General features: G+C 71.5%; 49 protein-coding genes (2 of these 49 cut by a window edge). 23 read left to right on the top strand and 26 right to left on the bottom strand.

The window, feature by feature from the left end; translation table 11 throughout:
• Together IPZ69_RS04105 and IPZ69_RS04100 are read left to right on the top strand one after the other, a co-directional pair.
• On the top strand, positions 1-1,038 hold the 3' portion of the coding sequence (locus IPZ69_RS04105; RefSeq protein WP_235452275.1) for a DUF6183 family protein. It extends 57 nt beyond the left edge of the window; the window shows 1,038 of its 1,095 coding nt (coding positions 58-1,095); its start codon lies beyond the left edge, outside the window; its stop codon occupies positions 1,036-1,038.
• Between the two features lie 55 nt (positions 1,039-1,093).
• Positions 1,094-1,549 carry a hypothetical protein gene (locus tag IPZ69_RS04100; RefSeq protein ID WP_235452274.1) on the top strand — a complete coding sequence of 152 codons (456 nt, stop codon included), beginning with the start codon at positions 1,094-1,096 and terminating at the stop codon, positions 1,547-1,549.
• Between the two features lie 7 nt (positions 1,550-1,556).
• On the opposite strand, the gene IPZ69_RS04095 is transcribed toward IPZ69_RS04100, so the two are convergent.
• From IPZ69_RS04095 to IPZ69_RS04080, 4 genes are all read right to left on the bottom strand, one after another.
• Positions 1,557-2,810 (bottom strand): MFS transporter, encoded by a 1,254-nt coding sequence (locus IPZ69_RS04095; protein WP_235452273.1) that lies wholly within the window; start codon positions 2,808-2,810, stop codon positions 1,557-1,559.
• The gene (locus IPZ69_RS04090) at positions 2,807-4,123 is read right to left on the bottom strand and encodes a GH1 family beta-glucosidase (protein ID WP_235452271.1); all 1,317 of its coding nucleotides are present in this window, start codon (positions 4,121-4,123) and stop codon (positions 2,807-2,809) included. The genes IPZ69_RS04095 and IPZ69_RS04090 overlap by 4 nt, the downstream gene beginning before the upstream one ends.
• A gap of 78 nt (positions 4,124-4,201) precedes the next feature.
• Complete coding sequence (locus IPZ69_RS04085) at positions 4,202-4,468, bottom strand: protealysin inhibitor emfourin (RefSeq protein WP_235452269.1); 267 nt, start codon at positions 4,466-4,468, stop codon at positions 4,202-4,204.
• A gap of 21 nt (positions 4,469-4,489) precedes the next feature.
• Positions 4,490-5,560 carry a M4 family metallopeptidase gene (locus IPZ69_RS04080; protein WP_235452267.1) on the bottom strand — a complete coding sequence of 357 codons (1,071 nt, stop codon included), beginning with the start codon at positions 5,558-5,560 and terminating at the stop codon, positions 4,490-4,492.
• A 336-nt stretch (positions 5,561-5,896) separates the two neighbouring features.
• Between IPZ69_RS04080 and leuA the strand changes: the two genes are divergently transcribed.
• The 6 genes from leuA to IPZ69_RS04050 all read left to right on the top strand — a co-directional run bounded on the left by leuA (position 5,897) and on the right by IPZ69_RS04050 (position 13,959).
• Positions 5,897-7,618, top strand: coding sequence for a 2-isopropylmalate synthase (leuA, locus tag IPZ69_RS04075; RefSeq protein WP_235452266.1), 1,722 nt, complete (start codon positions 5,897-5,899; stop codon positions 7,616-7,618).
• Between the two features lie 183 nt (positions 7,619-7,801).
• Positions 7,802-8,497, top strand: coding sequence for a tellurite resistance TerB family protein (locus tag IPZ69_RS04070; protein WP_235452264.1), 696 nt, complete (start codon positions 7,802-7,804; stop codon positions 8,495-8,497).
• Between the two features lie 143 nt (positions 8,498-8,640).
• A complete protein-coding gene (locus tag IPZ69_RS04065) occupies positions 8,641-10,755 on the top strand; it encodes an MMPL family transporter (RefSeq protein ID WP_235452262.1) in 2,115 nt (704 codons plus the stop codon).
• 47 nt (positions 10,756-10,802) lie between these two features.
• Positions 10,803-12,029 carry a sensor histidine kinase gene (locus tag IPZ69_RS04060; RefSeq protein ID WP_268834209.1) on the top strand — a complete coding sequence of 409 codons (1,227 nt, stop codon included), beginning with the start codon at positions 10,803-10,805 and terminating at the stop codon, positions 12,027-12,029.
• Positions 12,026-12,691 carry a response regulator gene (locus IPZ69_RS04055; RefSeq protein ID WP_235452259.1) on the top strand — a complete coding sequence of 222 codons (666 nt, stop codon included), beginning with the start codon at positions 12,026-12,028 and terminating at the stop codon, positions 12,689-12,691. The genes IPZ69_RS04060 and IPZ69_RS04055 overlap by 4 nt, the downstream gene beginning before the upstream one ends.
• 2 nt (positions 12,692-12,693) lie before the next feature.
• Positions 12,694-13,959: a sialidase family protein gene (locus tag IPZ69_RS04050; RefSeq protein WP_235452257.1), complete on the top strand. Its 1,266-nt coding sequence runs from the start codon at positions 12,694-12,696 to the stop codon at positions 13,957-13,959.
• Here the strand turns inward: IPZ69_RS04050 and IPZ69_RS04045 are convergent.
• Genes IPZ69_RS04045 through IPZ69_RS04025 form a run of 5 tightly spaced genes read right to left on the bottom strand, consistent with a single transcriptional unit; the run spans position 13,890 to position 20,432 of the window.
• Positions 13,890-14,825, bottom strand: a complete 936-nt coding sequence (locus IPZ69_RS04045; protein ID WP_235452255.1) for a dihydrodipicolinate synthase family protein — start codon at positions 14,823-14,825, stop codon at positions 13,890-13,892. The genes IPZ69_RS04050 and IPZ69_RS04045 overlap by 70 nt on opposite strands.
• Complete coding sequence (locus IPZ69_RS04040; protein ID WP_235452254.1) at positions 14,825-15,841, bottom strand: oligopeptide/dipeptide ABC transporter ATP-binding protein; 1,017 nt, start codon at positions 15,839-15,841, stop codon at positions 14,825-14,827. Before IPZ69_RS04040 ends, IPZ69_RS04045 begins: the two co-directional genes overlap by 1 nt.
• Complete coding sequence (locus IPZ69_RS04035; RefSeq protein WP_235452252.1) at positions 15,838-17,817, bottom strand: dipeptide/oligopeptide/nickel ABC transporter permease/ATP-binding protein; 1,980 nt, start codon at positions 17,815-17,817, stop codon at positions 15,838-15,840. The genes IPZ69_RS04040 and IPZ69_RS04035 overlap by 4 nt, the downstream gene beginning before the upstream one ends.
• Entirely contained in the window at positions 17,817-18,776 is a 960-nt protein-coding gene (locus IPZ69_RS04030; RefSeq protein WP_235452251.1) for an ABC transporter permease, read from the bottom strand. The genes IPZ69_RS04035 and IPZ69_RS04030 overlap by 1 nt, the downstream gene beginning before the upstream one ends.
• A gap of 21 nt (positions 18,777-18,797) precedes the next feature.
• The gene (locus IPZ69_RS04025) at positions 18,798-20,432 is read right to left on the bottom strand and encodes an ABC transporter substrate-binding protein (RefSeq protein ID WP_235452250.1); all 1,635 of its coding nucleotides are present in this window, start codon (positions 20,430-20,432) and stop codon (positions 18,798-18,800) included.
• Between the two features lie 263 nt (positions 20,433-20,695).
• Here IPZ69_RS04025 and IPZ69_RS04020 point away from each other — a divergent pair, with 263 nt between their 5' ends.
• Complete coding sequence (locus IPZ69_RS04020) at positions 20,696-21,412, top strand: FadR/GntR family transcriptional regulator (RefSeq protein ID WP_235452249.1); 717 nt, start codon at positions 20,696-20,698, stop codon at positions 21,410-21,412.
• Positions 21,413-21,464: 52 nt separating this feature from the next.
• Here the strand turns inward: IPZ69_RS04020 and IPZ69_RS04015 are convergent, their stop codons facing one another.
• Both IPZ69_RS04015 and IPZ69_RS04010 read right to left on the bottom strand, forming a co-directional pair.
• Complete coding sequence (locus IPZ69_RS04015) at positions 21,465-22,427, bottom strand: hypothetical protein (RefSeq protein ID WP_235452248.1); 963 nt, start codon at positions 22,425-22,427, stop codon at positions 21,465-21,467.
• Positions 22,424-22,975 carry a SigE family RNA polymerase sigma factor gene (locus IPZ69_RS04010; protein WP_235452247.1) on the bottom strand — a complete coding sequence of 184 codons (552 nt, stop codon included), beginning with the start codon at positions 22,973-22,975 and terminating at the stop codon, positions 22,424-22,426. The genes IPZ69_RS04015 and IPZ69_RS04010 overlap by 4 nt, the downstream gene beginning before the upstream one ends.
• A 173-nt stretch (positions 22,976-23,148) precedes the next feature.
• Here IPZ69_RS04010 and IPZ69_RS04005 point away from each other — a divergent pair, with 173 nt between their 5' ends.
• Genes IPZ69_RS04005 through IPZ69_RS03980 form a run of 6 tightly spaced genes read left to right on the top strand, consistent with a single transcriptional unit; the run spans position 23,149 to position 27,567 of the window.
• Positions 23,149-23,364 carry a hypothetical protein gene (locus IPZ69_RS04005; protein ID WP_235452328.1) on the top strand — a complete coding sequence of 72 codons (216 nt, stop codon included), beginning with the start codon at positions 23,149-23,151 and terminating at the stop codon, positions 23,362-23,364.
• A 16-nt stretch (positions 23,365-23,380) separates the two neighbouring features.
• A complete protein-coding gene (locus IPZ69_RS04000; RefSeq protein WP_235452246.1) occupies positions 23,381-24,004 on the top strand; it encodes a DUF1266 domain-containing protein in 624 nt (207 codons plus the stop codon).
• Between the two features lie 22 nt (positions 24,005-24,026).
• Positions 24,027-24,776: a DNA repair protein RecO gene (recO, locus tag IPZ69_RS03995; protein WP_235452245.1), complete on the top strand. Its 750-nt coding sequence runs from the start codon at positions 24,027-24,029 to the stop codon at positions 24,774-24,776.
• 18 nt (positions 24,777-24,794) lie between these two features.
• Positions 24,795-25,643: an isoprenyl transferase gene (locus IPZ69_RS03990; protein WP_235452244.1), complete on the top strand. Its 849-nt coding sequence runs from the start codon at positions 24,795-24,797 to the stop codon at positions 25,641-25,643.
• 40 nt (positions 25,644-25,683) lie between these two features.
• Positions 25,684-27,009 (top strand): histidine-type phosphatase, encoded by a 1,326-nt coding sequence (locus IPZ69_RS03985; protein WP_235452243.1) that lies wholly within the window; start codon positions 25,684-25,686, stop codon positions 27,007-27,009.
• Between the two features lie 24 nt (positions 27,010-27,033).
• On the top strand, positions 27,034-27,567 hold the full coding sequence (locus tag IPZ69_RS03980) for a YcxB family protein (RefSeq protein ID WP_235452241.1): 534 nt from the start codon (positions 27,034-27,036) through the stop codon (positions 27,565-27,567).
• 18 nt (positions 27,568-27,585) lie between these two features.
• Here IPZ69_RS03980 and IPZ69_RS03975 read toward each other — a convergent pair whose 3' ends face one another.
• The 4 genes from IPZ69_RS03975 to IPZ69_RS03960 all read right to left on the bottom strand — a co-directional run bounded on the left by IPZ69_RS03975 (position 27,586) and on the right by IPZ69_RS03960 (position 30,735).
• A complete protein-coding gene (locus IPZ69_RS03975; protein WP_235452240.1) occupies positions 27,586-28,002 on the bottom strand; it encodes a Fur family transcriptional regulator in 417 nt (138 codons plus the stop codon).
• A 74-nt stretch (positions 28,003-28,076) separates the two neighbouring features.
• On the bottom strand, positions 28,077-28,976 hold the full coding sequence (locus IPZ69_RS03970; protein WP_235452239.1) for a metal ABC transporter permease: 900 nt from the start codon (positions 28,974-28,976) through the stop codon (positions 28,077-28,079).
• Positions 28,976-29,743 carry a metal ABC transporter ATP-binding protein gene (locus IPZ69_RS03965; RefSeq protein ID WP_235452238.1) on the bottom strand — a complete coding sequence of 256 codons (768 nt, stop codon included), beginning with the start codon at positions 29,741-29,743 and terminating at the stop codon, positions 28,976-28,978. The genes IPZ69_RS03970 and IPZ69_RS03965 overlap by 1 nt, the downstream gene beginning before the upstream one ends.
• A gap of 20 nt (positions 29,744-29,763) precedes the next feature.
• Complete coding sequence (locus tag IPZ69_RS03960) at positions 29,764-30,735, bottom strand: metal ABC transporter solute-binding protein, Zn/Mn family (protein ID WP_235452237.1); 972 nt, start codon at positions 30,733-30,735, stop codon at positions 29,764-29,766.
• A gap of 159 nt (positions 30,736-30,894) precedes the next feature.
• Here IPZ69_RS03960 and IPZ69_RS03955 point away from each other — a divergent pair, with 159 nt between their 5' ends.
• Complete coding sequence (locus tag IPZ69_RS03955; RefSeq protein ID WP_235452236.1) at positions 30,895-32,277, top strand: glycine--tRNA ligase; 1,383 nt, start codon at positions 30,895-30,897, stop codon at positions 32,275-32,277.
• A 51-nt stretch (positions 32,278-32,328) separates the two neighbouring features.
• On the opposite strand, the gene IPZ69_RS03950 is transcribed toward IPZ69_RS03955, so the two are convergent.
• Positions 32,329-33,435, bottom strand: coding sequence for an endonuclease/exonuclease/phosphatase family protein (locus tag IPZ69_RS03950; RefSeq protein WP_235452235.1), 1,107 nt, complete (start codon positions 33,433-33,435; stop codon positions 32,329-32,331).
• A 197-nt stretch (positions 33,436-33,632) separates the two neighbouring features.
• Here IPZ69_RS03950 and IPZ69_RS03945 point away from each other — a divergent pair, with 197 nt between their 5' ends.
• Positions 33,633-34,241 carry a LysE family translocator gene (locus IPZ69_RS03945; protein WP_235452234.1) on the top strand — a complete coding sequence of 203 codons (609 nt, stop codon included), beginning with the start codon at positions 33,633-33,635 and terminating at the stop codon, positions 34,239-34,241.
• Positions 34,242-34,266: 25 nt separating this feature from the next.
• Here IPZ69_RS03945 and IPZ69_RS03940 read toward each other — a convergent pair whose 3' ends face one another.
• Positions 34,267-35,040 (bottom strand): hypothetical protein, encoded by a 774-nt coding sequence (locus IPZ69_RS03940; RefSeq protein ID WP_235452233.1) that lies wholly within the window; start codon positions 35,038-35,040, stop codon positions 34,267-34,269.
• 134 nt (positions 35,041-35,174) lie between these two features.
• Complete coding sequence (locus IPZ69_RS03935; protein WP_235452232.1) at positions 35,175-36,227, bottom strand: chitinase; 1,053 nt, start codon at positions 36,225-36,227, stop codon at positions 35,175-35,177.
• A 151-nt stretch (positions 36,228-36,378) separates the two neighbouring features.
• Here IPZ69_RS03935 and IPZ69_RS03930 point away from each other — a divergent pair, with 151 nt between their 5' ends.
• Positions 36,379-37,386 carry an aldo/keto reductase gene (locus IPZ69_RS03930; protein WP_235452231.1) on the top strand — a complete coding sequence of 336 codons (1,008 nt, stop codon included), beginning with the start codon at positions 36,379-36,381 and terminating at the stop codon, positions 37,384-37,386.
• Between the two features lie 29 nt (positions 37,387-37,415).
• On the top strand, positions 37,416-38,003 hold the full coding sequence (locus IPZ69_RS03925; protein WP_235452230.1) for a TetR family transcriptional regulator: 588 nt from the start codon (positions 37,416-37,418) through the stop codon (positions 38,001-38,003).
• Here the strand turns inward: IPZ69_RS03925 and IPZ69_RS03920 are convergent.
• The 3 genes from IPZ69_RS03920 to IPZ69_RS03910 all read right to left on the bottom strand — a co-directional run bounded on the left by IPZ69_RS03920 (position 38,000) and on the right by IPZ69_RS03910 (position 41,010).
• Positions 38,000-39,178 (bottom strand): serine hydrolase domain-containing protein, encoded by a 1,179-nt coding sequence (locus IPZ69_RS03920; protein WP_235452229.1) that lies wholly within the window; start codon positions 39,176-39,178, stop codon positions 38,000-38,002. The two genes, IPZ69_RS03925 and IPZ69_RS03920, sit on opposite strands and share 4 nt — an antisense overlap.
• A gap of 74 nt (positions 39,179-39,252) precedes the next feature.
• The gene (locus IPZ69_RS03915) at positions 39,253-39,465 is read right to left on the bottom strand and encodes a hypothetical protein (RefSeq protein ID WP_235452228.1); all 213 of its coding nucleotides are present in this window, start codon (positions 39,463-39,465) and stop codon (positions 39,253-39,255) included.
• 117 nt (positions 39,466-39,582) lie between these two features.
• The gene (locus IPZ69_RS03910; RefSeq protein WP_235452227.1) at positions 39,583-41,010 is read right to left on the bottom strand and encodes an MFS transporter; all 1,428 of its coding nucleotides are present in this window, start codon (positions 41,008-41,010) and stop codon (positions 39,583-39,585) included.
• A gap of 102 nt (positions 41,011-41,112) precedes the next feature.
• On the opposite strand from IPZ69_RS03910, the gene IPZ69_RS03905 reads away from it, so the two are divergent.
• Positions 41,113-41,997: a helix-turn-helix transcriptional regulator gene (locus IPZ69_RS03905; RefSeq protein WP_235452226.1), complete on the top strand. Its 885-nt coding sequence runs from the start codon at positions 41,113-41,115 to the stop codon at positions 41,995-41,997.
• Positions 41,998-42,040: 43 nt separating this feature from the next.
• Here the strand turns inward: IPZ69_RS03905 and IPZ69_RS03900 are convergent, their stop codons facing one another.
• Together IPZ69_RS03900 and IPZ69_RS03895 are read right to left on the bottom strand one after the other, a co-directional pair.
• Complete coding sequence (locus IPZ69_RS03900; RefSeq protein WP_235452225.1) at positions 42,041-43,450, bottom strand: arylsulfotransferase family protein; 1,410 nt, start codon at positions 43,448-43,450, stop codon at positions 42,041-42,043.
• A 439-nt stretch (positions 43,451-43,889) separates the two neighbouring features.
• Positions 43,890-45,356 (bottom strand): MFS transporter, encoded by a 1,467-nt coding sequence (locus tag IPZ69_RS03895; protein WP_235452224.1) that lies wholly within the window; start codon positions 45,354-45,356, stop codon positions 43,890-43,892.
• 82 nt (positions 45,357-45,438) lie between these two features.
• Here IPZ69_RS03895 and dusB point away from each other — a divergent pair, with 82 nt between their 5' ends.
• Positions 45,439-46,581, top strand: coding sequence for a tRNA dihydrouridine synthase DusB (gene dusB, locus IPZ69_RS03890; RefSeq protein WP_235452223.1), 1,143 nt, complete (start codon positions 45,439-45,441; stop codon positions 46,579-46,581).
• Positions 46,582-46,603: 22 nt separating this feature from the next.
• Here the strand turns inward: dusB and IPZ69_RS03885 are convergent, their stop codons facing one another.
• The 3 genes from IPZ69_RS03885 to IPZ69_RS03875 form a co-directional block, all read right to left on the bottom strand.
• Entirely contained in the window at positions 46,604-48,265 is a 1,662-nt protein-coding gene (locus IPZ69_RS03885; protein ID WP_374292752.1) for a CDP-alcohol phosphatidyltransferase, read from the bottom strand.
• Positions 48,266-49,034: 769 nt separating this feature from the next.
• On the bottom strand, positions 49,035-50,972 hold the full coding sequence (locus IPZ69_RS03880; protein ID WP_235452222.1) for an amylo-alpha-1,6-glucosidase: 1,938 nt from the start codon (positions 50,970-50,972) through the stop codon (positions 49,035-49,037).
• The gene (locus IPZ69_RS03875; RefSeq protein ID WP_235452221.1) at positions 50,969-52,399 is read right to left on the bottom strand and encodes an MGH1-like glycoside hydrolase domain-containing protein; all 1,431 of its coding nucleotides are present in this window, start codon (positions 52,397-52,399) and stop codon (positions 50,969-50,971) included. The genes IPZ69_RS03880 and IPZ69_RS03875 overlap by 4 nt, the downstream gene beginning before the upstream one ends.
• 120 nt (positions 52,400-52,519) lie before the next feature.
• Between IPZ69_RS03875 and IPZ69_RS03870 the strand changes: the two genes are divergently transcribed.
• Both IPZ69_RS03870 and ppdK read left to right on the top strand, forming a co-directional pair.
• Positions 52,520-53,740 (top strand): ROK family transcriptional regulator, encoded by a 1,221-nt coding sequence (locus IPZ69_RS03870; protein WP_235452220.1) that lies wholly within the window; start codon positions 52,520-52,522, stop codon positions 53,738-53,740.
• A 406-nt stretch (positions 53,741-54,146) separates the two neighbouring features.
• Positions 54,147-56,462 carry the 5' portion of a pyruvate, phosphate dikinase gene (gene ppdK / locus IPZ69_RS03865; RefSeq protein ID WP_235452219.1) on the top strand. The gene runs 432 nt beyond the window's last position, so the window shows 2,316 of its 2,748 coding nt (coding positions 1-2,316); it begins with the start codon at positions 54,147-54,149; the stop codon falls past the right edge of the window.

Raw genomic sequence — 56,462 nt, 5'->3', positions numbered from 1 at the left:
CGCGGGACGGCCGGTGCCGCGCTCCGGGGCGCCTGGGTGGTGCGCGCCGTCGGGCGGATCGCCGAGGTGCTCGCCGCGACGCGGTCGCGGGAGTGCGCCCGGTTCGCCGCGGACATCGTGGGCCGGTTGCTGCCCCTCACGGGCGAGCGGGACGGGGCGAGCGTCCGCCTGCTGCGCGCGGTGGCCGAGAAGCTGGCCACGTCGCAGCAACCGCGGGATCTGGAGCCCCTGTTCGGTGTGCTGCCCGACGGTCCGGTCGACCCGGAGGTCGAGGTACGGGCCTGTCTGCTCGGTGAGTTGTCGCTGCTGGGCGCGGGGCGTGTCCGGCCCGCGCCGGACGCGTACGCGGAGCGGCTGCGGGAGCTGGGACACCCGTTGGCCCGGCTGCCCAGGACCAGGTTGGACATCGAGCACCGGTTCGGCGTCCGCGTTCGCGGGCTGGGGCCGGTCAGGACGTCGGCCCAGCTCCGCACGCGCTTCCCGGAGGTGCCGTCCTCGGCGTCCGGCGCGGCGGCCGGGCGGACAGCGGCTCAGGCACCCGACGACGACCGTGCCCGGGCCGCCGCGCGACCCTTCACCGCCGGTGGCTGGTCCCGGACCCCCGAGGCACGCTTCTTCCTCCTGCCGCACCCGCTCGACCCGGACGACTTCGGCTTCTCCTTCCTCCGGGAACTGCCCCTGGCCAGTCTGGCGGACGAGGGCACGCGCACCGGGAGGTCCGTGGCCTGCCGGACGACCCCCGACGATGTACTGGGCGAGCTGTTCTCGGCCGCCCGGGGCGGCGGGGTGAACGGCGGCGCACAGGGCGGCGCCTACGCGCGGCTGTACGCGTGGGAGAGCCTCTACGCCCTGCTGGGGCTGCCCGCCGACGTTCCGTTCCTGGATGCCGTGCGGTACGGCATCGACCACCGGTGGCTGCGCTTCATGGCGTTCACGCCCTGGTTCCACCACGACACCGCCGACCTGGCCTTCGCGGTCCTCGACCCCTCCGGCACCAGGGTCGCGGTCCTGACGGCGACCGACACCGACGCGGCCTGAGACGACGTCAGGGGCCCGGCATCCGGCGCTCCGGGCCCGCCCCTAGGCTGGCCGCATGGGCCTCTTCGACAGACTGACCGGCACCAAGTACCCGCAAAGCGGGGTGCCTTCGCTGCCGTCCACGGAGCTCCGGGCCGCGCTGCTCGCGCTCAATGGCCCGGATGTGCCGTGGGTCGTGCGGCACGCCACCGCCAAGGAGGGCGGTGACCTGGTGGCGGAGTGGCGGGTGCCGGAACTGCGCCTGAGGCTCCGGACCCGGATGCTCCTCGTCCCGGCCGACCGCGAGGTGCGCACCCTCCAGGAGCAGTGGGAGGCGCGGTCGGGCGAGCGCAGCCATGGGCGCGGCCCGGCCACCACGGTCTCCCGCCAGTGGAGGTACGAGCGGGGTGAAGACGGCCGCCGGCACAAGGTCGAGACGTTTCGCTTCGACTCTCGGGAGATGCGGGATCCCCTGCGGGACACGGTCCTCGGAGCGGGGTGGACCTGGCGGGGAAGGCTGTTCCGGATGTGAGGGCCTCTCAGTCGACCCCCCGTATCCGGCTCACCAGCCCCGCCCCCACCAGCCCGATCACCGCCGCCACCAGATAGAGCACCCGGTATCCGCCGAGATACGTCACGATCGGCGCGGCGAGCGCGGGCGCCGCCACCTGCGGCAGGGCGTTGGCCACGTTGATGACGCCCAGGTCCTTGCCCCGGTCCGTCGCCTTGGGCAGCACGTCCGTCATCAACGCGAAGTCGACCGAGGTGAACACGCCGAAGCCGATCCCCAGCACCGCCGCCGCGACGATCGCCCCCGGCCAGGTCTGCCAGGCCGACAGGAGCGCCGTGGCGACCGCCATCAGCGCCCCGGACCAGAGCACGAACGGCTTGCGCCGCCCCGTACGGTCCGACCAGACCCCGCCCACCACGACCGTCCCCAGCAGGGTCAGACCGTTGACCGCCGTCAGGATCAGCACGCCCTCGTCGGGGTCGTGGTGGTGAAGCCGGTCCCGCAGGTAGTACAGGAGGTACAGCAGCACCAGGGAGTTGCTCAGGTTGATCAGGAACCGGGTCAGCCAGGCCCAGCCGAGGTCGGGGTACCGGCGCGGGCTCAGCCAGAAGCCCGCGAGGAAGGTACGCCAGGACCACGGCGGCCTCTCCCGCGGCGCGAGGCGCGGGTCCTCGTACCGCAGTACGTACGGCAGCACGCCCACCACCGTGAACACGGCGCACGCCGCATACCCGGCCGCGATGCCGCCCGCCGCCGTCGCCAGCCCGGTCCCGCCGACCACTCCGAGGATCTGGGCCGCGCCCAACCAGCCGCCCACCGCACCGCGTTGGAGCCGCGGCACCTGGTCGGGCACCGCCGCCGTCACCGCCGCGAAGGCCGCGTTGAGCGTCAGCTGGACCAGGCACCAGCCCAGCGTCATCGTGCCCATGCCGCCCGCGCCGGCGAGCAGCAGCAGCGACAGCGCGCCGCCCGCCGACCCGGCCACGATCCACGGCGTGCGGCGGCCCCACCAGGCCGTCGTCCGGTCGGACAGCGCGCCGAAGAGCGGGTTGGCGACCAGCGAGACGACCGCGCCGACGCCGGTCACCCACGCCAGCATCGTCTCCTTGGACATGCCGGAGCCGGGAGCGAAGTCCTTCGCCTGGGAGGCGAGCAGGATCTGCAGCGGGCCGAACCAGCCCACCCAGATCGCCCCGTTGGCGAGCGAGAGCGCCGCCGTCCAGCCCCGGCCGACCCGCTCGACCGGCTCGGCCAGCGCGCTCGACGGACCCACCGTCGTCATCTCTGGGCCCGCAGCAGCTCCTGGAACCAGCCGTACGACGCCTTCGGGGTCCGCTCCAGCGTCCCGTAGTCCACGTGCACGAGACCGAACCGGCGTGCGTACCCCTCCGCCCACTCGAAGTTGTCGAGCAGCGACCAGACGAAGTAGCCGCGGACGTCCACCCCGGACTCCAACGCCTCGTGCAGCGCCCGCACATGGCCGTCCAGGTAGGCGATCCGGTCCTGGTCGTCGATGCCCTCGTACGAGCAGCCGTTCTCGGTGATGACGACCGGCGGCAGCCGTTCGCCGTAGCGGTCCTTGAAGCCGGTCAGCAGCTCCGTGAGTCCCTCGGGGACGACCGGCCAGCCGAAGTCGGTGACGGGGCGGCCCTCGATCTCCTGGACGGAGAAGGGGAGTTCGGCCGGGATGGTCAGTCCGCCGAACTCGCTGTCCGCGCCCTGCGGCGCGCCGACCCTGGTCGGGGCGTAGTAGTTGATGCCGTACCAGTCGACGGGCTCGGCGATGACCTTCAGGTCGGACTCGACGTCGCCGGGCATCAACTCGCCCAGCCCGTCCGGATATTCACCCAGGATGACCGGCTCGGCGAACAGGCGGTTCAGCAGCAGGTCGTAGAAGCCGGCCGCCTCCAGGTCGGCCTGCTCCCGCGAGGCGGGCCAGGTCGGGCCGTGGGAGTTGGCGATGCCGATGTCCCTCGCCCCGGCCGCGCGCAGGGCGCGGACCGCCAGACCGTGGGCCAGCAGCTGGTGGTGGGCCACCGGCAGGGCGTCGAAGAGGAGCCGCTTGCCCGGGGCGTGCGCGCCGAGGGCATGGCCCAGCAGGGTGTGCTCGGCGGGCTCGTTGAGGGTGATCCACTTGGTGACGCGGTCGCCGAGGCGCTCCGCGACCAGCGACACGTAGTCGGCGAACCGTGCCGCCGTGTCCCGCTCCAGCCAGTCCAGCTCCACCGGCAGGTCCCAGTGGAAGAGGGTCGGGACGGGGCGGACGCCGGCCGCGCACAGCTCGTCCACCAGCCGGTCGTAGAAGTCGAGGCCGCCGGGGGAGTTCACGCGCGGCCAGGAGACGGAGAAGCGGTACGCGTCCACGCCCAGGCCGGCCAGGAGCGCCACGTCCTCGCGGTAGCGGTGGTAGTGGTCGCAGGCCACCGCCGCCGTCGAGCCGTCCTTCACTCGCCCCGGCTCGGCCGTGAACGCGTCCCACACGGACGGCTCGCGCTCGTCCACCGCCCCCTCGATCTGATGGGCCGAGGTCGAGACGCCCCACAGGAAGCCGGCCGGGAACTGAGGTATCGGGTTCGTCGCCATGGCCCGGATCATCCGTACCGGCGGTAACAGAAGTCAACGCCCCGGCGCGAACTGCTGGTTGCTTGCCCCTTGCCCCTTGCCCCGCTGCGGCTAGGCCCCCTCCTTCAGGACCCGCGAGATCAGCTGCCGCTGCTCCTCGGTCAGCCGGGGGTCCGCCGCGTACACGGTCTTCCCGTCCACCGTGATCTCGTAGCCGAAGCCGTCCGGCACTCCGACGGGCCGTGTGCTGCGGCCGGCGGCGACCGCCTTCTCGGCCAGGGCCTGCCACTCGTGGGCATCGGGCCGCCCCGAGGTGTCCACCTCGGCGTACCGCTCGATGCCCGCGAATCCACCCGTGCGCCTCACCTGAATACGCATGGGTCCCTGTCTAGTACGGAACTAGAGCGTGCGCACCCCGACCTGCTCCCATGCCTTGAGGACGGCCTGGAGCTCCTCGCCCTCGCCGTAGCGGGCCCGCGCCGCCGTGACGGTCAGCGTGGCGAAGTCCGCGAAGACGGCCCGCTGCTGCAGCTCGCCGCCGGTCAGCACGTCGTACCAGACCTGCCCGGCCCGCTCCCAGGCGTTGCCGCCGAGGGCGGTGGCGGCCAGGTAGAAGGCGTGGTTGGGGATGCCGGAGTTGATGTGCACGCCGCCGTTGTCCCGGCCGGTGTGGACGAAGTCGTCCATCGTCGCGGGCTGCGGGTCCTTGCCGAGGACGTCGTCGTCGTACGCCGTGCCCGGGGCCTTCATGGAGCGCAGCGCGGTGCCGGTGACGCGCGGGGCGAGCAGGCCCGCGCCGATCAGCCAGTCGGCCTCGGCGGCGGTCTGGCCCAGCGAGTACTGCTTGATCAGCGAGCCGAAGACGTCGGAGAGCGACTCGTTGAGCGCGCCCGACTGCCCGAAGTAGGTGAGGTTCGCCGTGTACTGGGTGACGCCGTGGGTCAGCTCGTGGCCGATGACGTCGATCGGGATGGTGAAGTCGAGGAAGATCTCGTTGTCCCCGTCGCCGAACACCATCTGCTCGCCGTTCCAGAAGGCGTTGTTGTACTCCTTGTCGTAGTGGACGCTGGCGTCCAGGGGCAGGCCGCTGCCGTCGATCGAGTCCCGCTGGTAGGCGTTCAGATAGAGCTCGAAGGTGGCGCCGAGACCGTCGTGGGCGCGGTTGACGGTGACGTCCTTGACCGGGTCCTCGCCCTCGGCGCGGACCTTCTTGCCGGGCAGCTCCGTGTGGTGCCGGCAGTCGTAGATGGTGCGGTGCGGCTGGTTGGGCGCCGCGGCGGCGGGCGGGGCGACGCTGGGCGCGCCGATGACGGTGGTCAGCCGGCGGTGGGTGCGCTCGTAGGCGTCGCGCTCCAGGGTGCGGCGGGCGGGTCCGGCGAGCGCGGGGTCCTCGTGCTGGGCCAGCTTGTCGAGGACGTGCGGCGGAACGATGGTGCAGAAGACGGGCTCAAAGCCCCCGTTGGTCGTCATGCCCGGCACCCTTGCACTGCGTTACGTCGCTGTCACTACTCGCAACCATGATTGGTGAAATACGCGGACATGTGGCCCCTGACTTCACTCCCGAGTGGTATAGCGCACCTTTTGTCCTATTTGCCCGCCGGGTCCCGCATACTGATACGGACCCGCGTATCCGGCGCGGCTCGGCTAGGCTGCGGAGCATCATGCGTTTCGGGCTGCTTCTCCTTAGCTGCCGCGGCGAGGGCCTGTAGTCAAGGCCGACTCCCTCCCCGCGGAGCTTGGTGTTGCGTCGTCGGCCGTCCTTCCGGACACCGGACACACCGGACTTCTAGAGGAGCCCACGCAATCATGGCGAACCGCCAGCAGCCCAGTTCCATGCCGATCCACAAGTACGGCCGGTACGAGCAGGTCGACATCTCGGACCGCTCCTGGCCCCAGAACCGGATCACCGCCGCCCCGCGCTGGCTCTCCACCGATCTGCGCGACGGCAACCAGGCCCTGATCGACCCCATGTCGCCCGAGCGCAAGCGCCGGATGTTCGACCAACTGGTCAAGATGGGCTACAAGGAGATCGAGGTCGGCTTCCCGGCCTCCGGCCAGACCGACTTCGACTTCGTGCGCTCGATCATCGAGGAAGAGGGCGCGATCCCGGACGACGTCACGATCTCCGTACTGACCCAGGCCCGCGAGGACCTGATCGAGCGGACGGTGGAGTCCCTGAAGGGCGCCAAGCGCGCCACGGTCCACCTGTACAACGCCACCGCCCCGGTCTTCCGCCGGGTCGTCTTCCGTGGCTCCAAGGACGACATCAAGCAGATCGCCGTCGACGGCACCCGCCTGGTGATGGAGTACGCCGAGAAGCTGCTGGGCCCCGAGACCGAGTTCGGCTACCAGTACAGCCCCGAGATCTTCACCGACACCGAGCTGGACTTCGCGCTGGAGGTCTGCGAGGCGGTCATGGACGTCTGGCAGCCCGGCCCGGGCCGCGAGATCATCCTGAACCTGCCCGCCACGGTCGAGCGCTCCACCCCCTCCACCCACGCCGACCGCTTCGAGTGGATGGGCCGCAACCTGTCCCGCCGCGAGCACGTCTGTCTGTCCATCCACCCGCACAACGACCGCGGCACGGCCGTCGCCGCCGCCGAACTGGCCCTGATGGCCGGCGCCGACCGCGTCGAGGGCTGCCTGTTCGGCCAGGGCGAGCGCACCGGCAACGTCGACCTGGTCACCCTGGGCATGAACCTGTTCTCCCAGGGCGTCGACCCGCAGATCGACTTCTCCGACATCGACGAGATCCGTCGTACGTGGGAGTACTGCAACCAGATGGAGGTCCACCCGCGCCACCCGTACGTGGGCGACCTGGTCTACACGTCCTTCTCCGGCTCCCACCAGGACGCCATCAAGAAGGGCTTCGACGCCATGGAGGCCGACGCCGCGACCAAGGGCGTCACCGTCGACGACATCGAGTGGGCCGTCCCGTACCTGCCGATCGACCCGAAGGACGTCGGCCGCTCCTACGAGGCCGTCATCCGGGTCAACTCGCAGTCCGGCAAGGGCGGTATCGCCTATGTCCTGAAGAACGACCACAAGCTGGACCTGCCGCGCCGGATGCAGATCGAGTTCTCGAAGCTCATCCAGGCGAAGACGGACGCCGAGGGCGGCGAGGTCACGGCGGGCGACATCTGGTCGGTCTTCCAGGACGAGTACCTGCCGAACCCGGACAACGCGTGGGGCCGCATCCAGGTCCGCACCGGCCAGTCGACCACCGACACGGACGGCGTCGACACGCTGACCGTCGAGGCCACCGTCGACGGCGAGGACACCGTCCTGTCCGGCACCGGCAACGGCCCGATCTCCGCCTTCTTCGACGCCCTGCAGTCCATCGGCGTCGACGTACGCCTGTTGGACTACCAGGAGCACACGATGAGCGAGGGCGCCTCCGCGCAGGCCGCCTCGTACATCGAGTGCGCGATCGACGGCAAGGTTCTGTGGGGAATCGGCATCGACGCGAACACGACGCGTGCGTCGCTCAAGGCGGTCGTGTCCGCCGTCAACCGCGCGACCCGCTGATACCTCTGACCGGCACTTTCGGAGCTCCGGCCGCCCTCTACGGCGGCCGGAGTTCCGTCGGTTATCGGCCATCCGGACGGGCAGGTCACGGAAAGGTCTCCTCCGGGGTACTGACTCCACCTCGACAATGTGGCTAACATCACGCCAGCGCGGCGATGTTGCCGCGGCCTTAGGAGGTGCGACGTGCTGCCAGTACGGGGACGAGACGGCCGTGCCACCAGGCCTGTGCGCATCATGGGCACCCGCACCGCGTGGACGCCCGTCGGCGACGGCGAGTTCTTCTGCCCGGGTTGCGGGGGCGACCGCAACTACCAGCGGCTCACCGGGCGCCGCCGCTTCACCCTCCTGGGCGTGCCCGTGCTGCCGCGCGGCGCGACCGGACCCGTCGTGGAGTGCGCGGCCTGCCGCCACCACTTCGGCACCGACGTCCTCGACCATCCGACCACCTCCCGCTTCTCCGCGATGCTCCGCGACGCCGTGCACACCGTCGCCCTGGCCGTGCTGGCGGCCGGCGGCACCTGCTCGCGTACGTCGCTGGAGGCCGCCGCGGGCGCGGTCCGCGGGGCCGGCTTCCCGGACTGCACCGAGGACCAGCTCGCCGCGCTGGTGGACGCGCTGGCCGCGGACACCGGCCGGGTTTTCGACCAGCCCTGCGGCGCGAGCCTGGCCATAGAGCTGCACGAGTCCCTCGACCCGCTGGCCCCGCACCTGGCCGGACCCGGCCGTGAGTCGATCCTCCTCCAGGCCGCCCGCATCGCCCTCGCCGACGGCCCCTACACCCCCGCCGAACGCGAGGTCCTCATCACCATCGGCGCCGCCCTCACCATCTGCTCGGACGACGTGACCCGGCTGCTGGCGGCCGCGCGTACGCCGTCCTGATACTCCCCGGGGAGTAGTCGGGCCGCCCGGCCACCCGGCGGAGTACCCCCGAACTCGCCCTCCCGCGCGACGATTCGCGCCCGCCGCGGCGGAAGTCTGGAGACCGTACCCAGACATCCGCTCCGGAGGGAGGGCCCGTTTCCATGGGGGCCGCAGAAACGAGACGTACCCGACGGCGGGCCATTCCGTGGCTGCTGCTCGCGCTGTGGATCGGCGTGCTCGCACTCGCCTCGCCGTACGCCTCGAAACTCGCCGACGTGCAGCGCAACCAGGTCACCGACTACCTGCCCGCGAGCGCCGACTCCACTCGGGTCGCGAAGATCCAGCACCGGCTGCCGGGCGGTGAGAGCACCGAACTGGTCGTCGTCTACCACCGCGACGGCGGACTCACCGCCGCCGACCGGGCCGCGGCGGGGGAGCGGCTCGCGACGATCGCCCGGCAGCACCGGCTGACGGGCACACCGCGCGGCGTCCCGTCCCGCGACGGCACCACCCTCATGTACCCGGTCGCCAGCAACGAGCCCGGCACCGACGAGAAGAAGCGCGACGCCCTCGTCGACGACGTCCGCCGGATCGCCGGGGACGCCGGGGACTCCGCGGACACCAAGGGCACAGCCGGGCTGACGGTCGAGGTCGGCGGCCCCGCCGCGCTGTCCACCGACGCCTCCGAGGTCTACGCCGGACTCGACGGACCGCTGCTCTACACCACCGTGGCCGTCGTCGCCGTACTGCTCATCCTCATCTACCGCAGCCCGCTGCTGTGGCTGGTCCCGCTGGTCGTCGCCGGCAGCGCCGACTTCCTGTCCATGGGCGTGGCCTACGGCCTCAACCAGGCCTTCGGCACGACCATCTCGGGCCAGAGCCAGGGCGTGATGACCATCCTCGTCTTCGGCGCCGGCACCGACTACGCCCTGCTGCTCGTCTCCCGGTACCGGGAGGAGCTGCGGCGCCACGAGCGGCCGTACGACGCGATGCGCGCCGCGCTGCGCGGCTGCGGGCCCGCCGTGCTCGCCTCCTCCGGCACGGTGGCCGCCGGACTGCTGTGCCTGCTCGCCGCCGACCTCAACTCCAGCCGCGGGATGGGCCCGCTGGGCACCGTCGGCGTGCTGTGCGCCCTCGCCACCATGCTGACCCTCCTGCCGGCCGTCCTCGTCCTGCTCGGCCGGCGGGTGTTCTGGCCGTTGGTGCCCGCGTACGGCAGCACGCCCAAGGCCCGCCGGTCGCTGTTCGCCGCGATGGGCACCTCCGCCGGGCGCCGCCCGCGCACCGTGCTCGCCGCCGGTGCCGTCCTGCTCGGCGCGCTCGCCCTCGGCGCCCTGAACCTGCCCGGCGCGCTCAAGCAGCAGGACACCTTCGTCGACCGGCCCGAGTCCGTGGCCGCCATCGAGACCCTCGCGCGGGCCTACCCCGAGCGGTCCGCCCAGCCCGTCGACGTCATCACCCCGGCGGACCGGGCCGACGCCACCCTGGCCACGGTCCGCGGCACCCACGGCGTCGTGAGCGCGCAGCGGGGCCGTACCGGCGGGGGCTGGACCGAGGTCTCCGTGATCACCGCCGCGCCGCCCCAGTCCGCCGCCGAGACCGCCACCATCAAGGAGCTCCGGCACGCGCTCAAGGGCTCCTACGTCGGCGGCCCCAGCGCCCAGCAGCTCGACCTGTTGGACACCAACGCCCGCGACCGGCTGGTCGTCGTGCCGATCGTCCTCCTCTCCGTCCTGCTGATCCTGGTCGCCCTGCTGCGCTCCCTGGTCGCGCCGCTGATCCTGGTGGCCGCCGTGGTCGCGGTGTGGGGTGCGGCGCTCGGCATCGGCGGGCTGGTGTTCGGACCGCTGCTCGGCCTGCACGGCACGGATCCCGGGCTCGGGCTGCTGTCCTTCGTGTTCCTGGTCGCCCTCGGCGTCGACTACGGCATCTTCCTCATGCACCGCATGCGGGAGGAGTCCCGGAGCATCAAAGAGCACGGCGCCGAACCGGCCGCCGCCGCGCTCACCGCGCTGCGCACCACCGGCGGGGTGATCGCCTCCGCGGGACTCGTCCTCGCGGCCACCTTCGCGGTCCTCGTCAATATGGGTCTGGTCCCGCTCGTCGAGCTCGGCTTCGTCATCGCGGTCGGTGTGCTGCTGGACACCTTCCTCGTCCGGACCTATCTGGTGACCAGCGCGAGCGTGGCGCTGGGCCGGGCGGTGTGGTGGCCGGGCCGGCTGTCGCGGGCACCGGAGCCGGTGGCGCCGCGACCCGCGCCGGAGCCGGTGAGCTGACGTACCGGGCGCCCCTGCCCGACGCGGGGGCGCCCGCCTACCGGAAGATGAACCTCGTGCAGGCAATCCTCATCGACAGCCGGCCCGGTCCCGGCACCCGGATCCGCGCGGCCCTCGGGTTCACGCCCCGCGACACCCTGCGGCAGGACGCGGCCCTCGCGGCCGGCCTCGCCGTCGTCGCGTCCGTCCTCGCGGCCGCCGGCCTCGGCAGCGGGCGGGATCCGGACGCGGTCGGCTGGACCCTGCTGCTCACGGCCCATGTGCCGCTGGTGTGGCGGCGGCGGGCGCCGATGGCGGTGCTGTGCGTCGCGCTCGCGCTGATCGTCACGTACCACGAACTCGACTTCAACCACTCCGCGCCCACCGCCGCCTCGATGGCCGCGCTCTACACGGTCGCCGAGTCCCGGAACCTGCGGCGCACCCTGCTGATCGGGGCCGGCGTCATCGGGCTCATGGTGGTCCTGAAGATCGATGACGGCATGGCCGGGGTCGCGGAGAGCATGCGCATCACCGGCTGGGTCATCGCCATGCTCGTCATCGGCGGCTACATCCGCGTCCACCGGGAGAACGTGGCCGCCGCCGTGGAGCGGGCCGAGCGCGCCGAGCGCACCCGCGAGGAGGAGGCCCGCCGCCGGGTCGCCGAGGAGCGCCTGCGCATCGCCCGCGACCTGCACGACCTCCTCGCCCACAGCATCACCCTGATCGGCGTCCGGACCTCGGTCGCCGCGCACGTCCTCGCCGCCGACCCCGCACGACTGGACCGCGAGGCCGTCGCCCAGGCCCTCGACGACATCGCCGAGACCTGCCGCACGGCCCGCGGTGAGATCCGTACGACCCTGGAGGTCCTGCGCGACGGGGAGCACGGCTCGCCGGACAACCGCGGCCCCCTGCCCGGCCTGCACGGTCTGCCCGACCTCGCGGCGGCAGCGCGGGCGGCGGGGCCGGCCGTCGAGCTGACGGTGCGGGCCGAGGAGGCGCCGCCCGCCGTCGGCGCGGCCGCCTACCGCATCGTGCAGGAGGCGCTCACCAACGCGGTCCGGCACGGCGGGCGGGCCGACCTGTCCGTACGGGTCAGCGTGGCCGAGCGGGACGGCGCGCTGCGCGTCGAGGTCACCGACGACGGCGCGGGCGCCGCGGACGGCACCCCCGGCTTCGGACTGGTCGGCATGCGGGAGCGGGCCCGCAGCGTGGGCGGCACCCTTCAGGCCGGGCCCTCGGCGCGGGGCGTGGGCTTCGAGGTGACGGCGGAACTGCCGCTGGAGGGAGCGCGATGAGCCCCGTCCGTGTGCTGCTCGCCGACGACCAGACCCTCGTACGGGCCGCCTTCGCCATGCTCGTCGAGTCGGCGCCGGACATGGAGGTCGTCGGTCAGGCCGGCACCGGCCGCGAGGCCCTGCGGCTGGCCCGCCAGGAGCGTCCCGACCTCGTCGTCATGGACATCCGCATGCCCGACCTCGACGGCATCGAGGCCACCCGGCTCATCGTCGCCGACGAGGAGCTGGCCGGGGTGCGGGTGCTGGTCCTCACCACCTACGACACCGACGAGAACATCGTCGAAGCGCTGCGCGCGGGCGCGTCGGGCTTCCTGGTCAAGGACACCCGTCCGGTGGAACTTCTCGACGCGATCCGGACGGTGGCGGCGGGCGACTCCCTGCTCTCCCCGGGCCCCACGGCCCGCCTCATCACCCGCTTCCTGCGCAGCCCCTCCGCACCGACGGCGGGCGGCCCCGAATGCCTCTCCGACCGGGAGCGCGAGGTCCTCACCCTGGTCGCACGGGGTCTGAACAACACGGAGATCGCCGACGCCCTGGGCCTGAGCCCGCTCACGGCCAAGACCCACGTCAGCCGGATCATGGGCAAGCTGGGGGCACGGGACCGGGCGCAGTTGGTCATCGTGGCGTATGAGTCGGGGATGGTGACGCCGGGGAGTATGTAACGGTGACCCAATTGAGCCGCACTCTCATCGCCGTCACCGCGCTCCTCACTCCGCTCACCGTCACCCAGGCCGCCGCCACCGAGGCCGCCACCCCCGGTTGCGCGTCCTCCGTGCCGTACGTCTCCGGTGAGGGCGGCTACGACACGTACCGCATCCCCGCCACCGTCACCACCCCGGGCGGAGTCGTCCTCGCCTTCGCCGAGGGCCGGCACAACGGCGCGGGGGACACCGGCGACATAGACGTGGTGCTCAGGCGGTCCGCCGACGGCGGCTGCACCTGGGGGCCGACGGCCGTGGTCGCCGCCGGGGACGGGGACACCCGCGGCAACCCGGCGCCGGTGGTCGATCCGCGCAGCGGCGACGTCGTGCTGCTCACCTCGTACAACAGCGGGGCCGTGACGGAGGCGCAGATCATGCGCGGCGAGGTCACGCCCGAGCAGAGCCGCCGGGTGTTCGTGCAGCGCAGCCGGGACGGCGGCCGCCACTTCACGCCCCCGCGGGACATCACGTCCGAGGTGAAGCCGTTCCGCTGGCGCTGGTACGCCACCGGTCCCGGGCACGCCCTCGCCCTGACCCGGGGCCCGCACCGGGGCCGCCTGGTCGTGCCCGCCAACCACTCGGCCGCCCCGCCCCCGGGCTCCCCGGACACCGGCCAGGAGTCCCGGTACTACGGCGCCCACGCCCTCTACAGCGACGACGGGGGCCGCACCTGGCGGCTGGGCTTCGTCGACGACTCGTACGACGGCGTGAACAACTCCAACGAGAGCACCGCCGCCCAGCTCCCGGACGGCAGGCTGTACTTCAACTCCCGCGACCAGAACGGCAGCAGCCCGGGCAACCGCCTCGACAGCTACTCCTTCGACGGCGCGCGGACCCTCGACCGCCCCTACACCGTCCAGCCCACCCTGAACGACGTCCCGGTGGTCGAGGGCTCCGTCCTGCAGCTGCGCGGCGGCACGGCCCCGCTGCTGTTCTCCGGGCCGTCCGTGCCCACCGCCCGCCAGTCGATGGCGCTCTGGCGCAGCACGGACGGCGGGGCGACCTTCACCAAGGAGCTGACCCTGTCCCAGCAGCGGGCCGCCTACTCCGACCTCGTGCAGCTGGGCCACGACACCGTCGGGATCCTGTACGAGACGGGAGTGTCGGGTACGTACGAGACGATCGAGTTCCGGCGGCTGCGGGGGCTGGGTGCCCCGGGTCAGAGCAGTCCCGCGCCCGCCAGGAACTTCTCGACCTTCTCCAGCTCGGCTCCCGACAGCGGCACCTGAGGCTCCGCCGTCACCGGGCAGTCGATGATGCCGCGCAGGTGCAGTGCCGCCTTGAAGGCGCCGAGGGCCGAGGAGCTGCCGCCCATCCGGGCGGGGTCGCCGGCGGCCACCATGCCGAACAGGGCGCACAGCCGTTCCTGCTCGGCCCGGGCGCCGTCCCAGTCGCCCGCCCGGCACAGGCGGTAGAGGCGGACGTAGCCGTGCGGGTCGACGTTGGCGAGGCCCGGCACGGCCCCGTCGGCGCCCAGCGCGAGGGCCGCGTCGACGACGAGTTCGGAGCCGGTGAGCACGCTGAAACCGGCCGTGTCCGGGCGGGTCGCGGCCTGGGTGACGACCTCCCGGAACCCGGCCAGGTCGCCGCTGGAGTCCTTCAGGCCCGCCAGCACGCCGTCGGCGGCCAGCTCCAGGACGAGGTCGGCGGGGAGCTTGCTGTGCACGGCGACCGGGATGTCGTACGCGATGACCGGGACAGGGCTGCCCGCCGCGACCAGCCGGAAGTGGCGGGCGATCTCGGCGGGGTGGGTGCGGGTGTAGAAGGGGGCGGTGACCACGACCGCGTCCGCGCCCGCCGCCGTGACCTGCGCGACGTGATCCAGCACCCGGGGGGTCGTCATGTCGATGACCCCGGCCAGGACCGGCAGCCGGCCGCCCAGGTGGGCGGCCACCGACTCGACCACCAGCCTGCGCTGCCGGTCCGTCAGATACGCGGCCTCCGAGGTCGAGCCGAGCAGGAACAGCCCGTGGACCCCGGCCTCCGCCAGGTGGTCGACCAGCCTGAGCAGCGAGGGGACGTCCACCTCGCGGTCCGGTGTCAGGGGCGTGCAGACGGGTGGTACGACACCGGTCAGCGGGGTGGGAAGAGTCATCAAGGCTCCCTGGGAAGACTCTGGCGCACGAGGTCGCGGGTCGACTGGTCCTCCTCCACAGGATGATGACAACGGTAGCGATGTCCCGGGCGCGACGCGGCCGAAAAGTCCGGCATGACCGAAACGCAGTGGTCGTCCGCCTTCCAGCAGCGGGTCCGGAAGGGGCAGCCGCTCGGCGGACGGGTCGCCGACGGCACCGGGCCGGTCAGCGGGATCGGGTCGATCGGGTCGAGCAGACCGGGAGTGGCGGAGAACAGGGCGCGAGTGTACGGGTGCCGGGCCTGGTCGGTGACGCGGCCGGCCGGGGTCTCCTCGACGATCCGGCCGAGGTACATGGTGATCACGCGGTCGCTCATCCGCCGTACCGTCTGGATGTCGTGCGAGACGAAGACCAGGGCCAGGCCGAGACGTTCCTTCAGGTCCAGGAGGAGGTTGAGGATCTGGGCCCGCACCGAGACGTCGAGCGCGCTCGTGGGCTCGTCCGCGACCACCAGGTCGGGGTCCAGGGCCAGCGCGCGGGCGATGGCGACGCGCTGGCGCTGGCCGCCGGAGAGCTGACCGGGCAGGGCGTCGGCGAGCGCCCGGGGCAGACCCACCAGGCCCATCAGCTCACGTACGCGCTCCTCGCGCCCCGTCCTTGTGCCCCGGTCGTGGACGTCCAGCGGGTCCCGCAGGATCCGCCGCACGGGCAGCCGGCGGTTCAGGGCCGTCGACGGGTCCTGGAAGATCATGCCGGCGCCGGCCCCGACGGCCGTCCGGCGCTCGGCGGGGGACATCGACCACAGGTCCCGGCCCTGGAAGGCCACCGTCCCTGAGGTCGGCCGCTGGATGCCCACCAGCACCTTGGCCAGCGTCGACTTCCCGCAGCCCGACTCGCCCACCACACCGACCGTCTCACCGGGCGCGACGGCGAGGTCGGCGCCGGTCAGGGCGTACACCCGGTCCCGGGTGAACACCCCGCCGCTGCGGGCCTTGTGGACGACATGGGCGTCCGACACCTGCACGACCGCGTTCACGTCACGGCCTCGCTCTCCGTCGTCACCGGATCGACCGCCGGATGGTGGCAGGCCGCCGTGTGCGTGGGCGTGCCCACCAGGTCCGGCGCGGTGGTGTGGCACACCTCGCTCGCCAGCGGGCAGCGGTCCGCGAACCGGCAGCCCGCCGGGAAGTCGGCGGGGGACGGGACGACGCCCTTGATCTGCGTCATCCGCTCGGCCGCCGACTCCAGGGACAGCACGCTGCCGAGCAGACCGCGCGTGTAGTGGTGGGCCGGTGCCGCCACCAGGTCGGCGGTCACACCCGTCTCCACGATCTGCCCGCCGTACATCACGACCACCCGGTCGGTGACGTCCGCGACCAGCGCCAGATCGTGCGAGACCAGGATCAGCGCGAAGCCCAGCTCCTCCCGCAGCCGCAGCAGCAGCTCTATGACCTGCGCCTGCACGGTCACGTCCAGCGCGGTCGTCGGCTCGTCGGCGACGATCAGCTTCGGGTCGCGGGACAGCGCCATGGCGATCAGCACGCGCTGACGCTGGCCGCCGGAGAGCTCGTGCGGGTAGCTGCGCAGGGTGCGTTCGGGGTCGAGGCCGACCATCGTCAGCAGTTCCCGGGCCGACCGCCTGCCGCCGCGCCGCACCAGCTGCCCCAGTTGGGCGCGGATGGTCATCGCCGGATTCAGCGAGGACAGCGCGTCCTGGTACACCATCGCCATCTCGTGGCCCAGGAGCCGGCGCCGCACCCGCATCGGCTCGGCGAGCAGATCCCGCTGGTGGAACCGGATCTGGCCGCCGACCCGCGCGCCCTTGGGCTCCAGCCCCATGATCGTGAGGGCGGTCAGCGACTTGCCGCAGCCCGACTCGCCCACCAGGCCCAGCACCTCGCCGGGCCGCACCTCGAAGCTGATGCCGTCGACGATGTCCACGCCCCGGTGGCGCCCGGCGAAGCCGATGGCGAGGTTCTCCACCGCCAGTACCGGCTGCGTGCCCGGGTCGGGCAGCGGCCGGGCCCGGGCGCGCAGCCGCTGGGCGGCCTGCGTCAGCCCGGTCAGCGGGAGCACCTCGCCGCTGCCCGGCCGCGGCGCCTCCAGGCGGTCGTCGTCCTCCCGCACCTCCACGTCCCGGGCCGCCGGGGCCGCCCACGCGTCGGAGACGCCCTCGGACAGTATGTTCAGCGACAGGACGGTCACCAGCATCAGCAGCCCGGGGAACACGGTGGCCCACCAGCCGCCGGTCAGCACCATGTTCTTGCCGTCGGCGATGACGCTGCCCCACGACGGGTCGGGCGGCCGCACGCCGGCGCCGATGAAGGACAGCGACGCCTCGAACACGATGGCCTCGGCGACCTGGACCGTGCAGAAGACCAGGACGGGGGCGGCGCAGTTGACGGCCACGTGCCGCAGCACGATGTGCGGGGTGCGGGCGCCGATCACGCGCTCCGCGGTGACGTAGTCCTCGCCGTACTGGTCGAGCACGTTCGCCCGCACGACCCGGGCCACCGGCGGTGTGAACAGGAACGCGATGGCACAGATCAGTACGGTGATGCCGCCGCCGAAGACGGCGACGAGCACGGCGGCCAGCGCGATGCCCGGGAACGCCATCACCACGTCCAGGCAGCGCATCAGCGTCTCGTCGACGGCCTTGCGGGAGGTGGCCGCCGCCGCCCCGATCAGCGCCCCCACGACGAGGGCGAGCACCGTCGCGCCGAGCCCGATGGCCAGCGACCAGCGGGCCCCGTACATCAGCCGGCTGAGGATGTCCCGGCCGAGGCTATCCTGTCCCATCCAGTGGCCGGCGGACGGGTGCCCGGTGCCGTCCACCGGCGTCTGCTGGTCCAGCGGGTCGTCCGGGGCGAGGACCGGCGCGAGCAGGGCCGTCAGCGCGACGACGGCGAGGAAGCAGACCGCCGTCTTCGACAGCGGCGGCAGCCGGCGCCAGCCGCGCAGCCGGACGCCGGGCCGGGACAGGCGCCCGGTGAGGTTCTTCCGCGTGTCCATCAGCTCGCGTCCCTCAGTCGCGGGTTGACCAGGAGATAGAGGATGTCGATGACGAGGTTGACGACGACGAACCCGATCGCCGTGGTCAGGACGACACCCTGGACGACCGCCGGGTCGCCGTTCTTCACCGCGTCGATCATCAGCTTGCCCATGCCGGGCAGCGAGAAGATCGTCTCGATGACCACCGCGCCGCCCAGCAGATAGCCGACGCGCAGACCGAGCACGGTCAGCGGGTTCATGAGCGCGTTGCGCAGCACGTTGCGGCCCACCACCACGCGCGGCGGCAGCCCGCTGCCGATCGCGGTGCGGACGTAGTCCTTGTCCAGCTCCTCCACCACCGAGGTGCGCACGATCCGGGTCAGCTGTGCGGCCACTGGCAGGGAGAGGGCGAACGCGGGCAGCGTCATCGTCTTCAGCCAGCCGGTGAAGGAGTCGGCCGGGTTGATGTAGCCGCCGGTCGGGAACCAGCCCTGGTCCACCGCCAGGTACTGGATCATCAGCAGCGCCAGCCAGAAGCCGGGGGCCGCGACCCCGGTCAGCGAGACGACCCGGATGATCTGGTCGGGCAGCCGGTCCCGGTAGATCGCCGCGGTCACGCCGCCGACCAGCGAGAGCACCACCGCGATGCCGAGCCCCAGGAAGGTCAGCTGGAGCGTGAGCGGCAGCGCGGTGGTGACCTGCTCGACGACCGGCGCCCGGGTCAGGGCACTGGTGCCCATGTCACCGTGGAGCAGGTCGCCGACGAAGTCGACGTAGCGGACCGGGAGCGGATCGAGCAGACCGTTGCGCTCCCGGAAGTCGTGCAGCTGCTGGGGCGTCGGATTGGCGCCCTGGAAGAACGCGGACGCCGGGTCCACGTCCGAGAACCGCATCACCAGGAACACGAACAGCACGATGCCGAGCATCAGCGGCACCAGCAGGGTGACGCGGCGCAGCAGGATCCGGACGACGGCGACCACGCGATGTCAACTCCCGTCGGTTCAGACCCACTTGGCCTGGAGCAGATTGATCCCCGGGTACGGCTGTGGCCTTATCCCGCTGAGCTTCTTCGGGTCCCAGGCGGTCATCAGCTCGTTGTGCACGACCGGGTAGAGCACGGCCTGCTCGGCGACGACGTCGATGTAGTCCTGGATCATCGCCTTCTTCTTCTCGGCGTCCGGCTCCTGGGTGGCCCGGTCCATGTCCTTGAAGAGCTGCTTGGCGACGGAGTTGCCGGCCCAGCGGGCGTACTGCATCCACAGGTTCTGCGGGCCGTAGTTGTAGTGCATGATCAGGTCGGCGTCGAGGCCGAACTGGTTGGGGTTCGAGGCGGCGGCCACGACCTGGTAGTCCTGCTTCTGGTCCATCTTGGTGAAGACGGCCGTGGTCTCCTGCGGGGACAGGGTGGTCCGCACGCCGATCGCGTCCCAGGACGACTTGATGGTCGGCAGGCAGTCGACGATCCAGCTGACGTTCACCGCGAGGATCTCGATCTTCAGCCCGCTGACCCCGGCCGCTTTCAGCAGCGCCTTCGCCTTGTCGGGGTCGTAGTCGTAGACCGTCTTGGCCCGCCGGTAGGCGGGATTGGCCTCGTTGAGGAACGACGACGACGGCTTGCCGTGCCCCTTCAGCGCCACCTGCACCATCTTCTCGGTGTCGATGGCGTAGTGCAGCGCCTGCCGCACCCGCACGTCGTCGAACGGCTTGTGCTGGGTGTTGAACATCAGGAACAGGTTGTTCATCCCGGCCCCGCCCGCGACCGTCATCCCGCCGCTCTCCAGCTGCCCGATGTTGGCGTACGGGATGTTGTCGGCGATCTGGGCGCCCGCGTCGGACCCGGAGATCTTCGCCACGCGGGGCGCCGCGTCGACGATCGTCAGCCAGTTCATCTTCTTGAAGGCGGGCCGGCGCGGGCCGTTGTAGTCGGCGAACGCCTCGAAGGTGGTGTTGGACTTCGGGTGGTGCGCCGTCTGGCGGTACGGCCCCGAGCCGACCGCGAGCCCCTTGATCGCGTCGTCCCAGGCGCCCGGCTTGGCGAACACGTGCTTCGGCATGATCTTCGCGAGGGTGAGCCGGGAGATCCCCTCGGGGAAGGGGAACTTCAGCACCAGTTCGACGTTCTGCGCGTCGATCTTCCGGACCTCCTTCAGCCAGCTCGCGAAGAACCCCTTGGCCAGGGTCTGGGTGTTCGGGTCGAGGATCCGGTCGAAGACGAAGACGACGTCGTCGGCGGTGACCGGCTTGCCGTCGTGGAACCTGGCGCCCGCGCGCAGCGTGAACTTCCAGCTGGTGGCATTGAGGTCGGCCGGCACCTGTGTCGCCAGCGCCGCGTACGGCTGCCGGGAGATCGGGTCGGTGTCCAGCAGGCCCTCGTAGATGTGGTTGTTGCCGGCCATGGCGAAGGCGGACGCCGTCTGCGTCGGATCCCAGCTGCCGTCATTGCCGTACCCGATCACCGCGGTCAGCGTGCGGCCCTTGCCGCCGCCCCCGCCGCCGGTGTCGTTCGTGGACTCCGGCCCGGACGAGCAGGCCGCCAACGAGGGGGCGAGCGCGGCGGCCGCGCCCAGTGCGCCGGTGTACTTCAGGAACGACCGGCGGTGCAACGCCGGCACGTCGTGGGTCACGTCGTCGCGCACGGTTCCTCCAGCGAGGGATCCGGAAGGGGTGAGGGTGGAGATGGTGCTGAGGAGATACCAGGAGATGCGGGGGAGGTACGACGTCCTACGTCCTGTCGGTCAGCGCGACCATAGGAGCGCCCGTGGGGGCGGTCAAGGGATCGCACACGAATGGCGTAGCCGCCACAGGTCGCACCAATGGCGCAGTGAAATGGCTTGACAATGACGGGAGTTGGCGCAGGTCGGCCCGGGACATGGGACGTAGGACGTCCGGTGCGCGTACGATGCGGCGCATGCCCGCCGGGGAGCCCAGGAACATCCGGATACAGCGTGCGGTCATACAGCTGATCCTCGACCGCAAGCTGGGGCCCGGTGCGCCCCTGCCCACGGAGACGGAGCTGATGGAGGACCTCGGCGTCAGCCGCAACTCCGTCCGCGAGGCCCTCAAGGCGCTCCAGGCCCTCGACATCGTCGAGATCCGGCACGGCTACGGCACCTATGTCGGCCAGGCGTCCCTCACCCCCCTGATCGACGGCCTGACCTTCCGCACGCTGGCCCGGCAGGGCGACGACGCGGGCACCCTGGCCGAGATCCTCCAGGTCCGCGAGGTGCTGGAGGAGGGGCTGATCCGCCGGGTCGCGGCCTCGGCGACCGAGGCGGAGCTGGACGCCCTGGAGGCGGTGCTGACCCGGATGGAGGAGTCGGGCCGGGCCGGCCGGCCCTTTCCCGAACTCGACCGGGAGTTCCACGAGTTGCTCTACGCCCCGCTCGGCAACGCGCTGGTGCCGCAGCTGCTCGGGGCGTTCTGGACCGTGTTCAGCCGGGTCGCGGGTGCCCGGGGGTGGACCGACGATCCGGCGCCCGAGGTCACGGTCCGCCGGCACCGCGACATCGTCACGGCGCTGCGCGCCCGCGACGTGGCGGGCGCGCAGCGCGCGATGGCGGTCCACTTCCGCGGCATCGAGGCCCGCTCGGCCCAGGAGTCCCGCGGGGTGGGGTGAGATCCCGGGATGCCGGGATGCCGGGATGCCGGGATGCCGAGGTCCCCGGGGCCTACGGCAGCGTCTTCTCGTAGGTCCGGTCCTGGTCGGAGTCGTAGACCAGCTTGCCGCCGGCGTCGTACCCCTTGAGGCGCGGGGCCTTGGTGACCTGCTGGTGCAACTGGCCGGTGGCGACGAACCAGCCATGATCCAGGGTCGCCTCGGCGACGCCGTCGCCGTACGACACCGTCAGCTTCGCCACCGACGGGCGCACGCCGCCGACGACCCCCCAGCGGAACGGCAGCTTCCAGTGGCCCTTGTCGAGGAAGGACTGCTGGTAGAGCTTGCCGCTGTTGATGTCGGGCGCGACAGGCGCGGCGCCGTCGAAGTCGCCGCCGCCGGCGTTCAGGCCCTGCGCCTCGCCGTCCCGGATGGTGCAGATCAACCGGGTCTGCTGCGGCTTCTCCCGCACCGCGACGACGTACATCCCGTCGCCGGGCGCGTTCGAGTCGCCGGTGCTGCGCATCGCCAGGATGATCCGGTAGGCGGAGGGCCTGCCCAGGTCGGCGGACGGGGACACGGGGCTGCCGTCCGTGTGCTTGGGCTTGTTCGCCCTGTCGTAGGCGAGGCACTTCGTCAGTCCGTCCGAGGCCTGCCCGAAGGTGATCCCGTCCAGGAGCTGGCCGGCGGTGGCGGGCGGCGCGGGCAGCTCGGGCGTGGCCGACGCCGTGGCCGAGGGCATGGGGCCCGGTGTGTCCCGGCTGACCCGGACCGACGGCTTCGGCGCGGCGGGCGAACCGCTCGCACCGCCCCCGCTCACCGCGTACGCGCCCACCGGCACCGCGGCCAGCGCCAGCACCACGGCCCCGGCCAGGGCGGCGCGCTGCCGCCGTTCCGTCACGCCCTGCCGCCGGATCGTGGGGTATGGCGCCGGCGCGGGCCGGACCGTGTAGGCGTCCTCGGCGAGCAGTTCCCGCAGCCGTTCCTCGAAGTCGCCCTCCGGCTCGGCTCCCTCGCCGTGCTTCTCGTCGCTCATCTGCTGCCTCCCTGCCCGGCGGATGCCGCGTGGTCGCGGCCGGGCCCGTCCATCGCCCGGGCGAGCCCCGGAAACGTACGCAACTTGGCCAGGCCCTTGGACGCCTGGCTCTTGACCGTCCCGGTGGAGCAGCCGAGCGCCTCGGCCACCTCGCCCTCGGACAGGTCCTCCCAGTAGCGCAGGACCACCACCGCCCGCTGCTTGGGCGGCAGCCCGGCCAGCGCCGTCATCAGCGTGCTGCGCTCGTCGGCCCGGGCCACGGCGTCCTCGTGCCCCGCCCGCTCCGGCGGCGCCGCGGTCAGCGCCTCCGTGACCCGCCGCTTGCGGAACCGGTCGCTGTTGCAGCTGACCAGGATCCGGCGGACGTACGCCTCCGGATGGTCACTGCGCGCCACCCGCCGCCACGACCGGTACGCCTTCGCCAGCGCCGTCTGCGTCAGGTCCTCGGCGTGATGCCGGTCGCCGGTGAGCAGATAGGCGGTCCGCACCAGATGCGACCACCGCGCTCTGACGAATTCCTGGAACTGGGCCTCATGTTCGGCCTGCATCGGCCACCCCCTCGCCCACCAGACCACCGGTTCGGCGGATTCGGTTGCCCGGGGGGCCGGGGTTGCACCGGGGGAGTGTTTCCCGAGGCGCGGAGTCTAGTGACACAGGGCCACTGGAGGGAGGCGAAGCGTGAAAGTCGTGGCGGGCGGGGACCGAGGTGAACGTGAACGTGATGAACCTCCCGCTCGGCTCCTACGCCGTCGACACCCTCACCGGAAGACTGGGCCTCGTGATGGGCCACGAGGGGCCGTACGTGCAGCTGAGGCCGTACGGCGGCGGGCGGGAGTGGGACGCCCGGCCGGAGGCCGTCCGGCCGGCCACCCCGGCGGAGCGGCTGAGCGCGGCCACCGCCCACGCCAACGCCCGCAGCCGGGGCGAGGTCCCTTGACGTAGGGTGCGGGCTCATGGCGCTGACGAGACTGCGAGAGTGGAGGAAACCCAAGGCCGCTCGGCGGTACCCCGTCCCGCTCACGATGCACCAGCTGTGGATGGTGTCACTGAGCGCGCCGGTGAGCCACGACCGCGGCGCCTCCCGGAGCACCCTGTACCCGTTCACGCGGATCGACGACGACAGCGCCCGGCGCTGGCTGGCCGACCAGTGGGAGATCACCTCGCGCGAGAAGCTCGTCGGCCGGCTCGACGGGCTGGCACGCACCGGCTACCGGGCCCGCGCCCAGCAGCTCCTCGGCGTGGCACCGCTAGCCTGGGACGCCGCCCTGTACGTCGACATCACCCGGCGCGGCTTCGCCTGCGGGAGGATCACGGAGCACGAGGCCTGGACCGCGCTGAAGAGCATCGTGCCGGCGGTGGCGGGGACGTACGCCTCATGGCAGGAGTACGCCGATCACTATCTGCTGGGGCGCAAGGTGTGGCGCGACGGGCTGCGCGGCACCGAGGACGCCGGCTTTCCCGCACCCCAGGCCACCGCCGACGCCCACCTGCGTTCCCTGCTCGACCCGGCGAACCGGGCCAGCCCCTGGAACCTCGCCCCCTGGGATGCCATCTATCAGCCCGACCACGCCCGCTGACTTCGTACGCGAGAATGGACGCATGAGTCTTTTCCGGGACGACGGCATCGTGCTGCGCACCCAGAAGCTGGGTGAGGCGGACCGGATCATCACGCTGCTCACGCGCGGACACGGGCGGGTACGGGCCGTGGCGCGGGGCGTACGGCGGACCAAGTCGAAATTCGGGGCGCGGCTGGAGCCCTTCTCCCACGTCGACGTGCAGTTCTTCGCCCGGGGGAGCGAGCTGGTGGGGCGCGGCCTGCCGCTGTGCACCCAGAGCGAGACCATAGCCCCGTACGGCGGCGGCATCGTCACCGACTACGCCCGCTACACCGCCGGCACCGCCATGCTGGAGACCGCCGAGCGGTTCACCGACCACGAGGGCGAGCCGGCCGTCCAGCAGTACCTGCTGCTCGTCGGCGCCCTGCGCACCCTCGCCCGCGGCGAGCACGCCCCGCACCTCGTCCTCGACGCCTTCCTGCTGCGCTCCCTCGCCGTCAACGGCTACGCCCCCAGCTTCGGCGACTGCGCGAAGTGCGGCATGCCCGGCCCCAACAGGTTCTTCTCGGTCGCCTCCGGCGGCTCCGTGTGCGTCGACTGCCGGGTGCCCGGCAGCGTCGTCCCCTCCCCGCAGACCCTGCTGCTGCTCGGCGCGCTGCTTACGGGAGACTGGGAGACGGCGGACGCGTGCGAGGCGCGGTACGTCCGGGAGGGCAGCGGGCTGGTGTCCGCCTACCTGCACTGGCATCTGGAGCGCGGACTGCGCTCTCTTCGGTACGTGGAAAAGTCGTAAGAGGGAGACGAGAAGCTCATGGTCGTACGCGGGATCCTGGGACGCCAGCGCCGCGAGTACAAGGCGCCGGAGCCGCACCCGTCCGGCGCCCGCGCGCCGAAGCTGCCGGGCGAACTCGTCCCGAACCATGTGGCGATCGTCATGGACGGCAACGGCCGCTGGGCCAAGGCGCGCGGGCTGCCGCGCACCGAGGGCCACAAGGTCGGCGCCGAGCGCGTGCTCGACGTCCTCCAGGGCTCGATCGAGGTCGGCGTCCGCAACATCTCCCTGTACGCCTTCTCCACCGAGAACTGGAAGCGCTCGCCCGACGAGGTCCGCTTCCTGATGAACTTCAACCGCGACTTCATCCGCAAGACCCGTGACCAGCTCGACGAACTCGGCATCCGGGTGCGCTGGGTGGGCCGGATGCCCAAGCTGTGGAAGTCGGTCGCCAAGGAACTCCAGGTCGCCCAGGAGCAGACCAAGGGCAACGACCTGCTCACCCTGTACTTCTGCATGAACTACGGCGGCCGCGCGGAGATCGCCGACGCCGCGCAGGCGCTGGCCGAGGACGTGAAGGCGGGCCGTCTCGACCCGTCCAAGGTCAACGAGAAGACCCTGCAGAAGTACATGTACTACCCGGACATGCCGGACGTGGACCTGTTCCTGCGCCCCAGCGGCGAGCAGCGCACCTCCAACTACCTGCTCTGGCAGAGCGCGTACGCCGAGATGGTCTTCCAGGACGTGCTGTGGCCGGACTTCGACCGCCGCGACCTGTGGCGGGCCTGCATCGAGTTCGCCTCCCGCGACCGCCGCTTCGGCGGGGCCGTCCCGAACGAGGAACTCCTCGCCATGGAAGCCGCGATGAAGGGTGACGCCACCTCTTAGCCATCGGTGGTTCACGCGGGCCGCCGAGGATGCGGGACTCATGAGACGTCTCACGCCTGTCCTCGCCCTCGGCGCCCTGCTGCTCACCGCGCTGCCGGCCCACGCGTCCGACGGTCCCGCGCACCGGGACTCCTACGGCACCAAGGCGCCCTACGCGCCCGGGCAGAACCCGCGCACCTACCAGCGGCCCCCGGCCGGCTACACGCCCGTCTTCACCGAGAACGTCTCCCGGCACGGCTCGCGTGCCGCCACCGACAGCGAGGACGGCGACCTGATCCTCGCGCTCTGGGACAAGGCCCAGGAGCAGGGTCAACTCACTCACAGGGGCGAGGAGTTCGGGCCGCGCGTGCGTGCCCTGCTGGATGCCATGGCCAAGGTCGGCCACGGCAACCTCAGCGGCCGCGGCAAGCAGGAGCTGAAGGACACGGCCCTGCGCATGGAGCAGCGGCTGCCGTCCCTGTTCGGGAAGATCGCCGCGAACGGCGAGAAGATCGACGTCGTCAGCTCCGGCCAGGGCCGGGCCGTCGACAGCGGCACCGCGTTCACGGACGCCCTCGCCGAGGCCGACCCGGCGCTGAAGCCGCTGATCGGGCCCGCCCGCACCGACAAGGACCTGCTGTACTTCCACAAGGCGGCGGGCGGCGCGGCGTACCGCGACTACATCGCGCACGACCAGCGCCTCGCGGACACCCTGAAGTCGATCACCGACCAGCCCCGGACGCACCGGGCCGCCCACAGCGTCCTGCGCCGGATCTTCACGGAGGACTTCGTCGAGCGGATCGCCGACCAGGTCCCGGCCGCCCAGGCCGTCTACAACCTGTACGCCATCGCGCCCGCCATGAGCGAGGAGAGCCCCGACGGCGCCGGCTGGGGCATGGAGCCGTACATCTCCCGCTCCGACGCCGCCTGGTTCGGGTACCTGAGCGACGTCGAGGACTTCTACGAGAAGGGCCCCGGCTTCGCCGACAGCGACATCACCTACAAGATGGCCGGCGTCCTCCTGGACGACCTCTTCAAGCAGGTCGAGGCCAAGCGGGCCGGCACCAGCACCCTCGGCGCCGAACTCCGCTTCACCCACGCCGAGGAGATCATCCCGCTGGCCGCGCTGATGGGCCTGCCCGGCAGCACGGAACCGGTCACCCCGCAGCAGCCGTACACCTACGCCGACAACGCCTGGCGCGGCGCGGACGTCGCCCCCCTCGGCTCCAACATCCAGTGGGACGTCTACGAGAAGGACGGCCGCTACCTGGTCCGCATGCTCTACAACGAGAAGGAGACGGCCTTCAGGGCGGGCTGCCGTCCGATCGCGAAGGGCAGCAAGTTCTACGACCTGGACGAGCTGGAGCGCTGCTTCGGGCGTGGCTGAAAGCTGACGGTACGATCCCGCCTCATGGTCATGGACATGGGGCGGGACGCCGAACAGGGCGTGGTCGAGCTGGCGTACCAGCCGGTCGCGGGGGATTTCGTGGCGGCACTGCGGGAGCGCAGGCGGTTCAACCGGTCGGGGCGGATCCGCAAGGCGGCCCTGGTCGTACTGGCCGCGACCTGGGTGCTGAGCGTGGGGGTCGCGGCGACCGGCGGAAAGGCCGACTGGTTCCTGCTGCTCTACCTGCCTCTGGCCGTGCTCATGCTGCTCTCCGTGCCCCGGATGCAGGCCCGTCGGCTCATGCAGGTCGTCGCCCGCAACGGGGTGCACCGCGTGACCGTCACGGACGCCGGGATGACGATGGCCACCGACAACAGCACGGCGTCGGTCAACTGGGTCGCCCAGCCGCGCTACCGGGAGACCGAGGACGCCTTCTTCACCTTCAGCGACGAGAAGAACGCCACCTGCTTCAGCGTGCTGCCCAAGCGCGGGCTGCGAAGCCCCGCCGACGCGGACCGGCTGCGGGAGATCCTCGACCGCAATCTGACCCGGGCCTGAGCGGCAGAGGTCTGAGCGTCAGCTCCCGGAACAGGCGCAGTCCGCGCAGGTGCCGAAGATCTCCACGGTGTGTGCCACGTTGACGTAGCCGTGCTCCGCGGCGATCGCCTCCGCCCAGGTCTCCACCGCGGGACCCTCGACCTCGACGGCCTTGCCGCAGCTGCGGCAGACGAGATGGTGGTGGTGCTCGCCGGTGGAGCAGCGGCGGTAGACGGACTCGCCGTCGGAGGTACGCAGGACGTCGACCTCGCCGGCGTCGGCGAGGGACTGGAGGGTGCGGTAGACCGTGGTCAGGCCGACCGAGTCGCCCTTGTGCTTGAGCATGTCGTGGAGGTCCTGCGCGCTGCGGAACTCGTCGACCTCGTCCAGGGCCGCAGCCACGGCTGCCCGCTGGCGGGTCGCACGGCCCTTCACGGGCGGTCCAGCGGTCGTCACCGGTTGCCTCCTTCGTCTGGCACGGCTCGCGTCTGCGTCTGCCGGGCCATTGTGCCAGCCCGGGCCCGACGCGGTCAGACGCCGACCTCGTCGGTGGCCCCCCGGGTGGCCGGAATCGAGCACTCCGCGGGGTCTCCGGCGGGCCGTGCCGCGGCGGCCGCGCGGGCGCGCCGCCGGGCCAGCGGAGTGGCCAGTGCCGTCAGTACGAGGAACGCGCCGATGGTCAGCAGCACAATCGTCGCGCCGGGCGGCACGTACTGGTAGTACGAGGTGATCGTGCCGCTGACGGTGACCGTCACGCCGATGGCGACCGCGATCGCGAACGTGGCGGTGAAGCTGCGGCTGAGCTGCTGGGCCGCCGCCACCGGCACCACCATCAGCGCGGACACCAGCAGCAGTCCGACCACGCGCATCGCGACGGTCACCGTGACCGCCGCCGTGACGGCCGTCAGCAGGTTCAGGGCGCGCACCGGCAGGCCGGTCACCCGCGCGAACTCCTCGTCCTGGCTGACCGCGAACAGTTGCCGGCGCAGGCCCAGCGTGACCAGCAGGACGAAGGCCGCGAGGACGCAGATCGCCGTCATCTCGGGCTGCGACACGGTGGAGAGCGAGCCGAAGAGGTACGACGACAGGTTCGCGTTGGAGCCGCCGGCGAGGTTGATCAGCATCACGCCGCCGGCCATGCCGCCGTAGAAGAGCATCGCGAGGGCGATGTCGCCGCGGGTCTTGCCGTACCAGCGGATCAGCTCCATCAGCACCGAGCCGAGCACGGCGACCGCCGTCGCCATCCACACCGGTGACGTGGACAGCAGGAAGCCGAGGCCGACGCCGGTCATGGCCACGTGGCCGATGCCGTCGCCCATCAGGGCCTGGCGGCGCTGGACCAGGTAGATGCCGACGGCGGGGGCGGTGATGCCGACCAGGAGGGCGGAGACGAGCGCCCGCTGCATGAAGGCGTAGTTCAGGAAGTCCATCAGCTCAGCAGTCCCGTGCGGATCGGTTCGGCGCCCGAGGCGTCGTGCGGATGTACGTGGTCGTGGCCGGGCAGGGCGTGCTGGCCCACCGCCTTCGGGGGCGGGCCGTCGTGCAGGACGCAGCCGTCGCGCAGCACGACCGCCCGGTCGATCAGGGGCTCCAGCGGACCCAGTTCGTGCAGGACGAGCAGCACCGTCGTACCGGCCGCGACCTGCTCGCGCAGGGTGCGCGCGAGCACCTCCTGGCTGGCCAGGTCGACGCCCGCCATCGGCTCGTCCATGATCAGCAGCTCGGGCTCGGCGACCAGGGCACGGGCGATCAGCACACGCTGGTGCTGGCCTCCGGACAGGGCGTTCACCGAGTCCTTGGCCCGGTCCGCCATGCCGACCAGCTCCAGGGCCCGGTGCACCGCCGCGTGGTCGGCCTTGCGGAAGAGGCCGAAGCGGGTGCGGGACAGCCGGCCCGCGGAGACGATCTCGGTGACCGTGGCCGGGACCCCGCCCGCCGCCGTGGTGCGCTGCGGTACGTACCCCACGCGCGCCCAGTCGCGAAAGCGCCGGCGCGGGGCGCCGAACAGCTCGATCTCGCCGCCGCTGACCGGCACCTGGCCGATGACGCTGCGGATCGCGGTCGACTTGCCGGAGCCGTTCGCGCCGAGCAGCGCGACGACCTCACCGCGGTGCACGGTCAGGTCGATGCCGCGCAGGACCGGGCGCGAGCCCAGCTCCGCGGTGACCCCGCGCATCGATATGACGGGCTCGCCCATGACGTCGTCCTCCGTATCGGTCACTTGGTGCCCAGGGCGGTCCGCAGGGCCTTGAGGTTGGCCTCCTGGACCGAGAAGTAGTCCCGGCCCCGGGACTTGTCGGTGATGCCCTCGATCGGGTCGAGGACGTCCGTCTTCAGGTGTGCGTCCTGTGCGACGGTCTTCGCGGTCTCGTCGCTGACGAGCGTCTCGTAGAACACGGTGGAGACGCCGTCGGCCCGCGCCAGCTTCTCCAGGTCGCGCACGCGGGCGGCGCTGGGCTCCGACTCCGGGTCGAGGCCGTTGATGGCCTCCTCGGTGAGGCCGTAGCGCTCGGCGAGGTAGCCGAAGGCGGCGTGCGTGGTGATGAAGACCTTGGTCCGGGTGCCGGCCAGGCCGTCCCGGAAGCGTGTGTTCAGGTCGTCGAGCTGCTTCACCAGGGCCGCGGTGTTCTTCCGGTAGTCGGCGGCGTGGTCCGGGTCCGCCTTCTCGAAGGCCGCGCCGACGCCCTTGGCGACCTCGGCGTACTTCACCGGGTCGAGCCAGATGTGCGGGTCCTTGCCGCCCTCCTCCCCGCGCCCGCCGGATGCGTGCTCACCGGAGTCGTGCTCGGCCGCGTGGCCGCCGACCTCGGTGCCGTGCTTCTCCAGCGAGGTCAGGGAGGCGGCGTCGACCCGGGTCCTGAGCCCGGACTGGGCCACCGCGTCGTCGACGGAGGGCTGGAGGCCCTTGAGGTAGAGCACCGCGTCGGACTCCTGGAGCCGGACGATCTGCCGCGGGCTGAGCTCCAGATCGTGCGGTTCCTGGCCGGGAGAGGTGAGATTGGTGACGTGGACGTGGCTCCCGCCGATCCGCTCGGCGAGGAAGGTCATGGGGTAGAACGACGCGACGACGTCGAACTTGTCGGTCTGGGCCGCCCCGGCGCTGTCGTCGGCGCAGGCGGAGAGCGTGCCGAGCCCGAGGGCGGTGACCGCGGTCGCCGCGGCCGCGGGTATGAGTCGTCGTACGTTCATGACACTCATTTTCAACAAAAACGGAAACCGTTGTCAACAAGCTTCCTGGGAGGCCTTAAAGGGATACCGATTTGGTTGAGGGGGAGCCTGCGCCGGTAACCTGAATCATTCGCTGGAAGCATCTCGCTTCGTCGCCGTCGTCGTAATGAAGAGAGCACCGTGGCCGCCGACAAGATCGACACCATCGTCAGCCTGAGCAAGCGCCGTGGCTTCGTATTCCCCTGCAGTGAGATCTACGGCGGCCAGCGTGCCGCCTGGGACTACGGGCCGCTGGGTGTCGAGCTCAAGGAGAACATCAAGCGTCAGTGGTGGCGCTACATGGTGACGTCGCGCGAGGACGTGGTCGGTATCGACTCGTCCGTGATCCTGGCGCCCGAGGTCTGGGTCGCATCCGGCCACGTCGCCACCTTCACGGACCCGCTGACCGAGTGCACCTCGTGTCACAAGCGGTTCCGCGCCGACCACCTCGAAGAGGCCTACGAGGAGAAGAAGGGCCACGCCCCGGCGAACGGCCTGGCCGACATCAACTGCCCGAACTGCGGCAACAAGGGCCAGTTCACCGAGCCCAAGCAGTTCTCGGGTCTGCTGTCGACGCACCTCGGCCCGACCCAGGACAGCGGCTCCGTGGCGTACCTGCGCCCCGAGACCGCCCAGGGCATCTTCACCAACTTCGCCCAGGTGCAGACCACCTCGCGCCGCAAGCCGCCGTTCGGCATCGCCCAGATGGGCAAGTCGTTCCGCAACGAGATCACGCCGGGCAACTTCATCTTCCGCACGCGCGAGTTCGAGCAGATGGAGATGGAGTTCTTCGTCAAGCCGGGCGAGGACGAGACGTGGCAGGAGTACTGGATGGAGCAGCGCTGGTCCTGGTACACGGGCCTGGGTCTCCGTGAGGAGAACATGCGCTGGTACGAGCACCCCAAGGAGAAGCTCTCCCACTACTCCAAGCGCACCGCCGACATCGAGTACCGCTTCCGGTTCGGCGGCAGCGAGTGGGGCGAGCTGGAGGGTGTCGCCAACCGCACCGACTACGACCTGTCGGCCCACGGCCAGGCCTCCGGCCAGGACCTCTCCTACTTCGACCAGGAGGCCGGGGAGCGCTGGACGCCGTACGTCATCGAGCCCGCCGCCGGTGTCGGCCGCACCATGCTGGCCTTCCTCCTCGACGCCTACGTCGAGGACGAGGCGCCGAACGCCAAGGGCAAGATGGAGAAGCGCACGGTGCTGCGCCTGGACCACCGCCTGGCCCCGGTGAAGGTCGCGGTGCTGCCCCTGTCCCGCAACCCGGAGCTGTCCCCGAAGGCCAAGGGTCTCGCCCAGGCCCTGCGCCAGCACTGGAACATCGAGTTCGACGACGCCGGCGCCATCGGCCGCCGCTACCGCCGTCAGGACGAGATCGGCACGCCGTACTGCGTCACCGTCGACTTCGACACGCTTGAGGACAACGCGGTGACCGTCCGTGAGCGCGACTCGATGAAGCAGGAGCGCGTGTCGCTCGACCAGATCGAGGGCTACCTCGCCGGGCGCCTGCTCGGCTGCTGATCGCTCGGTTCTTCGGTGCCGGGTCCCTTCGGGGGCCCGGCACCGTCGTGTTTACAGGTCCAGGTCCACGTAGAGCGCGGCGTGGTCCGATGCCTCGTCGGTCTTCGCCTTCACGCTCTCGAAGTGGTTCGAGTGCGCGAAGATGCCCCGGGTCTCCAGGCCCACCTTCTGCACCTTCCCCCACAGCGCGGGCGGCAGCATGACGTAGTCGAGCTTGTCCCGCGTCTGGTGGCAGGTGCCGTGGGTGCCGGGCTCACCCTGGTAGGAGGGGTGACTCATCACCTCGCGCAGACCGGTGTCCAGCAGCACCGCGACCGGTTTGCTGTCCGGGAAGTCGTTGAGGTCCCCCGCGACCACGGCGTTCGGGGTGCGGTCCAGCGCGGCCCGGTAGATCTCCGCGACCCGCTCCGCCTGGGCCAGGCGCAGCTCCGGGTCGTCACCGGACTTGCTCTTGAGGTGGTTGCCGAGGAGCACCAGACTCTCCTGGCCGAGCCGTATCTCGTACTCGGGGCAGTCGCGGCTGAACAGGGGCTTCGTCGGGTCCGCCGGATTCGGGTCGAAGAGGTGCGGCCGGACGGATGTGATCGGGAAGCGGCTGAGGATCCCGATGTCGATGCTCCGCGGATCATTGCCGTCGATCAGCAGGTTGAAGGGGTACGGCTGCCAGCCGAGGCCCAGGACGTGCTGGTTGAAGCGGTCCAGGGTGAGCCGGTCCTCGACCTCGGGGACCAGCAGGACATCGGCGTTGACTTCTCTGATCACCCGTCCGGTGTTGCCGACCGCAGCCATGTCCAGGTCGTCCCGCCCGAGTTCGGCCCAGCCGGCCCACGTCCCCCGGCCCTTGGCGCGGATCGGGAGCTCCGTCGGCTGTGTCCCCGGCGGCGGCGTGTCGAAGAGCCCACTCTCCTTCCCGGGGCGGTTCTGGTTGATGTGGATCAGCGGCGGGTCCTCGGGATCGCTGCTGTACGCCCGGTACTTCAGGATGAGCGCCGAGATCTTGTCCTTGTCCTTGTTCGTGTACGTCTCCTTGTCCAGGAGAGCGACCAACGCATCGAACTCGTCCAGGACTTGCTTCCGCTGTGCCGCGTTCGAGAGACGGAAGACGGAGGGACGGCGGAAGAGGTTCTCGGTGTTGAAGGTGGCGATACGGACGACCATCGCGGCCTCCTGGGGCGGCGCTGGAACACCGCGGCCGACGGCAGGCGCCGCCTGGAGACTGCTCGTCAGCAGTTCCCATTCTCCGGGCGGTCACGCATCGTGTCCAACGGAGGGCTGGTTCCCGCCGGACATTGGTCCCCCACGAAGGCCCCGGATTGGCCCTGTTCGCGGAGCGGTCGGGTCAGCAGGCTGGCCGCATGAGCCTCGCCTTCCTGCTGACCACGCTCGTCGTCGTCGCCACCCCCGGCACCGGCGTCGTCTACACCCTCGCCGCCGCGCTCTCCCGCGGCCGCCGCGCGAGCGTCGTCGCCGCCTTCGCCTGCACGCTCGGCATCGTGCCGCACGTGGTCGCCACCGTCACCGGGGTCGCCGCGCTGCTGAACGCGAGCGCCGCCGCCTTCCAGATCCTCAAGTACGCCGGTGTCGCCTACCTCCTCCACATGGCCTGGGCCACGGCGCGGGACAAGGAGGCGATCGTCGTCGACGACAGGGCGCCCGCGTCCACGGGCCGGGTGATCGTCCGCGGGGTCCTCGTCAACATCCTCAACCCGAAGCTGACGATCTTCTTCTTCGCCTTCCTGCCCCAGTTCGTGAGCCCCGACGAACCGCACGCGGTCGTCCGGATGCTGGCGCTGAGCGGCGTCTTCATGCTGGCGACCTTCGTGGTCTTCGCCGCGTACGGCATCCTCGCCGCCTCGGTCCGCGGCCACGTCACCTCGCGGCCCAGGGTGATGACGTGGCTGCGGCGGACGTTCGCCGGTTCCTTCCTGGCCCTCGGGGCCAAGCTGGCGCTGACCGCGCGCTAGCCGTGACCGGCCGTCGGCTCCGGCATCAGCTCGACGGCAGCTGGTCGTACGTCCGGTAGGTGTAGTACGCGGTGAGCGAGAGGGAGTTGCCGGTCGCGGCCGGGAGGCCGAGGCGGTCGTCGAGCAGGCGGCCGAGCGGGCCGCAGCCCTGGGCGGACGGGACGCCGAACGTGTCGTCGTACGCGTCGAACTTGATGATCGGCGGGTTCTTCGAGACCCGCTCGGCGCCGCCCACCCGCCGCAGGCGGAGTTCGACGGGGGTGTCGGCGCCTATGGTGCAGCCCTTCGGCAGCAGGCGCCCGTGGAGGCCGAAGCGCATCGTGAACAGGCCCAGGCTGTCGCCGGTGGAGTAGAAGTCGGACCGGCCGCCGTACTCCGGCCGCAGGGAGAGCGCGAGCGCGCGGCCGTGGTCCGTGCCGGGGATGCCGAGGAGGCCGCCCGGTACGGCGGTCGGCGCGGCGCGCAGGGCGCCGAAGACCTGGCCCGCGCTACCGTCGGGCAGCGGGCCCTCCGCGTGGGTGATGGTCATCGGCGCGAGGGCGGGGACGGTCCGGTTGCCGAGGGTCAACGAGCCGGTGGCGGTGAGGACTTCGCAGCGCCACTGGGCCGGGTCGACGCCGGCCGGAAGGTCCGGGCAGTCGCCGAAGGCGAACGTCGGGACGGAATCGGCAGGCGTGTCGGCGGCGAGCGCGGGGGCGCCGGCCGCACCGACGGCCGTCGTGGCGAGCACGGCGGCGACGGCGAGTCCGGCGGCCCCGCGGCGGACGGTCGACAGCCGCTTCGCGGCGTTGATCTTCATGACCCCAGGCTGCCGCCACGGGCACCCCGGCGGCATCGGGGAGTCCCCTGGTCCCACCCCGGGGCGGACCCTGACGTGGTGTCAGGGCACACCCCTGAGATCCCCCGGAACCCGGCGTCCCCGCTCGGCTCGCCTCAACGCCCTTGCAGGGACTTCACGTTGTCGCCGAAGGTCCAGTTCTTCGAGCCGTCCCAGTTGATCGACCAGGTCATCAGGCCCTTGAGCGAGCTGCCGTAGTGCCGCCAGGCCTGGGCGACCGGACCGGGTGCCATGTAGCCGCCGCCGGCGCCCGGCTGGGCGGGCAGGCCCGGTACCTGCTTGTCGTAGGGGACCCGGATCGTCGTGCCCTGCACCACCAGGCCCTTGTCGAGACAGTCCGTCTGCGCGACGAACCCGGCCACGGTGCCCGCCGAGTAGGAGTCGCCCGAGCAGCCGTACATGCTGCCGTTGTAGTACTGCATGTTGAGCCACCACAGGCGGCCGTTGTCGGCGTACTTCTTGACGATCGGCAGGTAGGCGCCCCAGATCGAGCCGTAGGTGATGCTGCCTCCGGTGACGTACGCCGTCTCCGGGGCCATCGTCAGGCCGAAGTTGGACGGCATCTGGGCCAGGATCCGGTCGATGATGCGGATCAGGTTGGCCTGGGACGTGGAGAGCTGGGTGATGCTGCCGCTGCCGACCAGGCCCGTCTCGATGTCGATGTCGATGCCGTCGAAGTTGTACTTCTTCAGGATCGGGACGACGGTCGAGACGAACCTGTCCGCCACGGCGGTGGAGCTGAGGTCGATGCCGGCCGCCGCCCCGCCGATGGAGAGCAGGATCGTCCGCCCGGAGGCCTTGGCCGCGCACATCTCCGCGGGCGTGGCCACCTTCACCCCGCTGTCCATGCCGTCCTCCCACAGCGCCGTGCCGTCGGAGCGGATGACCGGGAAGGCCGCGTTGATCACGTTGTAACCGTGCGCGGCGATGCGGGAGTCGGTGATCGGGGTCCAGCCGAAGGGCGGGTGGACGCCGTTGGACGAGCCGTCCCAGTTCTCCCAGTAGCCCTGGAGGACCTTTCCGGACGGGCGGGACTTGACCGCGCAGGTGTCGGCCGCGGATGCGGCGGGGGCGACGGCGACCGAGAGCGGGACGAGACAGGCCGTGGTCAGCGCGGCGGCGAACAGGCGCAGCGTGCGGCGGAGCATACGGGGCCTCCCGGTGGGGGTGCGGTGAGGTGTCGTAGGCATGACAGTGCTCGTGGTCCAGACCTCTCGTCAATAGGTCTGGACCAAATCGCGAGGGCGGTGACAAGTGACAGATATTGAAATCTGTCATCTGTCATGTCAGGGTGATGGCATGACGAAGCACACCCGCACTCTCGGAACCACCGGCCCCCAGGTGTTCGCCCTCGGCCTCGGCTGCATGGGCATGTCCGCGCTGTACGGCGACACGGACCGGGCCGAATCCATCGCGACGATCCACGCCGCCCTGGAGGCCGGCGTGACCCTGCTGGACACCGGCGACTTCTACGGCATGGGCCACAACGAACTGCTGATCGGCGAGGCGTTGCGCACCGCGCCCGCGGCCCGCCGGGAACAGGCGCTGGTCAGCGTCAAGTTCGGCGCCCTGCGCGGCCCGGACGGCGACTGGGCGGGCTACGACGGCCGGCCCGCCGCCGTGAAGAACTTCGCCGCGTACTCGCTGCAGCGCCTGGGCGTCGACCACATCGACGTCTACCGGATCGCCCGCCTCGACCCGGACGTGCCGATCGAGGAGACGGTCGGCGCCATCGCGGAACTGATCGAGAAGGGGTACGTCCGGCACGTCGGCCTGAGCGAGGTCGGCGCCGAGACCATCCGCCGGGCCGCCGCCACCGCGCCGGTCGCGGACCTGCAGATCGAGTACTCGCTCATCTCGCGCGGCATCGAGGAGTCGGTCCTGGGGACCACCCGGGAGCTGGGCATCGGCATCACCGCGTACGGAGTCCTCTCCCGGGGCCTGATCTCCGGCCACTTCAGCGGCGACCGGCAGCTCGCCGCGAGCGACTTCCGCGCGTACTCGCCCCGCTTCCAGGGCGACAACCTCCGGCACAACCTCGGCCTCGTCGAGGCGCTGCGCGAGATCGCCGAGCAGAAGGGGGTCAGCGTCGCGCAGGTCGCCATCGCCTGGGTGCTGTCCCGGGGCGAGGACATCGTGCCGCTCGTCGGCGCCCGCACCCGGGAGCGGCTCGCCGAGTCGCTGGGCGCGCTGGACGTCACGCTCACCGAGGCGGACCTGACCGCGATCGAGGCGGCCGTCCCCGCGGACGCGGCGGCGGGCGACCGCTACCCGACCGCGATGATGTCCCACCTCGGCTCCAAGTAGCGGCCGCGGCGCCGGGTACGGTCTAGGTCATGGCACCGACCACCGCGACCCTGACCGCCGAGCGCATCCTCGAAGCGACCGAGGAGGTGCTGCGCCGCCACGGCCCGGCGAAGGCCACCGTGGTGGACGTGGCCCGGGCGCTCGGCGTCAGTCACGGCAGCGTCTACCGGCACTTCCGTACGAAGGCCGCGCTGCGGGAGGCGGTGACGAAGCGGTGGCTGGACCGCACGTCGCAGGCGCTGGCCGGGATCGCCGAGCAGGACCGGGCCCCGGAGGCCCGGCTGCGCGACTGGCTCAGGGGGCTGTTCGAGGCCAAGCGCCGCAAGGCGGGCGACGACCCCGAGCTCTTCGCCACGTACACCGTGCTGGCCGGTGAGAACGTCGACGCGGTCGGCGAGCACCTCACCGACCTGACCGGCCAGCTCACCCGGATCGTCCGGGCGGGCGTCGACGCGGGCGTCTTCACCACCGCGGACCCGGCGGCCACGGCCCGCGCCGTCTTCCACGCCACGGGCCGCTTCCACGATCCGTGCTATGCCGCGGAGTGGGAACAGCCGGGCGTCGACGCCGAGTTCGAGGCCGTACTGGACCTGATCCTGAGCGGCCTGCGCGCTTAGCCGATGCCTGCCGCATTCTGGGCGGCGCCCGCCGTCACTCGCCAGAAGTCGCGCATCAGCGGGGTGGGCGTCGGGTTCTCCATCGCCACCTGGGTCAGCAGGATCGTGATCGTGCCGGTGGGCGGGACGAGGTGGGCCGTGGTGCCGGTGCCGCCGACCCAGCCGTACCGGCCGGGCACGTTCCACGGGTCGGCCGGGGTGACGTCGACCTGGCCGCCGTAGCCCCAGCCCTGGCCCTCCAGGAACAGGGCGCCGATCTCGCGCTGGCGGGCCGTGAGGTGGTTCGTGGTCAGGCGGCTCACCGAGGTGGGGGTGAGCAGCCGGTGTCCGTTCGCCTCACCGCCGTTCAGCAGCATGCGGGCGAAGGCCAGCCAGTCGTCGGCCGTGGCCACCAGGCCCCCGCCGCCCGACGGGAACGCCGGGATCCGGCTCCAGTCGCCGTCCGGCGGGTCCGCCAGTTGCAGGGCGCCCGCGTCGGCGGGCCGGTAGTAGCTCGTGAACCGGTCGCGTTTCGCCGCCGGGACCTCGAACGCCGTGTCCGTCATGCCCAGCGGGCCGAAGACCCGCTCCGCCAGGAACTCCGGGAGCGTACGGCCGGACACGCGCGCGATCAGCACGCCCTGGAGGTCCGAGGCCGTGCCGTACAGCCAGGCCTCGCCCGGCTGGTACAGCAGCGGGACCCGGGCGAGTTCGGCCACCCAGGTGTCCGGGTCCGGCCAGGACCGCGGGACGCGGCCGTCGCGCTGGACCCCGAACAGGGCCTGGACGGCGGGCAGCGAGAAGTCGGAGGGGAAGCCCCAGCCCGGGCGGGAGCTCAGCAGGTCCGCCACCGTGATCGGCCGCGCCGCCGGCACCACGTCGTCCACGGGGGACGACGGCGTGCGCACCACCATCGGCTTCGACAGTTCCGGCAGCCACGCGTCCACCGGATCGTCGAGCCCGATCCGGCCCTCCTCCACCAGCATCAGCACCGCGGCCGCCGCGATCGGCTTGGTGATCGAGGCGATACGGAAGATCGAGTCCCGGGTCATCGGGGCGGAGCCGTCGGCGTCCCGCGCGCCGACGGCCACCACCTCGACGTCCTCGCCCCGGGCGACCAGACCCACCGCCCCCGGGACCGTCCCGTCGTCCACGTACCGGCGCAGGGTCTCGTGCAGTGCGGTGGTCGAGGTCATCGGCCGGCCCTCCGGTCGTCGCGTTCCCTGTCCCCCGTACGACTCCTGCCGCACCGCGAACTCATCGGCGGGGTCTAGGACTGCGCCCCCGCCGGATCCACCGTCGCCTGGTGGGCCTCGGCCAGGTGTTCCTCCGCCTTCAGCCAGGGCAGGAACTGCGCGCTCTTGCGCCAGCCGCAGGTGTCACATCTGATCGTGCGCTGCACGCCCGTGCGCCGCACCCTGACCACGTGTTCCCGCCCGTGCTGGTCCCAGCGGCTGACCTTGCTCGTGTTGATCTGTTGCATGACGCCTCCAGCGTCCCCGCCCAGGGAGTCCTGTCCCTCCGCGCTGCAAGGAGTGTGCAGCAAGAGCAACATCAAGAGGGTTTTCTTCACCACGAGTTGGCCAAGCCGTGCTCTGCCTCAGCCCATGTTCCGCGGCAGCCGCAGGCTGAGCAGGCCGGTCAGCACCACCCCGGCCAGCTGGACCAGCAGCGTCGTGACGAGGGCGTCCCGCATGCCGTGGCCCGGGACGAGGGACAGGAAGAGGGTGCCCAGGGTCGCCACTCCCAGCGCCAGGGCCGACTGCTGGGTGGTGACCATCACACCACTGCCGACACCGGCCCGGGCGGCCGGCACCTCGGACAGCACGAGCCGCATCACCACGGGAAGCTGGAGCGCCTGCCCGGCGCCCGCGACCGCCACACCGGGCAGCAGGTCGACGAAGCCCAGGTCCGGCCAGTCGCGCCAGGCGGCCAGCGCGATCAGGGCGACGCCCACGCCCTGGATCAGCGAGCCCGCGGTGACCACGCGGGTGCCGTACCGGGCCACCAGCCGTGGCCCGGCGAGCGAGACGAACAGGAACGCGACGGCCATCGGGGCCAGGGCGAGGCCCGCCGGAACCGGCCCGAGGCCCGCCCCGCGCTGCAGTGCGACCGCGATGACGAACATGAAGCCGCTGAAGCCGATGGAGAACGGCACCATCAGGACCAGCCCCCGGCGCAGCGAAGCCAGCGCGAACAGGCTCGGCGGGACGAGCGGGGTACGGCCCGTGCGGTCGGCCCGGCGCTCCACCGCGTAGAACGCGGCCGCCGCGAGAGGGAACGCGGCCAGCGACAGCCACGTCCACAGCGGCCAGCCCGCCGCCCGGCCCTCGGTGAGCGGGGCGAGCAGCGCGAGCAGGGACACCGCGAGCAGGACCGTGCCGGGCCCGTCGACCGGCTCGGGGCGCTGCGAGCGCGTCTCGGGGACGGCCCGGACGGCCAGCACCAGGCCGAGGAGCACCACTGGCACGTTCACCAGGAACACCGAGCGCCAGCCGGTGCCGGCGATGTCGGCGGCGACCAGCACCCCGCCGAGGATCTGGCCGGCCACCATGGACAGGCCCGCCGTGGCGCCGTACAGGCTCATGGCCTTGGCGCGCCGCGAACCCGAGGTGGTCGCCTGGATGGTGGCCAGCACCTGGGGCAGCATCGCGGCGGCCGACGCGCCCTGCGTGACCCGCGCCGCGACCAGACTCCAGGCACCCGGCGCCAACCCGCAGGCGAGCGAGGTCAGGCCGAAGGCGGCCATGCCGCCGAGGAAGAGCCGGCGCCGGCCGAACAGGTCGCCGAGCCGCCCGCCGAGGACGAGCAGGACGGCGTACGCGACGCCGTACCCGGCGACGACCAGTTCGAGGATGGCCTCGCCGGCGTGCAGGTCCCGGCCGATGGTGGGCAGGGCGACGTTGACGATGAAGAAGTCGATGAGAGGGAGGGCCGCGGCCAGCAGGACGGTGAAGAGTCCGAGGCCGCCGAGCGCCGGTGGCGCGGCCGGGGACCGTACGGTCTCAGTAGTGACGGTTTCGGTCATGGTCACGATCCTGTTGCACCACTCAGCCTGGTACCAGAGTGTCCTTATCCTGGTAGAAGAAGTACCTGGAAACACGGTCCGCGCGACGGCAGTCTGGAGGACATGACGACGATGGCCGACACGGCACCCGCCCCCGCGGTCCGGGGCTCGGAGATCAGGCGGCACGAGCTGGCCGCCTTCCTGCGCAGCCGCCGTGAGCGGATCTCCCCGGAGCAGGCGGGCCTGCCGCGCGGACCACGCCGCCGCACCCCCGGGCTGCGCCGCGAGGAGGTCGCCCACCTCTCCGCGGTCGGCGTCACCTGGTACACCTGGCTCGAACAGGCCCGGGACATCCAGGTCTCCGTCCAGGTCCTGGACGCGCTGGCCCGCACCCTCATGCTCGACGCCGGCGAGCGCGCCCACCTCTTCCAACTGGGCGGCTGCGCCGACCCCACGCCCGCCGCGAGCTGCCCGACCGTCACCCCGGCCGTGCGCGAGATGCTGCGCCGGCTGGAGCCGATCCCGGCCTGCATCCAGAACAGCCGGTACGACATCCTCGCCTACAACCGCACCTACGGCCGCCTCTTCGGCGACCTCGACGCCGTGCCGGCCGAGGACCGCAACTGCATGCTGCTCGTCCACACCAACCCGGACTGGCGGGCCTCCATCGTCCACCTCGACGAGACCATGCGGCTCATGGCCGCGAAGCTGCGCGCCGCGATGGCCGGCCATCTCGGCGAGCCCGCCTGGAAGATGCTGGTGAAGCGGCTTCAGGCGCAGTCGCCGGAGTTCCGGGAGAACTGGCAGCGGTACGAGGTCGTCAGCAGCCGCACCAAGACCAAGTACTTCAGCAACCGTCACGTCGGCCTGCTCACCCTGGAGCACACGGACCTGTGGCTGAGCCCGGACTTCGGGGCACGGATGGTGACGTACGTACCGGTGGACGAGGAGTCCCGGCAACGACTGGAGCAACTGCAGGAGTTGGCGCGGGCGGACCAGGTGAATTGACCCGCAGGGCTGTTCACGCGGGGTGAGGGGCGGCTGCGAGCCTTCAGCGGGTCGGGGTCACGACGGCGGAGGACTTGAGGACGTGGCCCTCTTCGTCCAACGCCTCGACCCGGAAGTACGGTCCCGGAGCGTCCGTCGGGATCGCCGTCTCGAACCCGGTCCGTTCGGCGTGCCGCACGACCACCGACAGGGAATCGGAGTCCGGTCCTGCGAGCACCCGCCACGCTCTGGTCTGCGTCGAACCGTTCCAGGAGGCGTAGACGACTCTCTTCCTGCCGTCGGTCTTCACCGCTGCGCTCGGCGGATAGGAGGGCTTGCCGATCCACTTGTTCCGGAAGGCCCGGTACGAGATGTTCGAACCCGGCAGCTTCGCGTCGTAGAGCAGGTTCTCCGAGCCGTTGCCCTCCGTGTTGCCCGCGTTGGCGTATTCCGAGTAGTACGAGCTCTGGCCCCATCCGATGAACTTGTTGCCGTTGTCCAGGGCCTGGGTGTTTCCCTGGGACGCCGAGAACAGCGGTGGCCGGTGGTAGTACGTCCGCGCGGCGCTCGCGCGACGGCGGTCGACGTCCAGGTCCAGGACCAGGCCGTGCGACTCCTGTTCCGGTGTGCCGTCCGGCTGGTTGCAGCAGCCGTCGTCGAACAGGCTGATCCTGCCGTCCGGCCCGAACCGTGCGTCATGCTGCCAGTAGAAGTCCGCGTGGGGGCCGAAGGTGAAGTCGCTCTTCTTGCCGCCGAGTTGCCAGTGGATCCCGCCGGTCTTCTTGGAGATGTCGTAGATCGCCCAGAAGTTCCGGAGTGAGATCAACAGCTTCCCGTCGGGGCCCTCGTCGATCGAGTTCAGGTGGTAGGCGTCCCAAACCCCGCCCGACGTCGCCGCGTCGGAGGCCGGCACCTCGGAATCGGCGGGGTCCAGGTGTTCCAGCAGGTCCCAGGAGAAGACGAGCTTCCCCGTCTCCAGGTCGACCTCCTGGATCTCGCTGTCCAGGACGGCCCCGTCCTTCGGACCCCCGTAGGGGCGGAGATCCTTGGGGACCGGCTTGGTCGCGATGAAGAGTGCGGTCCCCCTGCGGGTCAGGAGGAACTCGTGCTCGTCCGGGTAGAAGCCGTGATGCGCGAAGACCGTCTTGAGCAGGCGGTAGTGATCGTCGTAGATGTAGTAGCACCCGCCCGGTTCGGGGGCGCCGCCCGGCAGGTTGGTGTAGGTGGGCGGAATGGCGATGGATCCCTGCCACCAGGTCAGCACCGGCTGCGCCTTCCCGGTCCTGGGGTGGTGATAGGTCTGAACCTTGAAGTCCGCGTTCTGCAGGTCGGGGGAGGGCAGGGGGCGGAACCAGACCGGATCGCCGGAGTTCTCGGAGATCAGTGCCCCCGTCTGACCGAACACCGCGGTGCCGATGGCGTACGGGCCGACGAAAATCTTGCCCTGGGCCGTCCCCGGTTCATGCGCGGTCACCGTGACCCGCTGGGGGTGAAGGCCCGGCTCGGAGACGAAGCTCCACACGTCACTGCCCGAAGTGATCGGCGGCGGAGTCGTCGCACTGCCGGTCGGGGGAGCGGGCTCCGTCGCGCACGGGCGCGACCCGTCCGGTCGCGGACCCGCCACGGCGGGGGGTGGGCAGCTCACGAAGGCGAACCCGGCGGCCAGCGCGCAAGCCCCTGCCGTGCGGCTCAGCCCTCTTCTCGCGCTGCGAGCCCCTGGTCGTCCTTCCGCCATGCCCCGTCTCCTTACGGCCCTGTCTCCGTCTGCGTCGCGTGGGCTGTCGCCCCTCGCGACGGTAGGCGTTATCACCGGCTTGCGCCTGCTATGGGCCGGTGCAGTGGGCTATTTGGACGCGGTGGTGCCGCCCACGCAAGGAGACAGAGGGGGGAGGCCCCGGCGGAAGCGCGGCCGTTCAGCCGACGCGCGGCTGTGAGGTCGCCGCGGTTCCCAGGGACTGCTTGACCTCCGGGGACTCCAGGCGCTCGGCCGTCCGCTCGGCGGTGCCGCGGGCCCAGCGGCCGCTGGTCGCCGCGCCGACGGCGAGTACGGACAGGCCGCACGCCGTGAGGATCCACCACCCCGGCCGCGCCGCCGCGACGAACGCGTCCCCGTACGACGACGAGCCCACCCCGGCGGCCAGTACGGCCCCCACCACGGCCACCCCCAGCGTCTGCCCGAGCTGCCTGCTGGTGGAGGCGACGGCGGCCGCCACCCCGGCCTGGGCCCGCGGCATCCCGGACACCGCGGTGTTGGTGATCGGCGCGTTCACGAAGCCGAAGCCGATGCCGAACAGGACGTAGCCGACGAAGAGCGTGGCATTCGACGTCTCGGCCTCGAACCCCGCGAACAGCACGCCGCTCGCGGTCATCGCGCACCCGGCGATCAGCAGCGGCAGCCGCGGCCCCCGGCTGCCGACCAGCCGCCCGGACAGCGGCGCGCACAGACAGGTCGGCGCCGCCATCGGCAGCATCCACAGGCCCGCGTGCAGCGCGTCGAGCCCACGCACGTTCTGCAGGTAGAGCGTGGACAGGAACAGGAACCCGCCCAGTGCCGCGAACGCGCTGATCGCGATCACGGTGGCCCCGCTGAACGGCGCCGAACGGAAGAAGCGCAGGTCGATGAGGGGTTCAGCACGCCGTGGCTCGTACCGGAGCAGGCCGAGCAGGGCGGCCAGGGCCAGCACGGCGTACGGGGCGACCGCGCCGGCGCCGGAGTCCGGGGCCTCGATGATCGCGTACGTCAGGGAGCCGAACAGGGCGATGACCAGGAGCTGTCCGACGGGGTCGGGGCGGCGGGCCCGGGGGGCGCGGGACTCGGGCACGAAGCGCAGGGTGAGCAGCAGGGCGGCCAGGCCCACCGGCAGGTTGATCCAGAAGATCGAGCGCCAGCCGACCGACTGCACGAGCAGGCCGCCGACCAGCGGGCCGGCGGCCATGGATATGCCGACGACGCCGCCCCACACGCCGATGGCACGGGCCCGCTCGCGCGGGTCCGTGAAGGTGTTGGTGATGATCGACATGGCGACCGGGTTGAGCATCGAACCGCCGACCGCCTGGATCATGCGGAAGACGATGAGCGCCTCCAGGTTGGGGGCGACCGAGCACAGCACCGAGCCGAGGGTGAAGACGACGAGGCCGGTCATGAAGACGCGCTTGCGGCCGACGCGGTCGGCGGTGGAGCCGGCGAGCATCAGCAGCGAGGCGAGGACCAGGGTGTACGCGTCGATCGTCCACTGCATGCCCGCGGTGCTCGCGTGCAGCTCGCGCTGCATCGAGGGCAGGGCCACGTTCAGGACGGTGACGTCCAGGCCCACGATCAGCAGGCTCATGCAGCAGATGGCGAGAACGAGCAGACGTCGGCGTTGACTGAGCTCCGGCATGGGTTCCATCGTACGCCGATTTCAATAGTGCGTCTAACTAATGACTGCTACATGATCATCCCTGATACGCGACAATGGGGCAATGCCCACGCCCGAGTCCCCCTTGCAGATCGGCCCGCACACCGTCCGGCCGCCCGTCGTGCTCGCCCCCATGGCCGGGATCACGAACGCACCCTTCCGCACCCTGTGCCGGGAGTTCAGCGGCGGCAAGGGCCTGTTCGTGAGCGAGATGATCACGACCCGGGCGCTGGTCGAGCGCAACGAGAAGACCATGCAGCTGATCCACTTCGACGCGACCGAGAAGCCGCGCTCGATCCAGCTGTACGGCGTCGACCCGGCGACCGTCGGCAAGGCCGTCCGCATGATCGCGGAGGAGGACCTCGCCGACCACATCGACCTGAACTTCGGCTGCCCGGTGCCCAAGGTGACGCGCAAGGGCGGCGGGTCCGCCCTGCCGTACAAGCGCAACCTGCTGCGGGCCATCCTGCGCGAGGCGGTCAGCGGGGCGGGCGACATCCCGGTCACCATGAAGATGCGCAAGGGCATCGACGACGACCACATCACCTACCTCGACGCCGGGCGGATCGCCGTCGAGGAGGGTGTCACCGCCATCGCGCTGCACGGCCGCACCGCCTCCCAGCACTACGGCGGTACCGCCGACTGGGACGCCATCGCGCGGCTCAAGGAGCATGTGCCGGAGATTCCCGTGCTCGGCAACGGGGACATCTGGTCGGCCGAGGACGCGTTGCGGATGGTGCGCGAGACCGGCTGCGACGGGGTGGTCGTGGGCCGGGGCTGCCTGGGCCGGCCGTGGCTGTTCGCGGATCTCGTGGCGGCGTTCGAGGGGCGGACCGACGCCATCGCGCGGCCGACGCTGCGTGAGGTGGCCGACGTCATGGTGCGGCACGCCACGCTGCTCGGCGAGTGGATCGGCGACGAGGCGCGGGGCGTCATCGACTTCCGCAAGCACGTCGCCTGGTACCTCAAGGGCTTCGCGGTCGGCTCCGAGATGCGGGGGCGGCTCGCGATCACGTCGTCGCTGGCGGAACTTGGGGAGGGCCTCGACGAGCTGGATCTCGACCAGGCGTGGCCGGTCGGCGCCGACGGTCCTCGCGGCCGGACGTCGGGCAACAACCGGGTGGTGTTGCCCGACGGGTGGCTGAAGGACCCGTACGACTGCGCGGGCGTGAGCGAGGACGCGGAACTGGACACGTCCGGGGGCTGAGCCTTCCTCGCCCGCGCTTGGGCTAGCCCTTCTTGGGGTGCGGGGTCGAGCCGTACGCGGTGAGGAAGCGGTCTCGGAACGAGCTCATCTTCCACACCGGGGCGTTGTGGGCCGGGCGCAGGCCGTCCGTCCAGTTCCAGCCGGCGATCTTGTCGAGGACCTTCGGGTCCTTGGCGACGATGGAGATCGGCACGTCACGGCTGGCGTGGTTGCCGCTGACCCGGGCGATCGGCTGGTGGTCGCCGAGGAACACGAGCACGGTGTCGTCGGAGCCGTAGCGCTCCAGCCACTGGGTCAGCGCGGTCACCGAGTACTGGATCGACTTGCCGTACTCCTGACGGGACTTGGTGGTGTCGGCGATGACGTCCCCCGGCTTGTTGCCCGCCTGCTGGATCGACTTGAAGACCGAGCCGTCGCCGAGCTGGTCCCAGCCGACCATCTTCGGGATCGGCGCCCAGGGCTGGTGGCTGGAGGTCAGGATGAGTTCGGACATCATCGGCTTGGCGTGCTTCTTGCCGTGCACGCGCTGCTGGAACTGCTCCAGCGCGTACTGGTCGGGCATGGTCGACCAGCTGAACTTCGGCCCCCGGTAGCCGAGCTGGAAGGCGTTGTAGACCTTGTCGAGGCCGTAGTACTTCTGCTCCGGCCAGCCCTTCTGCACGCCCGGCATCACACCGACCGTGTTCCAGGCGCCGGTCTTCTTGAAGACCTTCGTCAGGCTGAGGTGGTCGCTGGCCATGACCGTGCGGTAGCGCTGCTGGTTGCTGATCCACAGGCCCGACATGGTGGTGGAGTGGCCGAGCCAGCTGCTGCCGCCGTACGTCGCCGACGTCAGCCAGCCGCTCTTGGCGTGGAAGCCCGCCTTCTCCAGGGCCGCCGTGCGCTCGTCGAGCGTCTTGTCGACGCCGGGCGCCATGATCGGGTCCTCGACGGCGCTGCGGCCGTAGCTCTCGATGAACGTGAAGATCATGTCCTTGCCGCGCAGGTCCGGGACCAGCTGGGAGGCCGGCGTGTTCCCGAAGGCGTCCACCTTGGCGACCTTCCGGAACTCCGCCTCGTCCCGGAGCGTGTCGCGCACGGTACGGGCCTGGACCTTCAGCACGCCCGCGGTGTGCTGCGAGGCGATCGGAATGCCGCCGACCGTCAGGCCGAGCGCGGTGCAGGTGATCCAGACCGTGCCGACGATCAGCGTGGCCCGGGAGGCCTTGGCCCGGTGCCGGACCAGCTGGTTGCTCAGCCGTACGGTCGCCAGCGCGACGAGGGTGACGAGCAGGAAGACCAGCACCACGACGCCGAGGCTGAGGCCGAGTTCGGCCGGCCTGCCGAGCGTGTCGTCCAGGTACGCGCGGGCGTCGTCGAACAGCGACCAGTCCAGGATGATGTTGAAGTGCCGGCCCAGGTACTCGTTGAAGCCCATGTCGAACATGTTCAGCACGGTGATGACACCGAGGAGCGCGCCGGTCAGCGCCGACACGATGAGCCGCGGCTTGCGCGGCAGGCTCAGCAGCACCACCGCGCCCATGATCGCCTCGGCCGGCAGCCGCGTGAACTCCGCGAGCTTCAGGTTGCCGAGCGTGCTGGGCATCTGCAGACAGATGTAGACGAGGAGCGCGGAGAGGAAGGTCGCGGTCAGGGACAACACCCGAGCGGCCGCGGGATGCTTGGCCCGCCACCCACGCCACATCCGCCGCCCGAGCCAGGCCCGGGACGCGACAGCGCCTGGCGCGGCTGCGCGCTTGGCGTCCGCATCGGATTTGGGCTCGGCAGCCGGTGCGATTTCGGACTTGGCGTCCGGCGCGGTTTCGGGTGAGGCGTCCGAATCGGCTTCGGACTTGGCGTCCGACTCGGACACGGTCTTGGCGCCCGGCGCGGCCTCGGGACCGGCTTGCGAGGCGGCTTCGGACTTGGCGTCCGACTCCGACTCCGACTCGGGCTTGGCGTCCGGCGCGCCATCGGCTCCGGCCTTCGACGCGGCTTTGGGCTTGCCCTCCGCCGCAGGCGGCTCGGCCTGCTCGGCCCGCTCAGCCCTGCCGCCCTCGGCCTGGTCGGACCCGACACCTCCGGGCTCGGTCTTCTCCGCCCCGGCCGCCGCCGCTGCTTCCTCGACAACCTGGACCGGCTCGACCCGGGCCCCCTTGATTGCGGCCCCCTTGATCGCGGCGACCTCCGCGACCTCGGCCCCTTCCGCCCCGGCCTCGGTCGGATTCGGCGGCAGGACCTCGCCCTCGGATTCCCCCGCCGTACTGAGTGACTGGCGCGTGCTCGTGTGCTGAGGCAACCCGAAGGTCCTTCCGTGCGAGGCCCGTTGGACGGAGCGGCGGACCACGCTGGGGAGGCTGGGCGGGGCCGGAGATCCCGGCCCGCCTGGCCCGCCGTCCTCCCGTACGGTTCGCCTCCGGCCCCTGTTCAGGGCCGTGGGCAAACACCCGGCAAACGGCTCGTCAACACTCCCGCTAGGCGCCCCCGACCGCAGTGAGCAGCGCCAGTGGGGCCGCCGCCGAGCGGGACTCCCGTACGCATGCGTGCGGGTAGGGAACCGGCTCGGCGTGGGTGCCGCGGCCGTAGCCCGCGATCACCTCGGGGAGCCGGTGCCCGGTCGCGGTCGCCGCGTCGACCAGGGCGTGCGCGACCGTGCGGGCCTCGTCGTGCAGGCCGTACCGGGCCAGACCCAGGGTGATCAGCGCGTTGTCGTGCGGCCAGACCGAGCCGCGGTGGTAGGAGAGCGGGTGGTACGCGGGCTGGCCCGCCGCCAGCGTGCGCACGCCCCAGCCCGAGAAGAAGTCCGGTTCCAGCAGACGCCGGCCCACCAACTCGCCGTACTCCTTGTCCAGGAGACCCGACCACAGCAGGTGCCCGGCGTCCGACGCCAGCGCGTCCACCTGCCGGCCGTTGCCGTCCAGCGCGAGCGCGGGGAACGAGTGCTCCCGCATCCAGAAGTCCCGCTGGAAGCGGTCGCGCAGATCGGCGGCGGCCTGTTCGAGCAGGGCCGCGTAGGCCTGGTCCTCCCACACCGTGCGTGCGATCCACGCCGTGCGGCGCAGCGCGTCGTACGCGTACCCCTGGGCCCCCGCCGCCATCACCGGGCCGGTCGCGCGGGTGCCGTCGGCCGAGCAGATGGCGCCGGGGGAGTCCTTCCAGTTCTGGTTGGCGAGGCCGCCCCGGTCGGCGCGGTAGACCAGGTAGCCGCGCGAGGTCAGCCCGCCGTGGTCCAGCATCCAGCCGATGGCCGCGCGGGCGTGCGGCTCCAGGCGCCGGGCCAGGGCCGTGTCCCCGGTCCGTTCGACGTAGGCGCCGAGCAGGACGAGGAACAGCGGTGTCGCGTCGATCGAGCCGTAGTAGCGGGCGAACGGCACCTGGCCGAAGTGCGCCAGCTCGCCGTGTCGTACCTCGTGGACGATCTTGCCGGGCTGCGCCACCGAGGTCGCCCCGGTCTCCACGGCCTGGGTGGCGGCGAGCGCGGGGAGCGTGGCGGCGGCCAGCCGGGGGCGGTAGGGGAGGGCGAAGAGGGAGGTGAGGAGGGCGTCCCGGCCCAGGAGGGTCAGGAACCAGGGGGCGCCCGCCGCCGGTACCCGCAGGTCCTCGCCGTCGGGCCCGGTGGCCGGTACCTGGAGCGCCGCGAGGTCGGCGAGGCCGCGGGCGCAGGCCGCCGCCAGCTCCGGCCAGCCCGTCGGGAAGGCGACGCCTTCCATGAACTCCCCCTCCAGGGAGAGGAGTTGTTCGTTCAGGGCGGCGGGGGAGCGGGGTACGCGCAGGGCCCGCTTCTCGCCGTGCGGGCGTGCCATCACCCGCAGGATCAGCTCCGCGGTGCCGTGCGGTTCGAGGTCCAGCGTCCAGACGAGACGGCGGGCGCCGGTGCCGGTCTCCTCGACGCCGTCCGGGGCGGGGTCGGCCGTGATGGTCGTACAGGACCGCCACTCGCCGCGCCGGTAGCTGAACTCCACGCCGTCGTCCAGGACTTGGCGGGAGCGTACGACGCCGGTCTTGGTGTAGGTGCGGTGGTCGGAGCGCAGTTCGAACTGGTCGGTGAAGTCCGCGTCGGCGGTGATCGCCAGGCGCACGGTCGTCGGCACCGGGCGGTTGTTGGTCACCCGCAGGGACTCGACGAACGAGCTGTCACCGACGGCCTGTTCCCTGAAGAGCGTGTGGGCGGGCGGCTCCTGCCGACCACCGCGCGGTACGAGCACACAGCGCGCCGCGTCCCCGTCCGCGACCGGGGTGAGCGCCTCGGGCAGCGCGCCGTCGACCGTCAGCTGCCAGCGGCTGAGGTGGCGGGCGTCGCGCACGAATAACCCGTCCGGGGAGTTGCCGCCCCGTACGCCGCTGATGTCGCCGCGGTCGCCCACGGCGGCGAACGTCGCTCCGTGCACGAGCAGGTGATGCCGGTCCGTCATGCCCGGTCCCCTCCCTTGTCACTCCTGTCGAACGTGTCGGTGCCCGTGCCGGACACGCCGTGTCCGGGGGGCAGGTGCAGCAGATCGAGCGTGAGTGCGGCGGTCCAGCCGAAGCCGAGCGCGCCGCAGGCCTCGCCGCTGTACGGGTCGACGTACTCCGCGAAGCCGGTGTCGTCGGCCGCCCGGACGAACGCCGAGCGCAGCGCGTCCGCCCGCGCCGACTCGCCGTGCGTCCGCAGTCCGCGCTCCAGCAGCCAGCTGGTGTTGAACCAGGCCGGGCCGCGCCAGTAGCGGTGCGGGTCGAAGGCCTCGCCGAGCAGGTCGTAACTCGGCACGAGCCGGGTGGTGTCGCCCAGGCCGAAGTGCGGTCCGGTGAGCGTGCGGACGAGCGCCGCGGCGATGTCGTGGGGCAGACCGGGCAGCAGCAGCGGGACCAGACCGGAGACCCCGCGCTCCTCGATCAGCCCCCCGCCGCGCACGTCACGGCAGAAGAACATCCCCTCCGTCGGGTCCCACAGCCGTTCCACCAGCGCCGCCGTCAGGCGTTCCGCGCGCGTGTGCCGGGCCGTGCCGACGGCCCCCAGCTCGTGGGCGATGCGCGCCAGCGCGTGCTCCGAGGCGATGAGCAGGGCGTTGAAGGCCGGGTCCTCCACGGCGAACTCGCCCTGCCCGTCGGCGTATCCACGGTCGCGGTAGTCCCCGGCGAGCCGCACGTAGCGCCCGTAGTCGAGATCGGTCGGCCGGTCCTCGGCCGCCCCGTGGTCGAGGTCGGCACGGCGGAAGGAGCGGGCCGGGGCGGGCGTGACACGGGCCAACGGGGCGTCCCAGCAGGGGCTGTTGTCCATACCCTGTTCCCAGGGGTGCACGACGGAGGCGAGCCCGCCGCCGCCCAGGTCCCGGCGGTGCAGCAGATAGCGGTGCCAGGCGGCCAGCCGCGGATGGACCCGGGCCAGGAAGCCGCGGGCCCGGGACAGCCCCGGGTCGGCGCAGTGCACCAGCCAGGCCGCCAGCGCGTGCACCGGTGGCTGCACGATGCCCGAGGTCTGTACGGTGCGCGGGGCGCCCGCCGCGCGTCCCGCGGTCGAGGACCGCCAGAAGTCGGGGCTCGGGAAGTACGCGTCGAGCGGTACGGAGGGGTTGAAGACGATGTGCGGGACGCGCCCGTCGGCCCACTGGGCGGCCAGCAGCGTCTCCAGCTCCGTCTGCGCCCGCAGCGGCGACACGTGCCTGAGGCCGATCGCGATGAACGCCGAGTCCCAGGACCACTGGTGGGGATACAGCCGGCGCGAGGGCACGGTGGAGGTGCCGGTCCAGTTGTCCGTCAGCACCCGGGCGGCCCTGGCCTGCGGTGAATCCGCCGCGGGCGGCGGATCGTATGCAATGGCGGGCTCCGCCGGTAGGGCGGTGAGCTGGGCAGTGCGATCCACTCGGGGCTCCCCGAAGACGTCCGGTCGACCTGGTTCAGCAGTAGCTACCATAGAGTTACGTCTATTTAACACGCAAAACTCACTATGTAATGCAGTCTTGAGAAACACAAGGGGGTGCGCATGACCGGACAGCCCGGCAGGACCGGCAAGGGTGGCAGTCAGGCCAGCGCCGGTGATCTGCTCGAACTGGTGCGCACCGGGCGGGCGATCACACGCGGTGCACTCCAGCAGGCCACCGGGCTCTCCCGGGCCACCGTCGGCCACCGCCTCGACCGGCTGTTCCGGGCCGGCTGGCTGCGCGAGGGGGCCGGCGGCCCGGTCGGCTCGCCGCTCGGCGGACGCCCCTCCATCACCTTGGAGTTCGACGACTCCCACGCCGTGGTCCTCGCCGCCGACCTCGACACCCGGCACGCCCGCGCGGCCGTCCTCTCCCTCACCGGCGAGATCCTCGCCGAGCACTCCGGAACGCTGGTCGTGGAGGACGGGCCCGAGACCGTGCTCGGCGAACTCGGCCACTGGTGCGCCGAGTTGCTGGAGAAGGCGGGGCACCTGCCGGACGAGGTGTGCGGCATAGGACTCGCGGTGCCGGGGCCGGTGGACAGCGAGACCGGCCGGGTCGTGCAGCCGCCGATCATGCCGGGCTGGGACGGCTACGACATACGAGGCCGCCTCTCCCGCGCCTTCACCGAACGCACCGGCGCGCCCGCGGTGCCGGTGCTCGTGGACAACGACGCGAACCTCATGGCGTACGGCGAGCAGCGCACCGGACACCCGGACTGCTCGGCCTTCGTCCTGGTCAAGGTGTCGACCGGTATCGGCGCCGGCGTCGTGGTCGACGGCTCGATCTACCGGGGCGTCGACGGCGGCGCGGGCGACATCGGGCACATCCGGGTGGGCGCGGAGGCGCTGTGCCGGTGCGGTTCGTACGGCTGCCTCGCGGCCGTCGCCAGCGGCGGCGCCGTGGCCCGGCGCCTCGCGGAGGCCGGGGTGAGGGCCGCCTCCGGCTCGGACGTACGGGACCTGCTGGCCTCCGGCCACCCGGAGGCGACCGCGCTCGCCCGCGAGGCCGGGCGCCGGGTGGGGGACGTGCTGGCGACGGTGGTGACACTGCTCAACCCCGGGGTCCTGATGATCGCCGGGGATCTGGCCGGAACGCCCTTCCTCACCGGAGTGCGCGAGCTGCTCTACCAGCGGGCCCTGCCCCGCTCCACCGCCCACCTGGATGTCGTCACCTCACGGCTCGGCGAGCGAGCCGGGCTGGTCGGCGCCGGTGCGCTGGTCGTGGAGTACCTGTACGCGCCGGACCGGGTCGAGCAGCGGTTGCTCGCACTCGGCGTGTGACGTGGGTGTTTCACGTCCGGATTTCGGTCCGCATGGTGAAATCCGGACGCCTGTGGCAGCGTGATTCTCGCCACCCTTGATAAGGGTTCCGCTCAGATGAGCGGATCTTGCACGACTGCACTTCTCCAAGGGGTGGCACTCAGTGCCACCCCTTGATCGTTCATCGATCGAAATCAGGCGTGCCGAGAGCCGCTCACATGAGCGGAATTCAGGGTCTGGGGGCATCATTGCGTTCAAGAAGTGAAAACATCAGCCGCTCTGCGCTTGCCAAGCTTTGACTTTCGATCCGGTGGCGGACGACCGGTTACGTGCACATGACGCACGAGTGGACGTACCCAGGCGCCTTCGATCTGGGTATGTTCCTCGCCGTCAGGGCAGCCACCGCGGCCTCTAGGAGTCGAGACCCGTGTCGGAAAACAAAGAACCTCAGGTAGCCGAGCAGGGCGCGAGCGTTGAGGGCGTGAAGTTCGTTTACGACTTCACCGAGGGCAACAAGGACCTCAAGGACCTCCTCGGCGGCAAGGGCGCGAACCTCGCCGAGATGACCAACCTGGGCCTTCCCGTCCCTCCGGGCTTCACGATCACCACCGAGGCCTGCAAGGTCTACCTCGACAGTGGCGAGGAGCCGGCGGCACTGCGTGACGAGGTGAGTGCGCACCTCGACGCGCTGGAGCAGCGGATGGGCAAGAAGCTCGGCCAGGCCGACAACCCCCTGCTCGTCTCCGTCCGTTCCGGCGCCAAGTTCTCCATGCCCGGCATGATGGACACGGTCCTGAACATCGGCCTCTCCGACAAGTCGGTGCAGGGCCTGGCCAAGCAGGCCGGCGACGACCGCTTCGCCTGGGACTCCTACCGCCGCCTCATCCAGATGTTCGGCAAGACGGTCCTCGGCGTCGACGGCGAGCTCTTCGAGGAGGCCCTCGACGCGGCCAAGGCGGCCAAGAAGGTCACCGTCGACACGGACCTCGAAGCGGCCGACCTGAAGAAGCTGGTCACCAAGTTCAAGAAGATCGTCAAGACCGAGGCCGGCCGGGACTTCCCGCAGGACCCGCGCGAGCAGATGGACCTCGCCATCGAGGCGGTCTTCAACTCGTGGAACACCGACCGCGCCAAGCTCTACCGCCGCCAGGAGCGCATCCCCGGCGACCTGGGCACCGCGGTGAACGTCTGCTCGATGGTCTTCGGCAACCTCGGCCCCGACTCCGGCACCGGCGTCGCCTTCACCCGCGACCCCGCCTCCGGCCACCAGGGCGTCTACGGCGACTACCTGCAGAACGCGCAGGGCGAGGACGTGGTCGCGGGCATCCGCAACACCGTGCCGCTCGCCGAGCTGGAGTCGATCGACAAGAAGTCGTACGACCAGCTCATGCAGATCATGGAGACCCTGGAGAACCACTACAAGGATCTCTGCGACATCGAGTTCACCATCGAGCGCGGCCAGCTCTGGATGCTCCAGACCCGCGTCGGCAAGCGCACGGCGGGTGCGGCCTTCCGCATCGCCACGCAGCTGGTGGACCAGGGCCTGATCGACGAGACCGAGGCGCTCCAGCGCGTCACCGGCGCCCAGCTGGCGCAGCTGATGTTCCCGCGCTTCGACGACGACGCCAAGACCGAGCAGGTCGGCCGGGGCATCGCGGCCTCGCCGGGCGCCGCGGTCGGCAAGGCGGTCTTCGACTCGTACACCGCCGTCAAGTGGTCCCGCTCGGGCGAGAAGGTCATCCTGGTCCGTCGGGAGACCAACCCCGACGACCTCGACGGCATGATCGCGGCCGAGGGCATCCTGACCTCCCGCGGCGGCAAGACCTCCCACGCGGCCGTGGTCGCCCGCGGCATGGGCAAGACCTGTGTCTGCGGCGCCGAGGAGCTGGAGGTCGACACCAAGCGCCGACGGATGACGGTCCCGGGCGGTCACATCGTCGAGGAAGGCGACCTGATCTCCATCGACGGCTCCACCGGCAAGGTCTACCTGGGCGAGGTCCCGGTCGTGCCCTCCCCGGTCGTCGAGTACTTCGAGGGCCGGATGCACCCGGGCGCCGACGACGCCGACGAGCTCGTCGAGGCGGTCCACCGCATGATGGCCTTCGCCGACCGCAAGCGCCGCCTGCGGGTGCGCGCCAACGCCGACAACGCCGAGGACGCGCTGCGCGCCCGCCGCTTCGGCGCCCAGGGCATCGGCCTGTGCCGCACCGAGCACATGTTCCTCGGCGACCGCCGTGAGCTGGTCGAGCGCCTGATCCTGGCGGACACGGACACCGAGCGCGAAGAAGCCCTCAAGCAGCTCCTCCCGCTGCAGAAGAAGGACTTCGTCGAGCTGTTCGAGGCGATGGACGGCCTGCCCGTCACCATCCGCCTCCTGGACCCGCCGCTGCACGAGTTCCTGCCGGACATCACCGAGCTGTCGGTCCGCGTCGCCCTGGCGGAGTCCCGCAAGGACGCCAACGAGAACGACCTGCGACTGCTCCAGGCCGTCCACCGTCTGCACGAGGCGAACCCGATGCTCGGCCTGCGCGGCGTACGCCTCGGCCTGGTCATCCCCGGTCTGTTCACGATGCAGGTGCGGGCCATCGCCGAGGCCGCGGCCCAGCGCAAGAACGCCAAGGGCGACCCGCGCGCCGAGATCATGATCCCGCTCGTCGGCACCGTCCAGGAGCTGGAGATCGTCCGCGAGGAGGCCGACCAGGTCATCGCCGAGGTCGAGGCCGCGACGGGCGTCCGCCTGAAG

The organism is Streptomyces olivochromogenes (assembly GCF_021538895.1).
GTDB classification, from domain to species: domain Bacteria; phylum Actinomycetota; class Actinomycetes; order Streptomycetales; family Streptomycetaceae; genus Streptomyces; species Streptomyces olivochromogenes_A.
This window is presented reverse-complemented; position numbering and strand designations above follow the sequence as displayed.

Bases quoted from the DNA above. Each gene is read 5' to 3' on its own strand.
- IPZ69_RS04100 (WP_235452274.1), top strand. From the start codon at position 1,094: ATGGGCCTCTTCGACAGACTGACCGGCACCAAGTACCCGCAAAGCGGG.
- recO (WP_235452245.1), top strand. From the start codon at position 24,027: ATGAGTCTTTTCCGGGACGACGGCATCGTGCTGCGCACCCAGAAGCTG.
- IPZ69_RS03920 (WP_235452229.1), bottom strand. From the start codon at position 39,178: ATGACCTCGACCACCGCACTGCACGAGACCCTGCGCCGGTACGTGGAC.
- IPZ69_RS04000 (WP_235452246.1), top strand. From the start codon at position 23,381: ATGGCGCTGACGAGACTGCGAGAGTGGAGGAAACCCAAGGCCGCTCGG.
- IPZ69_RS04090 (WP_235452271.1), bottom strand. From the start codon at position 4,123: ATGATCCGGGCCATGGCGACGAACCCGATACCTCAGTTCCCGGCCGGC.
- IPZ69_RS03980 (WP_235452241.1), top strand. From the start codon at position 27,034: ATGGTCATGGACATGGGGCGGGACGCCGAACAGGGCGTGGTCGAGCTG.
- IPZ69_RS03930 (WP_235452231.1), top strand. From the start codon at position 36,379: ATGACGAAGCACACCCGCACTCTCGGAACCACCGGCCCCCAGGTGTTC.
- IPZ69_RS03870 (WP_235452220.1), top strand. From the start codon at position 52,520: ATGACCGGACAGCCCGGCAGGACCGGCAAGGGTGGCAGTCAGGCCAGC.
- IPZ69_RS03985 (WP_235452243.1), top strand. From the start codon at position 25,684: ATGAGACGTCTCACGCCTGTCCTCGCCCTCGGCGCCCTGCTGCTCACC.
- IPZ69_RS04010 (WP_235452247.1), bottom strand. From the start codon at position 22,975: ATGCAGGCCGAACATGAGGCCCAGTTCCAGGAATTCGTCAGAGCGCGG.
- IPZ69_RS03925 (WP_235452230.1), top strand. From the start codon at position 37,416: ATGGCACCGACCACCGCGACCCTGACCGCCGAGCGCATCCTCGAAGCG.
- IPZ69_RS04020 (WP_235452249.1), top strand. From the start codon at position 20,696: ATGCGGCGCATGCCCGCCGGGGAGCCCAGGAACATCCGGATACAGCGT.
- IPZ69_RS03970 (WP_235452239.1), bottom strand. From the start codon at position 28,976: ATGGACTTCCTGAACTACGCCTTCATGCAGCGGGCGCTCGTCTCCGCC.
- IPZ69_RS03895 (WP_235452224.1), bottom strand. From the start codon at position 45,356: ATGCCGGAGCTCAGTCAACGCCGACGTCTGCTCGTTCTCGCCATCTGC.
- IPZ69_RS03935 (WP_235452232.1), bottom strand. From the start codon at position 36,227: ATGCTCCGCCGCACGCTGCGCCTGTTCGCCGCCGCGCTGACCACGGCC.
- IPZ69_RS04065 (WP_235452262.1), top strand. From the start codon at position 8,641: ATGGGGGCCGCAGAAACGAGACGTACCCGACGGCGGGCCATTCCGTGG.
- dusB (WP_235452223.1), top strand. From the start codon at position 45,439: ATGCCCACGCCCGAGTCCCCCTTGCAGATCGGCCCGCACACCGTCCGG.
- IPZ69_RS03990 (WP_235452244.1), top strand. From the start codon at position 24,795: ATGGTCGTACGCGGGATCCTGGGACGCCAGCGCCGCGAGTACAAGGCG.
- IPZ69_RS04085 (WP_235452269.1), bottom strand. From the start codon at position 4,468: ATGCGTATTCAGGTGAGGCGCACGGGTGGATTCGCGGGCATCGAGCGG.
- IPZ69_RS03905 (WP_235452226.1), top strand. From the start codon at position 41,113: ATGACGACGATGGCCGACACGGCACCCGCCCCCGCGGTCCGGGGCTCG.
- IPZ69_RS03880 (WP_235452222.1), bottom strand. From the start codon at position 50,972: ATGACGGACCGGCATCACCTGCTCGTGCACGGAGCGACGTTCGCCGCC.
- IPZ69_RS04055 (WP_235452259.1), top strand. From the start codon at position 12,026: ATGAGCCCCGTCCGTGTGCTGCTCGCCGACGACCAGACCCTCGTACGG.
- IPZ69_RS03950 (WP_235452235.1), bottom strand. From the start codon at position 33,435: ATGGTCGTCCGTATCGCCACCTTCAACACCGAGAACCTCTTCCGCCGT.
- IPZ69_RS04005 (WP_235452328.1), top strand. From the start codon at position 23,149: ATGAACCTCCCGCTCGGCTCCTACGCCGTCGACACCCTCACCGGAAGA.
- IPZ69_RS03885 (WP_374292752.1), bottom strand. From the start codon at position 48,265: ATGTGGCGTGGGTGGCGGGCCAAGCATCCCGCGGCCGCTCGGGTGTTG.
- leuA (WP_235452266.1), top strand. From the start codon at position 5,897: ATGGCGAACCGCCAGCAGCCCAGTTCCATGCCGATCCACAAGTACGGC.
- IPZ69_RS04015 (WP_235452248.1), bottom strand. From the start codon at position 22,427: ATGAGCGACGAGAAGCACGGCGAGGGAGCCGAGCCGGAGGGCGACTTC.
- IPZ69_RS03960 (WP_235452237.1), bottom strand. From the start codon at position 30,735: ATGAACGTACGACGACTCATACCCGCGGCCGCGGCGACCGCGGTCACC.
- IPZ69_RS04060 (WP_268834209.1), top strand. From the start codon at position 10,803: ATGAACCTCGTGCAGGCAATCCTCATCGACAGCCGGCCCGGTCCCGGC.
- IPZ69_RS03940 (WP_235452233.1), bottom strand. From the start codon at position 35,040: ATGAAGATCAACGCCGCGAAGCGGCTGTCGACCGTCCGCCGCGGGGCC.
- IPZ69_RS04080 (WP_235452267.1), bottom strand. From the start codon at position 5,560: ATGACGACCAACGGGGGCTTTGAGCCCGTCTTCTGCACCATCGTTCCG.
- IPZ69_RS04095 (WP_235452273.1), bottom strand. From the start codon at position 2,810: ATGACGACGGTGGGTCCGTCGAGCGCGCTGGCCGAGCCGGTCGAGCGG.
- IPZ69_RS04045 (WP_235452255.1), bottom strand. From the start codon at position 14,825: ATGACTCTTCCCACCCCGCTGACCGGTGTCGTACCACCCGTCTGCACG.
- IPZ69_RS03915 (WP_235452228.1), bottom strand. From the start codon at position 39,465: ATGCAACAGATCAACACGAGCAAGGTCAGCCGCTGGGACCAGCACGGG.
- IPZ69_RS03965 (WP_235452238.1), bottom strand. From the start codon at position 29,743: ATGGGCGAGCCCGTCATATCGATGCGCGGGGTCACCGCGGAGCTGGGC.
- IPZ69_RS03945 (WP_235452234.1), top strand. From the start codon at position 33,633: ATGAGCCTCGCCTTCCTGCTGACCACGCTCGTCGTCGTCGCCACCCCC.
- IPZ69_RS04035 (WP_235452252.1), bottom strand. From the start codon at position 17,817: ATGGACACGCGGAAGAACCTCACCGGGCGCCTGTCCCGGCCCGGCGTC.
- IPZ69_RS03910 (WP_235452227.1), bottom strand. From the start codon at position 41,010: ATGACCGAAACCGTCACTACTGAGACCGTACGGTCCCCGGCCGCGCCA.